General features: G+C 50.4%; 59 protein-coding genes and 1 other annotated feature (2 of these 60 running past the window's edge). Of the genes, 23 read left to right on the top strand and 36 right to left on the bottom strand.

Annotated elements, in window-relative coordinates; all coding sequences use genetic code 11:
• Positions 1-709, top strand: partial view of a medium-chain fatty-acid--CoA ligase gene (gene fadK / locus FEK46_RS21520; RefSeq protein ID WP_135559528.1) — the 3' end only. 932 nt of this gene lie to the left of the window's left edge; only the last 709 of its 1,641 coding nucleotides appear in the window; its start codon lies beyond the left edge, outside the window; its stop codon occupies positions 707-709.
• Positions 710-759: 50 nt separating this feature from the next.
• Here fadK and FEK46_RS21515 read toward each other — a convergent pair whose 3' ends face one another.
• The 5 genes from FEK46_RS21515 to ppsA form a co-directional block, all read right to left on the bottom strand.
• The gene (locus tag FEK46_RS21515; RefSeq protein WP_130218913.1) at positions 760-1,503 is read right to left on the bottom strand and encodes an SDR family oxidoreductase; all 744 of its coding nucleotides are present in this window, start codon (positions 1,501-1,503) and stop codon (positions 760-762) included.
• Positions 1,504-1,515: 12 nt separating this feature from the next.
• Complete coding sequence (locus tag FEK46_RS21510) at positions 1,516-1,995, bottom strand: YhcH/YjgK/YiaL family protein (protein ID WP_135559527.1); 480 nt, start codon at positions 1,993-1,995, stop codon at positions 1,516-1,518.
• Positions 1,996-2,005: 10 nt separating this feature from the next.
• Entirely contained in the window at positions 2,006-2,965 is a 960-nt protein-coding gene (locus FEK46_RS21505) for a 2-hydroxyacid dehydrogenase (protein ID WP_130208266.1), read from the bottom strand.
• 35 nt (positions 2,966-3,000) lie between these two features.
• A complete protein-coding gene (locus FEK46_RS21500; protein ID WP_001278076.1) occupies positions 3,001-4,401 on the bottom strand; it encodes an anion permease in 1,401 nt (466 codons plus the stop codon).
• A gap of 488 nt (positions 4,402-4,889) precedes the next feature.
• Positions 4,890-7,268: a phosphoenolpyruvate synthase gene (ppsA, locus tag FEK46_RS21495; RefSeq protein ID WP_130208268.1), complete on the bottom strand. Its 2,379-nt coding sequence runs from the start codon at positions 7,266-7,268 to the stop codon at positions 4,890-4,892.
• 331 nt (positions 7,269-7,599) lie between these two features.
• Between ppsA and ppsR the strand changes: the two genes are divergently transcribed.
• The 3 genes from ppsR (at position 7,600) to hemP (ending at position 9,958) form a co-directional block, all read left to right on the top strand.
• Entirely contained in the window at positions 7,600-8,433 is an 834-nt protein-coding gene (gene ppsR / locus FEK46_RS21490) for a posphoenolpyruvate synthetase regulatory kinase/phosphorylase PpsR (protein WP_000368046.1), read from the top strand.
• 155 nt (positions 8,434-8,588) lie between these two features.
• Entirely contained in the window at positions 8,589-9,635 is a 1,047-nt protein-coding gene (gene aroH / locus FEK46_RS21485; RefSeq protein ID WP_135559526.1) for a 3-deoxy-7-phosphoheptulonate synthase AroH, read from the top strand.
• Positions 9,636-9,766: 131 nt separating this feature from the next.
• Entirely contained in the window at positions 9,767-9,958 is a 192-nt protein-coding gene (gene hemP, locus FEK46_RS21480; protein WP_135559525.1) for a hemin uptake protein HemP, read from the top strand.
• Between the two features lie 3 nt (positions 9,959-9,961).
• Here hemP and selO read toward each other — a convergent pair whose 3' ends face one another.
• The 14 genes from selO to thrS form a co-directional block, all read right to left on the bottom strand.
• Entirely contained in the window at positions 9,962-11,398 is a 1,437-nt protein-coding gene (gene selO / locus FEK46_RS21475; protein ID WP_135406845.1) for a protein adenylyltransferase SelO, read from the bottom strand.
• Positions 11,399-11,460: 62 nt separating this feature from the next.
• Positions 11,461-12,174 carry an EAL domain-containing protein gene (locus FEK46_RS21470; protein ID WP_130224663.1) on the bottom strand — a complete coding sequence of 238 codons (714 nt, stop codon included), beginning with the start codon at positions 12,172-12,174 and terminating at the stop codon, positions 11,461-11,463.
• A gap of 246 nt (positions 12,175-12,420) precedes the next feature.
• Complete coding sequence (locus tag FEK46_RS21465; RefSeq protein WP_130208276.1) at positions 12,421-12,885, bottom strand: NlpC/P60 family protein; 465 nt, start codon at positions 12,883-12,885, stop codon at positions 12,421-12,423.
• 77 nt (positions 12,886-12,962) lie between these two features.
• On the bottom strand, positions 12,963-13,712 hold the full coding sequence (gene btuD, locus FEK46_RS21460; RefSeq protein ID WP_130208278.1) for a vitamin B12 ABC transporter ATP-binding protein BtuD: 750 nt from the start codon (positions 13,710-13,712) through the stop codon (positions 12,963-12,965).
• Positions 13,712-14,263 carry a bifunctional thioredoxin/glutathione peroxidase gene (btuE, locus tag FEK46_RS21455; protein WP_130208280.1) on the bottom strand — a complete coding sequence of 184 codons (552 nt, stop codon included), beginning with the start codon at positions 14,261-14,263 and terminating at the stop codon, positions 13,712-13,714. The genes btuD and btuE overlap by 1 nt, the downstream gene beginning before the upstream one ends.
• A 63-nt stretch (positions 14,264-14,326) precedes the next feature.
• The gene (btuC, locus tag FEK46_RS21450; RefSeq protein WP_135559524.1) at positions 14,327-15,307 is read right to left on the bottom strand and encodes a vitamin B12 ABC transporter permease BtuC; all 981 of its coding nucleotides are present in this window, start codon (positions 15,305-15,307) and stop codon (positions 14,327-14,329) included.
• 100 nt (positions 15,308-15,407) lie between these two features.
• The gene (gene ihfA / locus FEK46_RS21445; RefSeq protein ID WP_002440155.1) at positions 15,408-15,707 is read right to left on the bottom strand and encodes an integration host factor subunit alpha; all 300 of its coding nucleotides are present in this window, start codon (positions 15,705-15,707) and stop codon (positions 15,408-15,410) included.
• A gap of 4 nt (positions 15,708-15,711) precedes the next feature.
• Positions 15,712-18,099 (bottom strand): phenylalanine--tRNA ligase subunit beta, encoded by a 2,388-nt coding sequence (pheT, locus tag FEK46_RS21440; protein WP_130218893.1) that lies wholly within the window; start codon positions 18,097-18,099, stop codon positions 15,712-15,714.
• A gap of 14 nt (positions 18,100-18,113) precedes the next feature.
• A complete protein-coding gene (gene pheS / locus FEK46_RS21435; RefSeq protein ID WP_000018588.1) occupies positions 18,114-19,097 on the bottom strand; it encodes a phenylalanine--tRNA ligase subunit alpha in 984 nt (327 codons plus the stop codon).
• Between the two features lie 209 nt (positions 19,098-19,306).
• Positions 19,307-19,431, bottom strand: a sequence feature (Phe leader region).
• Entirely contained in the window at positions 19,381-19,425 is a 45-nt protein-coding gene (pheM, locus tag FEK46_RS23480; protein WP_001386830.1) for a pheST operon leader peptide PheM, read from the bottom strand. It overlaps the preceding feature by 45 nt.
• Positions 19,432-19,547: 116 nt before the next feature.
• Entirely contained in the window at positions 19,548-19,904 is a 357-nt protein-coding gene (rplT, locus tag FEK46_RS21425) for a 50S ribosomal protein L20 (RefSeq protein ID WP_000124850.1), read from the bottom strand.
• Between the two features lie 53 nt (positions 19,905-19,957).
• Positions 19,958-20,155, bottom strand: a complete 198-nt coding sequence (gene rpmI, locus FEK46_RS21420; RefSeq protein WP_001124225.1) for a 50S ribosomal protein L35 — start codon at positions 20,153-20,155, stop codon at positions 19,958-19,960.
• Between the two features lie 92 nt (positions 20,156-20,247).
• The gene (gene infC, locus FEK46_RS21415; protein WP_001700733.1) at positions 20,248-20,790 is read right to left on the bottom strand and encodes a translation initiation factor IF-3; all 543 of its coding nucleotides are present in this window, start codon (positions 20,788-20,790) and stop codon (positions 20,248-20,250) included.
• A 3-nt stretch (positions 20,791-20,793) separates the two neighbouring features.
• Entirely contained in the window at positions 20,794-22,722 is a 1,929-nt protein-coding gene (gene thrS, locus FEK46_RS21410; protein WP_130208286.1) for a threonine--tRNA ligase, read from the bottom strand.
• Positions 22,723-23,023: 301 nt separating this feature from the next.
• Between thrS and yniD the strand changes: the two genes are divergently transcribed.
• Positions 23,024-23,131, top strand: coding sequence for a small membrane protein YniD (gene yniD / locus FEK46_RS21405; RefSeq protein ID WP_064529152.1), 108 nt, complete (start codon positions 23,024-23,026; stop codon positions 23,129-23,131).
• A 60-nt stretch (positions 23,132-23,191) separates the two neighbouring features.
• Here yniD and FEK46_RS21400 read toward each other — a convergent pair whose 3' ends face one another.
• Positions 23,192-23,950 (bottom strand): YdiY family protein, encoded by a 759-nt coding sequence (locus tag FEK46_RS21400; protein WP_130208288.1) that lies wholly within the window; start codon positions 23,948-23,950, stop codon positions 23,192-23,194.
• Positions 23,951-24,236: 286 nt separating this feature from the next.
• Between FEK46_RS21400 and pfkB the strand changes: the two genes are divergently transcribed.
• The 3 genes from pfkB (at position 24,237) to FEK46_RS21385 (ending at position 26,520) form a co-directional block, all read left to right on the top strand.
• Complete coding sequence (pfkB, locus tag FEK46_RS21395; RefSeq protein ID WP_130208719.1) at positions 24,237-25,166, top strand: 6-phosphofructokinase II; 930 nt, start codon at positions 24,237-24,239, stop codon at positions 25,164-25,166.
• A gap of 101 nt (positions 25,167-25,267) precedes the next feature.
• The gene (ghoS, locus tag FEK46_RS21390; protein WP_130218889.1) at positions 25,268-25,555 is read left to right on the top strand and encodes a type V toxin-antitoxin system endoribonuclease antitoxin GhoS; all 288 of its coding nucleotides are present in this window, start codon (positions 25,268-25,270) and stop codon (positions 25,553-25,555) included.
• A gap of 104 nt (positions 25,556-25,659) precedes the next feature.
• A complete protein-coding gene (locus FEK46_RS21385) occupies positions 25,660-26,520 on the top strand; it encodes a fructosamine kinase family protein (protein ID WP_130257723.1) in 861 nt (286 codons plus the stop codon).
• A gap of 40 nt (positions 26,521-26,560) precedes the next feature.
• Here FEK46_RS21385 and FEK46_RS21380 read toward each other — a convergent pair whose 3' ends face one another.
• Positions 26,561-27,097, bottom strand: coding sequence for a YniB family protein (locus FEK46_RS21380; RefSeq protein WP_130208294.1), 537 nt, complete (start codon positions 27,095-27,097; stop codon positions 26,561-26,563).
• 146 nt (positions 27,098-27,243) lie between these two features.
• On the opposite strand from FEK46_RS21380, the gene hxpB reads away from it, so the two are divergent.
• The 3 genes from hxpB (at position 27,244) to tcyP (ending at position 30,188) form a co-directional block, all read left to right on the top strand.
• On the top strand, positions 27,244-27,912 hold the full coding sequence (hxpB, locus tag FEK46_RS21375) for a hexitol phosphatase HxpB (protein WP_130208296.1): 669 nt from the start codon (positions 27,244-27,246) through the stop codon (positions 27,910-27,912).
• A gap of 161 nt (positions 27,913-28,073) precedes the next feature.
• A complete protein-coding gene (locus tag FEK46_RS21370) occupies positions 28,074-28,664 on the top strand; it encodes a metal-dependent hydrolase (protein WP_064529159.1) in 591 nt (196 codons plus the stop codon).
• A 132-nt stretch (positions 28,665-28,796) separates the two neighbouring features.
• Complete coding sequence (tcyP, locus tag FEK46_RS21365; RefSeq protein WP_135559523.1) at positions 28,797-30,188, top strand: cystine/sulfocysteine:cation symporter; 1,392 nt, start codon at positions 28,797-28,799, stop codon at positions 30,186-30,188.
• 46 nt (positions 30,189-30,234) lie between these two features.
• Here tcyP and cedA read toward each other — a convergent pair whose 3' ends face one another.
• The gene (gene cedA, locus FEK46_RS21360) at positions 30,235-30,498 is read right to left on the bottom strand and encodes a cell division activator CedA (protein ID WP_130208300.1); all 264 of its coding nucleotides are present in this window, start codon (positions 30,496-30,498) and stop codon (positions 30,235-30,237) included.
• A gap of 182 nt (positions 30,499-30,680) precedes the next feature.
• On the opposite strand from cedA, the gene katE reads away from it, so the two are divergent.
• Positions 30,681-32,942, top strand: coding sequence for a catalase HPII (gene katE / locus FEK46_RS21355; RefSeq protein WP_135406932.1), 2,262 nt, complete (start codon positions 30,681-30,683; stop codon positions 32,940-32,942).
• 139 nt (positions 32,943-33,081) lie between these two features.
• Here katE and chbG read toward each other — a convergent pair whose 3' ends face one another.
• From chbG to osmE, 7 genes are all read right to left on the bottom strand, one after another.
• Positions 33,082-33,840 (bottom strand): chitin disaccharide deacetylase, encoded by a 759-nt coding sequence (gene chbG / locus FEK46_RS21350; protein ID WP_135559522.1) that lies wholly within the window; start codon positions 33,838-33,840, stop codon positions 33,082-33,084.
• Positions 33,841-33,852: 12 nt separating this feature from the next.
• Complete coding sequence (gene celF, locus FEK46_RS21345) at positions 33,853-35,205, bottom strand: 6-phospho-beta-glucosidase (RefSeq protein ID WP_135559521.1); 1,353 nt, start codon at positions 35,203-35,205, stop codon at positions 33,853-33,855.
• 119 nt (positions 35,206-35,324) lie between these two features.
• Complete coding sequence (gene chbR, locus FEK46_RS21340; protein ID WP_171021378.1) at positions 35,325-36,167, bottom strand: transcriptional regulator ChbR; 843 nt, start codon at positions 36,165-36,167, stop codon at positions 35,325-35,327.
• A 7-nt stretch (positions 36,168-36,174) separates the two neighbouring features.
• Positions 36,175-36,525 carry a PTS N,N'-diacetylchitobiose transporter subunit IIA gene (gene chbA, locus FEK46_RS21335; RefSeq protein ID WP_064529165.1) on the bottom strand — a complete coding sequence of 117 codons (351 nt, stop codon included), beginning with the start codon at positions 36,523-36,525 and terminating at the stop codon, positions 36,175-36,177.
• Positions 36,526-36,578: 53 nt separating this feature from the next.
• Positions 36,579-37,937: a PTS N,N'-diacetylchitobiose transporter subunit IIC gene (chbC, locus tag FEK46_RS21330; protein ID WP_138194811.1), complete on the bottom strand. Its 1,359-nt coding sequence runs from the start codon at positions 37,935-37,937 to the stop codon at positions 36,579-36,581.
• A gap of 81 nt (positions 37,938-38,018) precedes the next feature.
• Positions 38,019-38,339, bottom strand: coding sequence for a PTS N,N'-diacetylchitobiose transporter subunit IIB (gene chbB / locus FEK46_RS21325; RefSeq protein WP_000412160.1), 321 nt, complete (start codon positions 38,337-38,339; stop codon positions 38,019-38,021).
• Positions 38,340-38,638: 299 nt separating this feature from the next.
• Positions 38,639-38,977 (bottom strand): osmotically-inducible lipoprotein OsmE, encoded by a 339-nt coding sequence (gene osmE, locus FEK46_RS21320; protein ID WP_064529167.1) that lies wholly within the window; start codon positions 38,975-38,977, stop codon positions 38,639-38,641.
• 200 nt (positions 38,978-39,177) lie between these two features.
• On the opposite strand from osmE, the gene nadE reads away from it, so the two are divergent.
• Entirely contained in the window at positions 39,178-40,005 is an 828-nt protein-coding gene (gene nadE / locus FEK46_RS21315) for an ammonia-dependent NAD(+) synthetase (RefSeq protein WP_135559520.1), read from the top strand.
• 234 nt (positions 40,006-40,239) lie between these two features.
• On the top strand, positions 40,240-41,127 hold the full coding sequence (cho, locus tag FEK46_RS21310) for an excinuclease Cho (protein ID WP_135559519.1): 888 nt from the start codon (positions 40,240-40,242) through the stop codon (positions 41,125-41,127).
• Here the strand turns inward: cho and ves are convergent.
• From ves to astC, 7 genes are all read right to left on the bottom strand, one after another.
• Positions 41,087-41,662: an environmental stress-induced protein Ves gene (gene ves, locus FEK46_RS21305; RefSeq protein WP_131161167.1), complete on the bottom strand. Its 576-nt coding sequence runs from the start codon at positions 41,660-41,662 to the stop codon at positions 41,087-41,089. The genes cho and ves overlap by 41 nt on opposite strands.
• Before the next feature lie 197 nt (positions 41,663-41,859).
• A complete protein-coding gene (spy, locus tag FEK46_RS21300) occupies positions 41,860-42,345 on the bottom strand; it encodes an ATP-independent periplasmic protein-refolding chaperone Spy (protein WP_130208314.1) in 486 nt (161 codons plus the stop codon).
• 328 nt (positions 42,346-42,673) lie between these two features.
• Positions 42,674-43,642, bottom strand: coding sequence for a succinylglutamate desuccinylase (gene astE, locus FEK46_RS21295; RefSeq protein WP_135559518.1), 969 nt, complete (start codon positions 43,640-43,642; stop codon positions 42,674-42,676).
• Positions 43,635-44,978 (bottom strand): N-succinylarginine dihydrolase, encoded by a 1,344-nt coding sequence (gene astB, locus FEK46_RS21290; protein WP_130208318.1) that lies wholly within the window; start codon positions 44,976-44,978, stop codon positions 43,635-43,637. The genes astE and astB overlap by 8 nt, the downstream gene beginning before the upstream one ends.
• Complete coding sequence (gene astD / locus FEK46_RS21285) at positions 44,975-46,453, bottom strand: succinylglutamate-semialdehyde dehydrogenase (RefSeq protein WP_135559517.1); 1,479 nt, start codon at positions 46,451-46,453, stop codon at positions 44,975-44,977. Before astD ends, astB begins: the two co-directional genes overlap by 4 nt.
• Positions 46,450-47,484: an arginine N-succinyltransferase gene (gene astA / locus FEK46_RS21280; RefSeq protein WP_130208322.1), complete on the bottom strand. Its 1,035-nt coding sequence runs from the start codon at positions 47,482-47,484 to the stop codon at positions 46,450-46,452. The genes astD and astA overlap by 4 nt, the downstream gene beginning before the upstream one ends.
• A complete protein-coding gene (gene astC / locus FEK46_RS21275) occupies positions 47,481-48,701 on the bottom strand; it encodes a succinylornithine/acetylornithine transaminase (protein ID WP_135559516.1) in 1,221 nt (406 codons plus the stop codon). The genes astA and astC overlap by 4 nt, the downstream gene beginning before the upstream one ends.
• A 445-nt stretch (positions 48,702-49,146) precedes the next feature.
• Between astC and xthA the strand changes: the two genes are divergently transcribed.
• The 9 genes from xthA to ynjE all read left to right on the top strand — a co-directional run.
• Positions 49,147-49,953, top strand: a complete 807-nt coding sequence (xthA, locus tag FEK46_RS21270; protein WP_135559515.1) for an exodeoxyribonuclease III — start codon at positions 49,147-49,149, stop codon at positions 49,951-49,953.
• Positions 49,954-50,120: 167 nt separating this feature from the next.
• A complete protein-coding gene (locus FEK46_RS21265; RefSeq protein WP_135559514.1) occupies positions 50,121-50,831 on the top strand; it encodes a TVP38/TMEM64 family protein in 711 nt (236 codons plus the stop codon).
• Positions 50,832-50,835: 4 nt separating this feature from the next.
• Positions 50,836-51,513, top strand: coding sequence for a lipoprotein YdjY (gene ydjY, locus FEK46_RS21260; RefSeq protein WP_135559513.1), 678 nt, complete (start codon positions 50,836-50,838; stop codon positions 51,511-51,513).
• A 14-nt stretch (positions 51,514-51,527) separates the two neighbouring features.
• Positions 51,528-52,235, top strand: coding sequence for a TVP38/TMEM64 family protein (locus tag FEK46_RS21255; RefSeq protein WP_135559512.1), 708 nt, complete (start codon positions 51,528-51,530; stop codon positions 52,233-52,235).
• Entirely contained in the window at positions 52,235-52,783 is a 549-nt protein-coding gene (locus FEK46_RS21250) for a carboxymuconolactone decarboxylase family protein (RefSeq protein WP_130208335.1), read from the top strand. The genes FEK46_RS21255 and FEK46_RS21250 overlap by 1 nt, the downstream gene beginning before the upstream one ends.
• A gap of 9 nt (positions 52,784-52,792) precedes the next feature.
• Positions 52,793-53,959 (top strand): ABC transporter substrate-binding protein, encoded by a 1,167-nt coding sequence (locus FEK46_RS21245; RefSeq protein ID WP_135559531.1) that lies wholly within the window; start codon positions 52,793-52,795, stop codon positions 53,957-53,959.
• Positions 53,932-55,467, top strand: a complete 1,536-nt coding sequence (locus FEK46_RS21240) for a thiamine ABC transporter permease (RefSeq protein WP_135559511.1) — start codon at positions 53,932-53,934, stop codon at positions 55,465-55,467. The genes FEK46_RS21245 and FEK46_RS21240 overlap by 28 nt, the downstream gene beginning before the upstream one ends.
• Entirely contained in the window at positions 55,467-56,120 is a 654-nt protein-coding gene (locus FEK46_RS21235; protein ID WP_130259865.1) for an ATP-binding cassette domain-containing protein, read from the top strand. The genes FEK46_RS21240 and FEK46_RS21235 overlap by 1 nt, the downstream gene beginning before the upstream one ends.
• Positions 56,121-56,186: 66 nt before the next feature.
• Positions 56,187-56,672, top strand: partial view of a thiosulfate sulfurtransferase YnjE gene (ynjE, locus tag FEK46_RS21230; RefSeq protein ID WP_135559510.1) — the start only. The gene runs 822 nt beyond the window's last position; only the first 486 of its 1,308 coding nucleotides appear in the window; it begins with the start codon at positions 56,187-56,189; its stop codon lies beyond the right edge, outside the window.

Raw genomic sequence — 56,672 nt, 5'->3', positions numbered from 1 at the left:
CGGCACCACGATCCCCAAAAAAGTGGCGCGTGAATGCCAGCAACGCGGCATTAAATTATTAAGCGTTTATGGTTCCACGGAAAGCTCGCCACATGCAGTGGTGAATATCGACGATCCTTTGTCGCGCTTTATGCACACCGATGGTTACGCTGCCGCTGGGGTGGAAATTAAAGTGGTCGATGATGCACGCAAGACCTTACCGCCAGGTTGCGAAGGTGAAGAGGCTTCGCGTGGCCCTAATGTGTTTATGGGTTATTTTGATGAACCTGAATTAACCGCCCGTGCGCTGGATGAAGAGGGCTGGTATTACAGTGGCGATCTCTGCCGCATGGATGAGGCTGGCTATATAAAAATTACCGGACGCAAGAAAGATATTATTGTTCGCGGCGGCGAAAATATTAGCAGCCGTGAAGTGGAAGATATTTTATTGCAGCATCCTAAAATTCACGATGCCTGTGTGGTTGCGATGCCCGATGAACGTTTAGGTGAACGTTCATGCGCTTATGTCGTGCTGAAAGCGCCGCATCATTCATTATCGCTGGAAGATGTAGTGGCATTTTTTAGCCGTAAACGGGTCGCGAAATATAAATACCCTGAACATATCGTGGTGATCGAAAAACTGCCGCGCACGGCCTCCGGTAAAATACAAAAATTTTTGTTACGCAAAGATATTCTTCAACGGTTGGAACAAACATGCGTTGAGGCATAATTCATAAATAATAAAGCACCTTATACGCAAGGTGCTTTATTCAACCCCGATTAACCACGTCCGACATATGGCATATTATTTGCCATAATCGTTATTTCCAGCACATTCGTGGTTACTGGCAACTGGGCCATCATCTGAATGGCTGCTGCAACATCAGCAACATTCATCATATCTTCCGCTTTAATAGCGCCATCTGCCTGATAAACGCCCTTACGCATCCGATTCGATAATGTCGTTTCCGCATTGCCGATATTAATTTGCCCGCAAGCGATATTAAATTTGCGACAATCCAGGGAAATGGCCTTGGTCAACCCGGTAACAGCATGTTTCGACGCCGTGTATGCCGCAGTATAAAGGCGCGGTGTCAGTGCGGAAATCGACGCATTGTTAATAATGCGTCCTCCCATTGGCTGCTGCGCTTTCATGATTTTAATCGCTTCTTTCGAACACAAAAATGTCGAGTGAATATTGGCGTTAAACACGCGTGTCCACTCAGTAAACTCAACCTCTTCAATACTTTTTGCCGGACTATTATTGCCCGCATTATTGAACAAGAGATCCAGTCGACCAAAACGAACCTTAATCTCGGCAAATAGTGCAACGACAGCAGACTCATCCGTGACATCAGCAACCAGAGGAATAAAGCGTTCCTTGGCTAAACCTTGTGCACATTGCTGTAAGGTTTCTTCGTTACGCGCGGCAACAATAACAGTATATCCAATGTCATAGAGTGCCTTTGCTGCCGCGTAGCCGATACCTTTACTTCCCCCTGTCACCAGGGCAATTTTTGTCATAGCCAGCTCCGCCTATAATAAACTCATGTCGATTTTCACGACTGTTTTTTTGATTTTCTCCACGTTATCGACTTTATAACATGCCCGATGTACCTCTTCCGGGAAGACCACCAAAAACTGTCCTGGTGTCAACGTGATTATCCGATCATTAATATGTTCATCAGCATAAAAAATAACGTCACGGTCGCCCAGGTGGCTTTCTACAACCGAGTTTTCTCCATCATCAAAATCCACACAAATCCGCTCTTCTCCGGCAATTAAGAAATGGACATCAAGATATTTACGATGAACTTCTGGTCGGCATTCATGTAGTGGTTTAGTCATCGGTTCAACCACGGTATAAAATATTGAGTCATCCTGAATAAAAACCTTTTCCCCCACAGGAACACTATTCAGCTCATGCTGTGAAAGATACTCAATGACACGAGCAATGACAGGATGAAATGTCCGCTTTTGTTGTTCACTAAGATACGCGATATCACCATAAATCATATTTCCCGCCTTATTGAGTAACAGGGGTAATAACTGGCTGTCCGCTAAAGAAAGCCTGTAAGTTATCAAAAACCAAATCTGCCATTGCATTAAACGTTTCGCTCGTACCACTGGCGATATGTGGCGTCAGGACAACGTTATCCAGCGACATTAATTGTTCTGGCACATGTGGTTCGTTGGCATAAACGTCCAGTGCCGCACCAGCAATGATGTTATTTTGCAGAGCATCAATCAGATCGGTTTCGTTCACCACTGATCCCCGGGAAATACTGATCAAATGTCCGGTTTTCCCCAGAGCCTGCAGCACAGTTTTGTCGATAACGCCGCGTGTACTTACCCCGCCTGGCAGCGTCAGAACGAGGAAGTCCACCGCTTGCGCCAGAGAAACCAGCGAATCATGCGCCGTCCATTCAGGTTTGTTATGCGGTTTTGGGTCGAAATAGTGAATTTCCATTTCAAATGCTGCTGCACGGCGGGCTACAGCATTACCAATGTTCCCCAGACCAACAATTCCGCAACGTTTACCACTCACTTTCGTCGCCATCGGGAAACGCCCTTCGTTTGGCCAACGACCGTCACGAACATAACGATCGGCAATGTTAATACGTCGGGCAACATTGAGTAACAACGCCATGCCAATGTCTGCAACACAGTCATTAAGCACGCCAGGGGTGTTGGTGACGATAACGCCATGCTCCCTGGCTGCCACGATATCAATAGGGTCATAGCCCACACCATTGCTGGCAATAATCTTCAGATTCGGAAATTTTTCAATTAGCGCCCGAGAAGCTCCCATTACCGGATTACCACTGGTCACCAGCGCCTTAATATCCGGCGCGATCTGCGTGTAAAAAGCGTCTGCGTCGGTCAGTTCCCACAGGCGATATGCGGTGAAGGTAGATTCAACTTTAGCCATTAAGCGGTCGCTTAATTTGCCGACGATCGCCACCTGAATATCTTTTAAGTTCATACACTATTCCTTGATTGATGTTTGCCGCAGGCCACTTACCATAGGCCAAGAATTTTCCACCACACCGCCCCCAGTCCGAACCAGATGACAATGTTCAACAACATGACGATAAAGCCCAGCCGCCACCATTCTCGTTGCGAGACATAGCCAGCGCCGTAATAGATGACTGCGGGTCCGTTGCCATAATGCGAAATGCCGCTCATCAGGTTAGTGACGAACGCCAGTGACAGAGCAGCCATCATCGGCGGCGCGCCTGCAGCAACCGAGACGCTGCCAAAAGCGGCATACATCGCCACTACATGCGGCGTACTTCCGGCAAAGAAATAGTGGGAATAGCAGTAAACTATCAGCAAAACCGTCAGTGTTATTTCCCAGGGAATGCCGGTGAACAGAGCCGAGGTTGTGACGGCGAACCATTTGAACAGGCCAAGCTGATTGAGCTTATCTGCCATACAAATCATGACGCCCAGCCAGACCAGAATGTCCCAGGCCCCCTTCTCTGACTGCACATCCTGCCAGGTGATAATCCGGGTCATCAACATTAAACAGACGCCGGAAAGCGCGACAGCGGTCGCATCCAGACCAGTCCATTTCGATGTACTCCAGGCCAATAATGAAAGCAGGAAAATGCCAATCGTCACGCGCTCATCTCGGGTTACCGGCCCCATTTTGATAAGTTCTTCCTGTGCCAACGCTTTGGCTTCTGGCGTCTTTTTGATCTCTGGCGGGTAGAGTTTGTAAATGACCAACGGCATAGTGATAAAAGCGATAATGCCCGGCACCAGTGCGCTTAGCGTCCACATCCCCCATGAGATATCGACAAATAAGGTGCTGGCCGCCAGAGATACAATGAGTGCATTTGGCGCGCTGGCCGTCATAAACATCGAGGATGAGAGACAGTTGGAATGGAACACCGTTTGCATCAGATAAGCGCCAATTTTACGCGGCCCTTGATCCGGTTCAGATCCAAAGCTGTTAGAGACACTGCGAACAATCGGGAACAAAATTCCCCCTGCTCGCGCTGTGTTTGATGGCGTTGCGGGCGCGATAATCATATCGCTTAGCGCCAATGTATAACCCAGACGTAACGAGCTGCCGCCAAATCCGCGAATCAGCAAATAGGCGATACGCCGCCCCAACCCCGTTTTGATGAATCCTTTCGCGTACAGGAATGCGGCGACAATAAGCCATACCGTGGTGCTGCTGAAACCTTTTAAGGCTTCGCTGGTTTTCATCATGCCGGTCAGCATAATAAAACTGATGGCTATTAACGCGATAGCACCTACCGGCAACGGTTGCAGAATAAACGCCACCACAGTGGTGATGAATATGGCCAGAATGTGCCAGGTTAAGGGTGTTAATCCGTCAGGGACGGGGGAAAACCATATAGCGAGTGCGACAATCGCACAAATCAGGACTTTCAAATAGCAACTCATATGCAATCCCTGTAGCTGTTTCCCTCCGCTCGCGGAGGGAATTTATCCTGTTTTCTGTACAGCCAGACAAATCAGAAAATCGGTTTTAGTTCGAATAAATTCTCTGAATTACATAATCTGCGCTTATGTCTGAATAACGGTGCGGTAATTTTTCATATCCATATCCCTTTTTATGCTGTGGTTGAAGACAGTATAAAAACGGGACTCGCCAGTGACTTCGTGCAATCCAACGAACTCTGGACGAAAAAATTACGCATATGCTTAAGGAAATTGACGAGTGGTCACATTCGGCTTTGAGAAAAAACAGTATCGAGAATTATTCTGTGGAGAGGATCGCAAACGAATTAAAATCAGAAAGAACACCAGCCAATTATTCAGATGATGCCCGGAAGCTTTTTATATTGCACGAGCGCGTTTGCCCGAAGTAGGTTGATAAAAGGTGGGGATATAGAAATGGACCCGGCGACTGAACGCCGCCGGGTTTTTATTTACTTCTTCAGTTCAGCCAGGCTTAACCAGGTTTGCACCACGGTGTCCGGGTTCAGAGACAGGCTATCGATCCCCTCTTCCATCAGCCATGCAGCAAAGTCTTCGTGGTCAGACGGTCCCTGACCGCAAATGCCGACATATTTGCCCTGTTTCTTCGCAGCACGGATCGCCATCGACAGCAGTGCTTTCACGGCGTCGTTGCGCTCATCGAACAGTTCAGACACCACGCCGGAGTCGCGGTCCAGACCGAGCGCCAGCTGTGTCATGTCGTTTGAGCCGATAGAGAAGCCGTCGAAATATTCGAGGAACTGTTCAGCCAGCAAGGCGTTGGACGGAATTTCGCACATCATGATGATTTTCAGCCCGTTCTCGCCACGTTTCAGCCCCTGACGCGCCAGTTCTTCAACCACTGCTTTCGCCTGGTCTACGGTACGCACGAACGGGATCATGATCTCTACGTTGGTCAGTCCCATGTCGTTGCGCACACGTTTCACCGCTTCACACTCCAGTGCGAAGCAGTCGCGGAAGCTGTCAGAAACGTAGCGGCCCGCGCCACGGAAGCCCAGCATCGGGTTCTCCTCATGCGGCTCGTAACGCTCACCACCCACCAGATTGGCGTATTCATTGGATTTAAAATCAGAAAGACGGACAATCACGCGTTTCGGATAAAACGCGGCGCCCAGCGTCGCGATCCCTTCGGTCAGACGGCCAACGTAAAATTCGCGCGGAGAATCAAAGCCTTTCATCATCTCGCGAATTTCATTTTGTAACTGTGGTTCCTGGTCATCAAACTCAAGCAGTGCGCGGGGGTGGACGCCAATCATACGGTTGATGATAAATTCCAAACGCGCAAGGCCCACGCCTTCGTTCGGCAGGCAGGCAAAGTCAAACGCACGGTCCGGGTTACCGACGTTCATCATCACTTTCAGTGGCAGGTCCGGCATGGTTTCCACGCTGGAGCTTTTCACGCTAAATTCCAGCAACTCAGCATAGACGTAACCAGTATCGCCTTCGGCACAAGAAACGGTGACGTTCTCACCGTCTTTCATACGTTCGGTCGCATCACCACAGCCCACTACCGCCGGAATACCCAGTTCACGGGCGATAATTGCCGCGTGGCAGGTACGACCGCCACGGTTGGTGACGATAGCAGACGCTTTCTTCATGATCGGTTCCCAGTCCGGGTCGGTCATGTCAGTAACCAGCACGTCGCCAGGTTCGATGCGGTTCATTTCGCTGATGTCATGAATGACTTTCACCGGACCCGCACCGATGCGATGACCGATAGCGCGGCCTTCGGCGATAATCTTACCCTGTGAATGCAGCGTATAACGCTCCATCACCTGGCCGCGTGAGCGCACAGTTTCTGGACGCGCCTGCACGATAAACAATTTACCGGTGTGGCCATCTTTCGCCCACTCAATATCCATCGGGCGACCGTAGTGTTTCTCAATTTGTACGGCCTGTTTTGCCAGTTCCTGCACTTCTTCGTTGGTCAGCGAGAAGATGTCACGCTGTTCCTGCGGTACGTCTTCGATTTTAACCTGCTTACCGTGCTCCTGGGTCGGCGCGTAGACCATGCGGATTTTTTTCGACCCCATGGTGCGGCGCACGATAGCCGGGCGATTCGCCGCCAGTGTCGGTTTATGCACGTAAAACTCATCCGGGTTGACCGCTCCTTGTACCACCATTTCACCCAGGCCCCATGCGGAAGTGATAAACACCACCTGGTCAAAGCCGGATTCGGTATCAATGGAGAACATCACCCCAGAAGATGCGAGGTCGGAGCGCACCATCCGCTGAACACCGGCGGAGAGTGCCACGCCACGGTGATCGTAACCCTGATGCACACGATAAGAGATGGCGCGATCGTTAAACAGAGAAGCAAAGACATGTTTCACTGCCACGAGAACGGCGTCAAAACCCTGAACGTTGAGGAAGGTTTCCTGCTGACCAGCAAAAGAGGCGTCCGGCATATCTTCTGCGGTGGCGGAGGAACGCACCGCAAAAGAGGCATTTTCGTCATCGGCGGAAAGCTGTGCATAGGCTTCGCGGATGGCGTTTTCCAGCTCAGGCTGAAAGGGAGTGTCGATAATCCACTGGCGGATTTGCGCGCCCGCTTTCGCAAGCTGGGTAACATCGTCAATATCCGTTTTATCCAGCAGTTCATAGATGCGCTGGTTTACGCCGCTTTGGTCCAGAAACTGGTTAAACGCGTCGGCGGTTGTGGCGAAACCATTCGGAACGGAAACGCCCATTCCGGAAAGGTTAGTAATCATTTCACCCAGGGAGGCATTTTTGCCCCCAACCCTGTCTACATCATTCATGCCGAGTTGGTTATACCAAAGCACCAGCGGTGACGAGCCATTGTTGGACATCGAACAATCCTTTTGTGATAAATGAACGGTTTGAGAAACACATTTCTGCGTATTTATCTTTGCATATTTAACCGGATGAAAAAAACGGTGAATCGTTCAAGCAAATATATTTTTTACTTTTTAAGACTGATCCCAGCGTTGCGCAAATCCGCTATCTTCAGTAATTTCCACATAAACCATCGGTATAAACGAAAGCGTAAAAATGAAATACTGTTTTCATAAAATATAAAATTGAAGGTTCATTTTATAAACCAGGCATAACCTTCTACGCTTCTGTACGTTTTTAATTTATGCTTTCATAGAATTATGTCTGCATCACGGGAAGAACAAAATGGATAATGCTGTTGATCGCCACGTTTTTTATATTTCTGATGGTACGGCTATAACTGCGGAGGTATTAGGACACGCAGTGATGTCACAATTTCCCGTTACTATCAGCAGCATTACGCTGCCGTTTGTCGAAAATGAAAGCCGTGCACGGGCGGTGAAGGATCAGATTGACGCAATTTATCACCAGACAGGTGTGCGCCCGCTGGTTTTTTACTCCATTGTGCTACCGGAAATTCGCGCCATCATTTTGCAAAGCGAAGGTTTTTGCCAGGATATTGTGCAGGCGCTGGTTGCCCCGCTACAACAAGAGATGAAACTGGACCCGACGCCGATTGCTCATCGTACCCATGGCCTGAACCCTAATAATCTCAATAAATATGATGCGCGCATTGCGGCGATTGATTACACCCTCGCCCATGACGACGGCATTTCGTTGCGCAATCTGGACCAGGCTCAGGTGATCCTGCTCGGCGTCTCTCGCTGTGGTAAAACCCCCACCAGCCTGTATCTGGCGATGCAGTTTGGTATCCGCGCGGCAAACTACCCCTTTATTGCCGACGATATGGATAATCTGGTGCTACCCGCGTCGCTCAAACCGCTTCAGCATAAATTGTTCGGACTGACTATCGACCCTGAGCGTCTGGCGGCGATTCGCGAAGAGCGTCGGGAGAACAGTCGCTATGCCTCGCTTCGCCAGTGCCGGATGGAGGTTGCGGAAGTGGAAGCGTTGTACCGTAAAAATCAGATCCCGTGGATTAACAGTACCAATTATTCGGTAGAAGAGATTGCCACCAAGATCCTCGATATCATGGGCCTAAGCCGTCGAATGTACTAGAGAACTAGTGCATTAGCCTATTTTTTGTTATCATGCTAACCACCCGGCGAGGTGTGACACACCTCGCACTTGAAATCAGCTGCGATTGGTTTATCGTGATGCGCATCACTTCCCGGTAGTCCTGCCGTTGAAGCAACAAATTTCTGAGACTTGTAATGAACAGAACTGACGAACTCCGTACTGCGCGTATCGAGAGCCTGGTAACGCCCGCCGAACTCGCGCTACGGTATCCCGTAACGCCTGGCGTCGCCAACCATGTCATTGATTCCCGCCGCAGAATTGAAAAAATACTGAACGGTGAAGACAAGCGGCTATTGGTCATTATTGGACCCTGCTCGATCCACGATCTGACCGCTGCCATGGAGTATGCCACCCGTCTGCAGGCGTTGCGCAACCAGTACCAGTCACGACTGGAAATTGTAATGCGCACCTATTTTGAAAAACCGCGTACCGTTGTTGGCTGGAAAGGACTCATCTCCGATCCGGATTTAAACGGCAGCTATCGCGTTAATCACGGCCTTGAAATGGCACGTAAGTTGCTGTTGCAGGTAAATGAACTGGGCGTTCCCACCGCGACCGAGTTCCTCGATATGGTGACCGGTCAGTTTATTGCTGACTTAATTAGCTGGGGCGCAATTGGCGCACGTACCACCGAGAGCCAAATCCACCGTGAAATGGCGTCAGCGCTCTCCTGTCCGGTAGGTTTTAAAAATGGTACCGATGGCAACACACGGATTGCCGTGGATGCTATCCGCGCAGCCCGTGCCAGCCATATGTTCCTCTCGCCAGACAAAAACGGTCAGATGACCATCTATCAGACCAGCGGCAACCCATACGGCCATATTATTATGCGTGGCGGCAAAAAACCGAACTACCATGCCGATGATATCGCCGCAGCCTGCGATACGCTTCACGAGTTTGATTTACCTGAACATCTGGTGGTTGATTTCAGCCACGGTAACTGCCAGAAGCAGCACCGCCGTCAGTTAGAAGTCTGTGAAGATGTTTGCCAGCAAATCCGCAATGGCTCCACGGCAATTGCCGGAATTATGGCAGAAAGTTTCCTGCGCGAAGGTACACAAAAAATCGTCAGCGGTCAGCCGCTCACCTACGGTCAGTCGATTACCGATCCTTGTTTAGATTGGGAAGATACTGAACGCCTGGTCGAAAAACTCGCCTCTGCGGTAGATTCCCGCTTCTGAATGCGTGCCCATTCCTGACGGAATGGGCATTTCTGCGCAACTTGTTGTCTTCTCAACAAATTACTGCTTGCTCTGGCTTGCCATAATATTGATAATAAGAATCATTGTTATATCAATTATTATTAATTTTTATGCGTTATACGGATAGCAGAAAACTCACGCCTGAAACGGATGCCAATCACAAGACCGCTTCCCCGCAGCCCATTCGGCGAATTACCAGCCAGACACTGTTAAGTCCTAATGGCAAACTGATTATCGATCATGACGGGCAAGAATATCTGCTCCGTAAAACTCAGGCTGGCAAGCTGCTGTTGACCAAGTAGCCTTTAACTCGAGCAGCTGACTTCAAGCCGTTTACCCCAGTCAGGTGGACGACTGACATAGTCATCATCCCTGTCGCTGAAAGGATTTCGCAACGCTTCATGCAGACGTTGTAATTCTGTCATATCGCCCTTTTCTGCCGCCTCAATAGCGCGTTGTGCCAGCCAGTTTCGCAATACCAGCGCAGGATTGACGCTCTGCATCAGTTGCTGACGTTCACTATCGGCAACTCCGTCTTGTTGCAAGCGCGCCCGATAACGCGTAAACCAGTCATCAAACGCCGCGCGGTCAATAAACTCATCGCGCAGCGGTGAAGCCGCACTGTGCTGCTCGGTCAGGCTTAACATGCGGAATGTGCGAGTATAATCACTGCGCTCTTGCGCCATCAGACTGAACAATTCATTCAGTAGCGCATTATCCTCTTTTTGCTCCGTCATAAAGCCCAGCTTCTGCCGCATACGTTTTCCATAATGCGTCAACAAAACCTGTTGATAGCTTTCCAGTGCCTCGTTTAACGCGTCGACAGTGATAAACGGCGACAATGTCTGCGCCAGACGCTGTAAATTCCACAACGCAACGGCAGGTTGATTATCAAAGCTGTAACGTCCCTGATGATCAGAGTGATTACAAATAAAGCCCGGTTCATAATCATCGAGGAAAGCAAATGGACCATAATCCAGCGTCAGCCCGAGAATCGACATGTTATCCGTGTTCATCACCCCGTGAGCAAAACCGACTGTCTGCCAGCTGGCGATTAACGAAGCCGTACGTGCGACAATATCGGTAAACCAGAGGCGGTATTTATCCTCTTCATCCTGAAGATGCGGCCAGTAATAGCGAATGGCGAAGTCAGCCAGCTGGCGAACTTTTTCCGGTTCCCGACGATAGTAAAAGTGTTCAAAGTGGCCAAATCGCAAATGACTCTGCGCTACGCGCATCAGCATCGCTCCTGATTCGACCGTCTCCCGGTAAACCGGCGTATCGCTGGTAACAATGCTTAAGGCGCGTGTCGTCGGAATGCCAAGGTGATGCATTGCCTCACTGGCAAGACTTTCGCGAATTGTTGAACGTAAAACCGCACGTCCGTCGCCCATCCGCGAATAAGGCGTCAGCCCCGCACCTTTCAGATGCCAGTCCATGGTGGTGCCGTCGGCAAACTGTTGCTCGCCGAGTAAAATACCGCGCCCGTCGCCAAGCTGCCCCGCCCAGACACCAAACTGGTGGCCACTGTAGACCTGGGCCAGTGGCGACATGCCTGGCAGTAAAGTTTCGCCGCCCCAGACACCCGCGCCACTTTCAAACAGCGACGATGGAACACCCAGCGTATTAGCCAGTTCGGCGTTATACCAAATCAACCGGGCATTATTTAAAGGCGTAGGGGAAAGCGATGTATATGTTGCCGGCAATTCATCACGCCAGCGGGTAATAAAAGACAGGGTCATAGATCCTCCTGTTTGATAGTGTAGACGGTTACTCTCGTCTTAAACACCAGCAAACAAGAGGGTTATCGCTGGACCAGCGTTGTTATCTGGCTTACGGGAACTGCGGGCCACAAGCATCCCTGAAAAGCATGGAAACCAAACGGCACCATCTGCGCCAACATCTCCGGTGTATTAATACCAGCAGCAATAATACAATTGCAACAAGGTGAAATTTGCGCATGGAGCGCACGAATAAAAGGCGCGAAAGATTTATGGACTATTTGTTGCTGAATAAAACCTTTATCCAGCATGACGCGAGTGAAAAGCCCATCAAAAACAGCCTTCATTGTACTGTTGCCCGCACCCAAATTTCCCAAAACCAATGGAAAAATTTGCGATAAGTGCAAAAGTTCATAATTATCTTTTCCCTCATTAAGATGAGGATAATTTTCATTAATCATCAATTCAGCAAAGGGAATTTTTAATAGTTTGCTTGCGTAATTATCCCTATCTAATAATAACTTTGCTACTTGTGGCGTTAAATTAATCCAGGCAAAGAGTTTATGTTGAATAAAAAAATGTTGGCATGATTTTAGTAATTCCAACTTTTCGGCAAATAATTGCCAATGCTGCTCCTCTGAAAGTTGTGCAATAACCCGTGTCGTCGGGATGCGCACCGTACCGTCGTCACTGGAGAAATGGGTTATTAACTCAACCCCAACAAGATTTTGTTGGCTGTCTCTTATCGGTAGAAAATAGTAATCAGAATGATAAAGATTCTCCAGTAAGACCTTCATGGTAACAGCCCCTCTCTTCGGATTTTTTTCAACATCCAGATAAAAAGTTTGAGGCCATAAGGCATAACAAATACAGAGGGAATAACTTTCATTTGTTCCATGTTAACCACTTTTTCAGGGGTCCTTTTTTTAGATTATCCTGAGTATAAACGAATATTCCATTTGCGGTATTCTTGTCTGCAAAATACTACTGTATTCAGGAGTTAACAGACGGTGCGGTATCAGCACCGTCCATTTATTGAGATACTAGATTCGTCTCGCCTGCCAGAAATTTTTCTGCCAGTAGACATTATCGAGGGAAGAACGCATCACCCCCTTGCTGGTAGAGGCGTGAATGAATTGATTGTTGGTATCGTAAATACCCACGTGTAAACCATTTTGCCCGGAACCTGTTTTGAAAAAGACCAGATCGCCTGGCAGCAATTCTTCTTTATCAATTTGGGTACCGATAGCGGCCTGTTGTTTTGTTTCGCGTGGCAACTGTAAGTCGAAACGGTCACGCATCGTCACAACCACGAAACCCGAACAGTCCACTCCACGTCGAGTCATGCCGCCATAACGATACGGCGTACCATGCCAGCTCTGTAGTTGATCGTTCAAACCGGCAATGACAGTAATGGAGTCAGAAAGCCTGGCGTTTGGCGGCGGCGCTTTATGATGGCTACACCCGGCCAGAAACAGTGCTGTAATTAAAATTAGGCAGAAACGCATTCCGTACGAATCCTCTGTTTTTTATTCTTGCATTAATTTAGCGTCGAAATTACCCGTTTTTCAAGATGCTAATGAAATCAGGTGGTCGAAATCAGCATTCGGTGACCTTCAATGTCCAGACGACGGAAGCTCATGCCATAAGCCTGGGCCAGATTCGGCGGCGTTAGTACTTCATCTCTCCGCCCACTGGCAAGCAGTTTTCCTTGTTTAAGTAACCACGCCCGATGCGCGTGACGCAATGTGTGGTTAAGATCGTGACTGCTCATCACAATCGCCACGCCTTGCTGACAGAGCGCGCTCAAAATTTTATCTAACGCGCTTTGCTGGGCAACATCAAGGCTGTTCATGGGTTCATCAAGGAGAAGTAATTGACCTGCCGGATTCGCTTGCGGCGTGATTTGTAGCACCACAGCAGCAAGACGGACACGTTGCCATTCACCACCGGATAGTTGATTGGTGCTTCGACCGAGTTTGTCATCAAGGGCCAACGCCCCTGCGACATCATTTAGCAGATCGGTTCGCGTTTTATCGTGCTGGTGCATGGTCAGGTAATGCCAGACTGGCATAGCAAACGGCGGCGTCTGTTGTTGTGCAAGATAGGCGCGATGCAGGGCGAGTTTTGTTGCGGGCCAGGTATCCAGTGGTTTACCTGCAAACTGAATGCTTCCCTGACCACTGGTCATCCCCGCCATTCGCGCCAGCAAGGTGCTCTTGCCCGCGCCGTTCGGACCCACCAGATGCAGGATCTCCCCTGCCCGGACCTCGCCAGAAAGCGGCCCCAGGCGGGTTGATTCCGCTACATCCTGTAACTGCATCACAATAGACATTATTTTGCCAACGCCAGTTTAATGCTTTCCATTACAATAGGATCTTCCGGCGTCATATCCGGGGAAAAACGCTGGATGACCTTTCCGTCTCTACCCACCAGAAACTTTTCAAAATTCCACAAAATATCATCAGGGTACAGTGGCGCACGGCCTTTGCTGGCCATTCGCGCGTAGAAACCGCTCTCTTCCGGTGCCACCGCCGTCGGCGCTGCGGCAATCAATTTTTGATATAGCGGATGACGACCTTCGCCATTGACCTCAATTTTACTGAACATTGGGAACGTCACGCCCCAAGTGGTGGTGCAATAAGTTTTAATTTCTTCATCACTACCTGGTTCTTGTTCAAGGAACTGGTTGCACGGAAATCCCAGCACGACGAAACCACGATCGGCCCAGGCTTTCTGGATATTCTCCAACTGTTCATATTGCGGCGTTAAGCCACACTTTGAAGCGACATTGACAATCAGCAGCACATTACCGGCATATTTCTCCAGCGTGGTCACTTCCCCGTCAATCGTCTTCACTACGGTGGTCAGAATGGGATCTTGCATCGTGTCTCCTGGATAAGGTCAGTAAAAAATCTTAGCTTTTAATCATAGACCGTCTTTATGCGGCTAACGCCCTGCTTTTAACAATAACCAGATAAACACCGGCGCCCCCAGGGTGGCGGTGACCACACCAATCGGTAACTCTGCGGAAGCCAGCGCCAGTCGAGCAACAATATCGGCAAGCAGCAACGCAGTAGCACCTGCCAGCGCGCAGCCGGGAAGTAATACCCGGTGATCGGTTAATCCGCACAGCCGCAGAATATGCGGGATAACCAGGCCAATAAACCCAATAGCGCCAGCCAACGCCACACTGACACCGACCATCCAACCGGTAGCCGCGACCAGCACATTGCGCCAGAGCCACAGTGGTAACCCCAGTTGTCGCGCCGAGATTTCACCCAGCGCTAACATATTCATTGGGCGGGACTGACAGCAAATCCACAACAACACCGGAATCAAGGCCACCATCAGCCAACTTTGCCGCCAGTCTACACCCCCAAAGCCGCCCATCATCCAGTACATCAGTTGGCGTAAATCAACGGACGTGGAAAAGTAGATGGCCCACGTCATTAACGCGCTACAGATGATACCCAGCGCAACACCAGCCAGCAGTAATCGGCTGGTTGAAAGATGACGGCGGGCAAAACGCAAGAGAATTAAGGTGATAATAAGCGCGCCAGCAATCGCACACAGCCCCAGCGCCCAGTTCGGTAACTGCCCTTGTCCGAGCAATACAGCGGCGATAAGCCCCACTCCAGCGCCGTTAGAGACGCCAAGCAGCCCCGGCTCCGCAAGAGGGTTTTCAAACAGCGCCTGCATGACCGCGCCTGATAACGCCAGCGCCGCGCCAACCAGCAATACAGCCAGGGTACGTGGCAGGCGAATTTGCCAGACGAACAGTTCGCCACGAGGAGTGAACCAGTCGGCAGGTGAAATCCATTGTTCACCAGCGCAAAGGCTTAAGAGAAGCACCAGCAGCATCAAAACTGACAGGCATAATAACCAGCGAATATTTTGTCGCTGTTGTTGGCGGGCAAGTGTCAGCATGGTATCCGTTCTGCTGAAGTGTCATTCCGTTGATTTTACGGTGACTCTTCGACAGTGAAAAGAAAAAAGGCCGCAGAGCGGCCTTTTTAGTTAGATCAGATTACTCGTCTTTGGGTGTGGCGTTTTCGACCCGGCTTTTTAACTTCTGTCCGGGTCTGAAGGTCACCACGCGCCGTGCTGTAATGGGAATATCCTCGCCCGTTTTCGGGTTACGTCCCGGGCGTTGATTCTTATCACGCAGATCGAAGTTACCAAAACCAGAGAGTTTCACCTGCTCGCCGTTTTCCAGAGCGCGACGGATCTCTTCGAAAAACAGTTCAACCAGTTCTTTGGCATCCCGCTTGCTAAGCCCAAGCTTATCAAACAGATATTCTGACATTTCAGCTTTTGTAAGCGCCATAGGTTCAATCCCTCAATGATGCCTGGAATCGCTCTTTTAATGCCTCTACACATTTGGCGACGGTAGCGGCAATCTCCTCTTCTTCGAGTGTACGGCTGGTATCTTGCAGGATCAGGCTTATGGCGAGGCTCTTATACCCCTCCGCAACACCCTTACCGCGGTACACGTCAAATAAGTTTACGCCAACTACCTGATTTACGCCAACTTTCTTACATTCGGATAAAATATCCGCTGCGGGAACGTTTTCTGCAACCACAACCGCGATGTCACGACGGTTTGCCGGGAAGCGCGAAATCTCGCGCGCTTGAGGCACCACGCGGTCTGCGAGCTTGTTCCACTCCAGTTCAAACACCAGAGTGCGACCGTTAAGATCCAGTTTACGTTCCAGTTCAGGATGAACAACCCCAACAAAACCAATACGTTCACCTTTCAGATAAATCGCTGCGGATTGTCCCGGATGCAGTGCCGGATTCGCTTCTGCACGGAACTCAACCTCATTCAGTTTACCGGTCAGGTCGAGAACGGATTCAAGATCGCCTTTCAAATCATAGAAATCAACGGTCTCTTTTGCCAGGTTCCAGTGCTCTTCGTAACGGTTACCGCAAATCACACCGGCTAACATCAGATCCTGACGAATGCCCAATGGCGCCTGCGTATCTGGCACGAAGCGCAGACCGCTTTCAAAAATGCGCACACGGTTTTGCTGACGGTTCTGGTTGTACACTACAGTTGCCAGCAGACCGGTCCACAGAGAAAGACGCATTGCCGACATTTCAACGGAAATCGGGCTTGGCAGCAGTAAGGCTTCAACGCCCGGGTGGATCATCTGCTGCACTTTCGGATCAACGAAGCTATAGGTGATCACTTCCTGATAGCCTTTGTCGTTGAGCAGCGTTTTCACGCGCTTGAGTGACAAATCGGCTTCACGGTGAGTCCCCATAATCAGGCTCGCCTGCACCGGTTCATCCGGGATGTTGTTGTAGCCGTAAACACGCGCCACTTCTTCGACCAGATCTTCTTCAATCTCCATGTCGAAACGCCAGCTCGGTGCAACAGCCTGCCACTCGTCCTTGCCTTCGGTAACTTCACAGCCGAGACGACGCAGAATGTCAGTCACCTGTGCATCGGCAATATGATGGCCGATCAGACGATCCAATTTGCTACGACGCAGAGTGATGGTCGCACGCTTCGGCAACGTTGCTTCGTTAGTGATATCGATAACCGGGCCAGCTTCACCGCCGCAGATATCGATCAGCAGACGGGTCGCACGTTCCATTGCTTTGTGCTGCAGTGCCGGATCAACACCACGCTCATAACGGTGAGAAGCATCAGTATGCAGGCCATGACGACGAGCACGACCGGTGATAGACAGCGGGCTGAAGAACGCGCATTCCAGCAGGACGTTTTGCGTTTCGTCATTCACTCCAGAGTGTTCGCCACCGAAGATACCGCCCATCGCCAGCGCCTTGTTGTGGTCGGCGATGACCAGGGTGTCAGCGTTCAGCTTCGCTTCGGTACCGTCGAGCAGTACCAGCGTTTCGCCCTCTTTCGCCATCCGCACCACAATGCCGCCTTCAATGCGATCTTTATCGAAAGCGTGCATCGGCTGACCCAGTTCGAGCAGCACGTAGTTGGTGACGTCAACCACTGCATCGATAGAACGAATCCCGCAACGACGCAGTTTTTCTTTCATCCACAGCGGAGTTGGCGCTTTAACGTTAATGCCTTTTACTACGCGGCCAAGATAACGCGGGCAGGCTTCCGGCGCTTCTACCGCAATCGGCAGCGTGTCATCGATGGTTGCACCAACCGGGACAATTTCCGGTTCAACCAGCGGAAGCTGGTTCAGCACGGCAACATCACGCGCTACGCCGATAATGCCTAAGCAGTCTGCACGGTTTGGCGTCACACTGATTTCGATGGTGTTGTCATCAAGTTTCAGGTATTCACGGATGTCGGTGCCAATTGGCGCATCCGCAGGCAGTTCGATAATACCGTTATGATCGTCAGAAATACCCAGCTCAGAGAAGGAGCACAGCATCCCTTCAGACGGTTCACCGCGCAGTTTCGCGGCTTTAATTTTGAAATCGCCCGGCAGTACAGCACCAATAGTTGCTACCGCCACACGCAGGCCCTGACGACAGTTTGGCGCGCCGCAGACGATGTCCAGCAGGCGATCGCCACCGACATTGACTTTGGTCACTCGCAGTTTGTCAGCATTCGGATGCTGCGCACATTCAACCACTTCACCAACGACCACGCCGTGGAAGCTACCGGCAACCGGTTCTACACCGTCAACTTCCAGGCCCGCCATCGTGATTTGATTCGCCAGCGCATCACTATCGATCGCCGGGTTCACCCATTCGCGTAACCACAGTTCACTGAATTTCATAATCTATTCCTGCCTTATTTAAACTGTTTGAGGAAACGCAGATCGTTTTCGAAGAATGAACGCAGGTCGGTGACGCCGTAACGCAACATGGTCAGACGCTCCATCCCCATACCGAAGGCGAAACCGGAGTAAACTTCCGGATCGATGCCAACATTACGCAGCACGTTCGGATGCACCATCCCGCAGCCCAGTACTTCCAGCCATTTACCGTTTTTACCCATGACGTCCACTTCTGCAGAAGGTTCGGTGAACGGGAAGTAGGAAGGACGGAAGCGAATCTGCAAATCTTCTTCAAAGAAGTTACGCAGGAAGTCGTGCAGCGTGCCTTTCAGGTTGGTAAAGCTGATGTTGGTATCAACAATCAGACCTTCCATCTGATGGAACATCGGTGTGTGAGTCTGGTCGTAGTCGTTACGGTAAACGCGGCCAGGCGCGATAATACGAATCGGCGGCTGCTGGGCTTTCATGGTGCGGATCTGTACGCCAGAGGTCTGGGTACGCAGCAGGCGGGTAGCGTCAAACCAGAAAGTGTCGTGGTCAGCGCGCGCCGGGTGGTGACCAGGAATGTTCAGAGCATCGAAGTTATGATAATCGTCTTCGATTTCCGGCCCGGTTGCCACGGTAAAGCCAAGCTCACCGAAGAAACTTTCGATACGGTCGATAGTGCGGGTAACCGGGTGCAGGCCACCGTTTTCGATACGACGACCAGGGAGGGAAACATCGATAGTTTCCGCAGCCAGACGCGCATTCAGCGCTGCGCTTTCCAGTTCAGCTTTACGCGCATTCAGCGCCTGCTGAACTTGCTCTTTCGCTTCGTTGATAACCGCACCAGCTGCCGGACGCTCTTCTGGCGGCAGCTCACGCAGGGTCGTCATCTGAAGGGTTAAGTGCCCTTTTTTACCCAAATATTCGACGCGCACATTGTCTAACGCGGCAACATCTGACGCCTGGCTAATGGCCGCCTTCGCACTGGCAACCAGTTCTGCGAGATGTGACATGGTTTTCCTCATTGTGTCAGTGGTGACACTGGTTCGTTGGACTTAGAGCCTATCCCATCAGGCTATTTTACTTGCCATTTTGGTCCCGGGCAGTGCTCGAAATCCTCACGTACTTAAGTACGCTCCGGTTTCTCCGCGCTGGCCGTGTCCAGACTGGCTGCGACAATTACGCCTGATGAGACAGGCTTTTTATTTTTCAAAACGCGCATACAAAAAAAGCCTCCACTGGGAGGCTTTCAGGCGCTGTTTTCCGTTTCTCTTCTCACGCGCTAGCCTCCTGGAGTCAGGTGCTAAAGTAAAAAAAGAAGCGGAAAATAGCAGCATTCATTGCTTGCGTTACCTTTTGGTACTTTTCAAAAGACCTTTATTGAAAAGGCTACGGCGATAAAAGTCAATGTTTTGATGGTGTTGAAACGAAAAGAGGGAGACTAGCTCCCTCTTTCAACTGGCTTATGCCAGAGCTGCTTTCGCTTTTTCAACCAGAGCGGTGAACGCTACTTTGTCGAATACTGCGATATCAGCCAGGATCTTACGGTCGATTTCAACAGAGGCTTTTTTCAGGCCATTGATGAATTTGCTGTAAGAAATACCGTTCTGACGTGCTGCTGCGTTGATACGCGCAATCCACAGTTGACGGAACTGACGCTTACGTTGACGACGGTCACGGTAAGCATACTGACCAGCTTTGATAACAGCCTGGAAGGCAACGCGGTATACGCGAGAACGCGCACCGTAGTAGCCTTTAGCTTGTTTCAAAATTTTCTTGTGACGTGCGCGTGCAATAACACCACGTTTTACGCGAGCCATATGTGCTCTCCTGTATCTATATTCTAATTAAAAAGTTAAAAAACGTTAACGGCTTATGCGTACGGCAGGCACGCGATTACCAGGCCCAGATCGCCTTTGGAAACCATGGCTTTCGGACGCAGGTGACGTTTACGTTTGGTCGCTTTTTTGGTCAGAATGTGACGCAGGTTAGCGTGCTTGTGCTTAAAACCACCTTTACCGGTTTTTTTGAAGCGCTTAGCAGCACCGCGTACGGTCTTAATTTTTGGCATTTTAATAACTTCCACTTCGCATTGTTGATAAACAGAAACAAAGGCGAATCACCCTGTGAGCCGAGGCCCACAGGAATGATTACTTGATGGCCTTACTGTTTCTTCTTAGGAGCGAGCACCATGATCATCTGGCGGCCTTCGATCTTCGTTGGGAAGGATTCGACCACTGCCAGTTCTTGCAAATCGTCTTTCACGCGATTAAGCACTTCCATACCGATTTGCTGATGCGCCATCTCACGACCGCGGAAACGCAGCGTGATTTTGGCTTTATCACCCTCTTCGAGAAAGCGAATCAGGCTGCGGAGTTTTACCTGATAGTCGCCTTCATCTGTACCAGGACGGAATTTAATTTCCTTAACCTGGATAACTTTTTGCTTTTTCTTCTGTTCCTTAGAAGACTTGCTCTTTTCATAGAGGAATTTGCCGTAATCCATTATACGACAAACCGGCGGCTCGGCGTTAGGGCTGATCTCGACTAAGTCTACTCCGGCTTCTTCAGCTTTCTCCAGAGCTTCTCTCAGACTCACAATACCAAGCTGCTCGCCTTCCAAACCTGTTAAGCGAACTTCCTGGGCGCGAATTTCGCCATTGATACGGTTAGGACGCGCCGTTTGAACTCGTTTTCCGCCTTTAATACCTTATTCCTCCAATTGTTTAAGACTGCGGCTGCGAATCTCTTGTTGCAGCTTCTCGATCACTTCATTTACGTCCATGCTTCCCAGGTCTTTACCACGGCGGGTGCGAACGGCAACTTTGCCAGATTCCACCTCTTTATCACCACAGACCAGCATATATGGGACGCGACGCAAAGTGTGCTCGCGGATTTTAAAGCCAATCTTCTCATTTCTCAAGTCTGCTTTAACACGAATGCCCGCATTTGATAGTTTTTGCGTCAATTCGTTAACGTATTCAGACTGTGAATCCGTAATGTTCATGATAACAACCTGAACCGGCGCAAGCCAGGTCGGGAAGAAACCAGCGAACTCTTCGGTCAGGATACCGATGAAACGTTCCATCGACCCAAGAATTGCACGGTGAATCATTACCGGAACCTTACGCTCGTTGTCTTCGCCTACATAGGAAGCGCTCAGACGAGACGGTAAGGAGAAGTCCAGCTGTACTGTACCGCACTGCCATGCACGATCGAGGCAGTCATACAGGGTAAATTCAATTTTCGGACCGTAGAACGCGCCTTCACCCAGTTGATACTCAAACGGGATGTTGTTTTCTTCCAGCGCAACTGCCAGGTCCGCCTCAGCACGATCCCACATTTCGTCACTGCCAATACGTTTTTCAGGACGAGTGGAAAGCTTGACCACGATCTTCTCGAAGCCAAAAGTGCTGTACATATCATAGACTAAACGGATACATCCGTTAACTTCATCGCGAATTTGTTCTTCAGTACAGAAGATATGCGCGTCATCCTGGGTAAAACCACGCACGCGCATCAGGCCGTGCAGGGATCCTGACGGCTCGTTACGGTGGCAGCTACCGAACTCGGCCATACGCAGCGGCAGATCGCGATACGACTTCAGCCCCTGGTTAAAGATTTGTACGTGACCCGGACAGTTCATCGGCTTAATGCAGTATTCACGGTTCTCAGAAGAGGTGGTGAACATTGCATCTTTATAGTTTTCCCAGTGACCGGTTTTTTCCCACAGGACGCGGTCCATCATAAACGGGCCTTTAACTTCCTGATACTGGTACTCTTTCAGTTTAGAGCGAACGAACACTTCCAGTTCACGGAAGATGGTCCAGCCGTCATTGTGCCAGAACACCATACCCGGCGCTTCTTCCTGCATATGGTACAGGTCGAGCTGTTTACCGATTTTACGGTGGTCGCGTTTAGCGGCTTCTTCCAGACGCTGCAGATACGCGTTGAGGGCTTTTTTATCTGCCCACGCAGTACCATAAATACGTTGCAACATTTTGTTGTTGCTGTCACCGCGCCAGTAGGCCCCTGCCGTTTTCATCAGTTTGAAATGGTGGCAGAAACGCATATTCGGTACGTGCGGACCGCGGCACATATCGACATATTCTTCGTGGAAATAGAGGCCAGGCTGGTCATCATGGGCGATGTTTTCGTCCAGGATGGAGACTTTATAGCTCTCGCCGCGTTTAACGAACGTTTCACGCGCTTCGTGCCAGCTGACTTTCTTCTTAATGACGTCGTAGTTTTTCTCAGCAAGCTCATGCATCCGCTTCTCGAGTGCTTCGACATCTTCCTGGGTTAACGTGCGGTCAAGATCAACGTCGTAATAGAAACCGTTGTCAATAACCGGGCCGATTGCCATTTTGGTATGCGGCCAAAGTTGTTTAATTGCGTGCCCTAACAGGTGCGCACAGGAGTGACGAATGATCTCCAGACCTTCTTCGTCTTTAGCGGTAATGATCGCCAGTTTAGCGTCGTTTTCAATCAAATCGCACGCATCTACCAGTTCGCCATTAACGCGCCCTGCGATACAGGCTTTCGCCAGACCTGGACCAATGTCCAGCGCAACATCCATGGGGCTTACAGCGTGGTCGTAATGGCGTTGGCTGCCATCAGGAAGAGTAATAACAGGCATGTTATATCCTTATTTGCAGTGGTGACCCACACGAAAGATCACATACAAAGATTCATATGAAATTTATCAAAAAGGTTTGGGCTGATTCCCGCTTCACTCTGCGAAATATGTCACAGCATGCTGATTGGCGATGCCAGACCTACACCCACTTTCTGATAATACCGCTTGGCAGTTTACACGGTAATTGTTATCGGGCAAAGCGACAATCATCATGTTTGATATGATATAAATCAATACAGGCAACACCTGACCCTTTTGTTACACTCGATTATTGAAGACTGGAAATCCCCTGGAAAAACGCATGCCGACAAAACGTTTCAACAAAAAACACTGGAAGATGGTGGTCGTCCTGCTGTCTATTTGCGGCGCGATGCTGTTGCTGCGCTGGGCAGCGATGATTTGGGGCTGAATGGTGGGGCGCTATCAACAAACAATGCAGCCAGACCGCATAACACGGCCCGGCACATTATTACATCCTGTAGCCCAGCGATAACGTGGTGCGGCGATCGGTATGTTCCGGCGCAGACTCAGGCGGTTCAGAGTTCCATGTAACGTTGTAGGCCACCTTCAGACCGAAATGTTCATTGATGGCAACATTTAATGCACTTTCCGAGTTCAGCGTAGTGTCTTCAGCACCAAAAACCGATACACCCTGGGTAAATTTAGCGTTGTCGGTCAACTGCCACGCATAAGCTCCGGAGGCATACCCCAGCGGCTGCGTTTCACTGGCATTATCAGTATATTTGTCGTAACGCACGCCAGGACCGAATTCAAAGCGGAAGCTGTGTACCGGGCCATTTAAAAACTGGCGACCATAACCCGCAGTCAATACATCTCGTTCCCGATAGCCGTTATAACGGTCTGTCAGCCAACTTGCCTGACCAAACAGATAGTCATAATCAGTTAAATTAAAACGGCTACGCCCACCAACTGCATATTTTTCCGAAGAACGCTCATCATTAGAAGAAGTATTGCTGGCATTTCCCCACAGCGACCAGGCAGTCGTCTGCCCATACCAGGTCATAGTGGTATCAGCCGTCAGTGAGGAACTTTTCGTGTTGCCTGATTGTGCAAGGTAACCTGCATTCAGATTACCTTCGAAAGGTTTTTTTGCGCTGGCAGGATCGTCCATGACAGTAAAAACGGAATCATCGGCAGTTGCAGTCAGAGACGCAAACATACCCCCCGCCAACATAACGATGGCAGGAACTGTCTTCAAAAGCTTCATTTATTAAAAGTCCGTACAACAAAAAAAGAGACCATCGCGGTCCCGGAAACTTTCTTAAGGATCAAAGAGTAGCGTCCCTGGAAAGGTGACAAATTATAAAAAGGAGTGAAAAACTTAGCAATGACTTCTTATTTCATTTTTTGAATAAGCGCGTTGCGAAAACAGATATTTATTTATATATCTTTACCTTATTAATTTTATATAAATATCTAATAAATCATATTGTTAATTCCTTCACTTTCCACTGATTCAGTGCCAGACTGAAATCAGCCTATAGGAGGAAATGATGGTACGTATCTATACGTTGACACTTGCGCCCTCTCTCGATAGCGCAACAATTACCCCGCAAATTTACCCCGAAGGAAAACTGCGCTGTACTGCCCCCGTGTTTGAACCAGGTGGTGGCGGTATTAATGTCGCTCGCGCTATTGCTCATCTGGGCGGGAGCGCGACGGCTATATTCCCGGCCGGCGGCGCGACCGGCGAACATCTCGTCGCTCTGCTGGCCGATGAAAATGTCCCTGTTGCCACTGTCGAAGCGAAGGACTGGACCCGCCAGAATCTGCATGTACATGTGGAATCCAGCGGTGAGCAGTATCGCTTTGTCATGCCCGGCGCAGCTTTAAGCGAAGATGAATTTCGTCAACTTGAAGAACAAGTTCTGGAAATCGAGTCAGGGGCTATTCTGGTTATTAGTGGAAGCCTGCCACCAGGCGTGAAACTGGAAAAGTTAACGCAGCTTATTTCTGCTGCGCAAAAACAAGGAATACGCTGCATCGTCGACAGTTCCGGCGAAGCCTTAAGCGCAGCACTGGCGATTGGCAATATCGAGTTAGTTAAACCTAACCAAAAAGAACTCAGCGCACTGGTAGGTCGCGAACTCACTCAACCCGATGATGTGCGTAAAGCCGCGCAGGAAATTGTTAATAGTGGTAAGGCCAAACGGGTCGTCGTTTCCCTTGGTCCACAAGGAGCGTTGGGGGTAGATAGCGAAAACTGCATTCAGGTTGTGCCACCGCCGCTAAAAAGCCAAAGTACCGTCGGTGCTGGCGACAGTATGGTTGGGGCTATGACGCTGAAGCTGGCAGAAAATGCCTCGCTTGATGAAATGGTTCGTTTTGGCGTGGCTGCCGGTAGTGCCGCAACACTCAATCAAGGAACACGCCTGTGCTCCCATGACGATACACAAAAAATTTACGCTTACCTTTCCCGCTAATCGAGACATTCCCCCCTCGGTTGGGGGAATCACCACAAACCTGTCAGCAATGCGTTTCTGCGACTATGCTAAAAAATCACGTGATAACAAAGAGGTGAATTATGGCTGGTGGCGATCTTGTCCGTTATGTCATTACCGTCATGTTGCATGAAGATACATTAACTGAAATTAATGAGTTAAATAACTTTCTGACACGCGATGGCTTTTCACTGACCATGACAGACGATGATGGGAATATCCATGAACTCGGGACGAATACCTTTGGACTTATCAGTACGCAAAACGAAGATGAGATAAGAGAACTCGTTGCCGGACTCGCCCAGAGTGCTACAGGCAAAGACCCCGAGATAAGGATCACCACCTGGGAGGAATGGAATAGCAACAAATAAAGATTTTTGGGCAATAATCAGTCTGTGGTGTGCGTTAGCTCGTGTTTTTACACCTTATTCTTGCGCTAACCTTATGATCTGGCAGACAGCATGGGAGAGACATCATGTGGCAGGTAATCAGTCGTCTTTTGAGCGAGCAGTTAGGTGAAGGCGAAATCGAACTGCGTAATGAACTGCCTGGCGGGGAAGTCCATGCCGCATGGCATTTGCGCTATGCAGGACGTGACTTTTTCGTCAAATGTGATGAAAGAGAATTGCTTCCCGGTTTTACCGCCGAAGCCGACCAACTGGAGTTATTGTCTCGCAGTAAAACCGTCACCGTACCCCGGGTGTGGGCAGTTGGCGCTGACCGTGACTACAGTTTTCTAGTGATGGATTATCTCCCTCCTCGGCCGTTGGATGCACATAACGCCTTTATTTTAGGGCAGCAAATTGCGCATCTACATCAATGGAGCGACCAGCCACAATTTGGCCTCGATTTCGATAACGCCCTTTCTACTACCCCTCAACCCAATACCTGGCAACGCCGTTGGTCAACGTTTTTTGCTGAACAACGGATTGGCTGGCAACTGGAGCTGGCAGCAGAAAAAGGGATCGCCTTCGGCAATATCGACGCCATCGTCGAGCATATCCAGCAGCGCCTGGCCTCACATCAGCCGCAACCATCACTGTTACACGGCGATCTATGGTCAGGGAATTGTGCGCTAGGTCCGAATGGTCCGTATATTTTCGACCCTGCTTGTTACTGGGGCGACAGAGAGTGCGATCTGGCGATGTTGCCGCTACATACCGAACAGCCTCCGCAAATCTATGATGGTTATCAATCAGTGTCACCGCTACCGATCGATTTCCTCGAACGCCAACCGATTTACCAGCTTTACACTTTGCTAAACCGTGCAAGGTTGTTTGGTGGTCAACATCTGGTTATTGCTCAACAATCATTGGATAGATTGTTAGCCGCGTGACGGGAGTCGATGATAATGGCCGCACCGCGCGGCCTTTGTATTAAATGAAACCGAGCAGAGAAAAGAACACGTATCCCGCAGCAATACAAATTACCGGCAGGATATAGAGTGAAAAAAACTGTGTGAAGATAGTATGGCGTGGAACGACAATGCGCGACTCGATCTGTTCACGCGTTAACCCCTCTTCCCCTTTAGCCTTCTCCAGAATGAGTTGATCTTCAACGCCTTCGCGCAAGAAGCGCACCTGACGACTCATGCGTGCTCCAGAGTCTTGCAACGCCAGACCGACAAAAATCAGGATAAAGATCACCCAGAACATAACGTTCACACCACCATTAAAATTGGGCGTCGGCGAGTTATACCAGAACAGATTCAAAAAAGGCGTATTCGCTTGCATCATATCGATCATGACATGGGCAAAGTCGAGCATTACCGCATTAATGCCTTCCTGGGTTTCTTGCCGGATATTCATAAACTTCAGCAAGGAAATCAACGTGGAAACAAGTGTTGGTATAAAAATCACCCAACCGAAAATCCTTTTCAAAATAGCAATGCGTCCAGCTTGTTGATACGTCATGAGTTCTCCTTGATTAAGACGCGTCGATTCACTTAGTTTACCTGTAGATATCTGTTTTCGCCCATTCTTTAAAGGCGATATGATAGGCGCTTAATCATAAGCACTGCTTAATACCTTACACATAATGCTCTAAAGGAGAGGTTGTAATGTCAACCCCACGACAGATTCTTGCTGCAATTTTTGATATGGATGGATTACTTATCGATTCCGAACCATTATGGGATCGGGCCGAACTGGATGTGATGGCAAGCCTGGGGGTGGACATCTCCCGTCGTAATGAGCTACCGGACACCTTAGGTTTACGCATCGATATGGTGGTTGATCTGTGGTATGCCCGGCAACCGTGGAATGGGCCGAGTCGTCAGGAAGTGGTCGATCGGGTAATTGCCCGTGCCATTTCGCTGGTTGAAGAGACGCGTCCATTACTGCCTGGCGTGCGTGAAGCCGTTGCTTTATGTAAAGCGCAGGGCTTATTGGTTGGCCTGGCTTCAGCGTCACCGCTGCATATGCTTGAAAAAGTGCTGGCCATGTTTGACCTACGTGACAGTTTCGATGCCCTCGCCTCCGCCGAAAAATTGCCTTATAGCAAGCCACATCCGCAGGTTTATCTCGACTGCGCAGCAAAACTGGGCGTTGACCCAATCGCCTGCGTGGCGCTGGAAGACTCTGTTAATGGCATGATCGCCTCGAAGGCAGCACGAATGCGCTCCATCGTCGTTCCTGCACCAGAAGCGCAAAATGATCCACGTTTTGTGTTGGCGAATGTAAAACTTTCATCCTTGACAGAACTCACCACGAAAGACCTCCTCGGCTAATAAAAAGGGGCGTGGTGACACGGCCCCTGGTTGCTTATCTGAAATCACGTTTAACTGATGATTTTATCATCATATTATGATGAAGAGTTACACCGTCACCACTTCCGCGCACTGTATAAAAACCCTATACTGTACGTATCGACAGTTTAGTGAGTTTTATCATGACGGCGGAAGGTCACCTCCTCTTTTCTATTGCTTGTGCGGTGTTTGCTAAAAATGCCGAGCTTACACCCGTGCTGGCACAGGGTGACTGGTGGCATATTGTCCCTTCTGCAATATTAACTTGTCTGTTACCGGATATTGACCATCCAAAGTCGTTTCTTGGGCAGCGATTAAAGTGGATATCAAAACCCATTGCCCGCGCTTTTGGTCACCGTGGCTTTACCCACAGTCTGCTGGCGGTGTTTGCTCTACTGGCGACCTTTTATCTGAAAGTTCCGGAAAGCTGGTTTATTCCAGCTGATGCTCTGCAAGGTATGGTTCTCGGTTATTTGAGTCATATTCTTGCTGATATGCTGACCCCTGCTGGCGTTCCCCTACTCTGGCCGTGCCGATGGCGTTTCCGTCTGCCAATTCTGGTTCCACAAAAAGGCAACCAGTTAGAACGTTTTCTCTGCATGGCGTTGTTTGTCTGGTCAGTGTGGATGCCCCATTCACTGCCCGAAAACAGTGCCGTGCGTTGGTCATCGCAAATGATTAATACCTTGCAGATCGAGTTTCATCGCCTTATTAAGCATCAGGTTGAATACTAAAAAAACAAAAATCGCTTTTCTGGAATAAGCCATTCCATTTGAATATAAGAGCCAGCTCACAGTTCTGTTAATCTTGCTTCAACACTATGGCTACTGCGTAGCGATAGAAATAATAAGATCAGGAGAACGGGGATGAACTTTCCATTAATTGCGAACATCATAGTGTTCGTTGTGCTGCTGTTTGCGCTGGCCCAAACCCGCCACAAACAGTGGAGTCTGGCCAAAAAAGTGCTGGTAGGTCTGGTGATGGGGGTGGTTTTTGGCCTTGCCCTGCATACCATTTATGGTTCTGACAGCCAGGTACTTAAAGATTCTGTTCAGTGGTTTAACATTGTCGGTAACGGCTATGTTCAGCTACTGCAAATGATCGTCATGCCGCTGGTATTTGCCTCCATTTTAAGTGCGGTTGCCCGTCTGCATAACGCGTCCCAACTAGGCAAAATCAGTTTTCTGACTATTGGTACGCTACTGTTTACCACGCTGATTGCGGCGCTGGTCGGTGTACTGGTCACTAATCTGTTTGGTCTGACAGCTGAGGGGCTGGTTCAGGGTGGCGCTGAAACTGCGCGTCTGAACGCTATCGAAAGCAACTATGTCGGTAAAGTCTCTGACCTGAGCGTTCCGCAGCTTGTCTTGTCCTTTATCCCGAAAAACCCGTTTGCCGATCTGACCGGTGCCAATCCGACGTCAATTATCAGCGTGGTAATTTTTGCGGCTTTCCTGGGCGTTGCAGCACTGAAACTGCTGAACGATGATGCGCCGAAAGGTGAACGAGTCTTAACCGCTATCGATACGCTGCAAAGCTGGGTGATGAAACTGGTTCGCCTGGTCATGCAACTGACGCCATACGGCGTTCTGGCACTGATGACTAAAGTCGTTGCTGGCTCCAACCTGCAAGACATCATTAAACTGGGTAGCTTCGTTGTCGCGTCCTACCTCGGTCTTATCATTATGTTTGCAGTGCATGGCATTCTGCTGGGCATTAATGGTGTAAGCCCGCTGAAATACTTCCGTAAAGTATGGCCAGTGCTGACATTTGCCTTCACCAGCCGCTCCAGTGCTGCGTCTATTCCACTGAATGTAGAAGCACAAACGCGTCGTCTGGGTGTTCCTGAATCCATCGCCAGTTTCGCCGCCTCTTTCGGCGCGACCATTGGTCAAAACGGCTGTGCCGGGCTGTATCCGGCAATGCTGGCAGTGATGGTTGCGCCTACTGTTGGCATTAATCCGCTAGACCCAATGTGGATTGCGACACTCGTTGGTATCGTCACTGTGAGTTCAGCAGGTGTTGCAGGCGTTGGTGGCGGTGCAACATTCGCCGCACTGATTGTACTCCCTGCAATGGGCTTGCCGGTAACGCTGGTGGCATTGTTAATTTCCGTTGAACCACTTATCGATATGGGCCGTACGGCACTGAACGTCAGCGGTTCTATGACCGCAGGTACACTGACCAGCCAGTGGCTGAAGCAGACCGATAAATCCATTCTGGATAGCGAAGATGACGCCGAACTGGCTCACCGTTAACCCTGGCTTATAACGCAAAACGCCTGTCATCCCGACAGGCGTTTTTTTACTCTTCGACCTCATTCTCTTGTCGAATCTGATTCGCCCAGCGCTGGGCCGCCTCCGGCACACTAAACGCCGGTGAGCGCAAGAATGACTCCCCCACCAGAACAAACGCTACATATTTGCCACGTAATATCCAGACATCACGAAACGAATCCATTTTAATTGCATGCTCCGGCGGCGCAGGTTCCGTGCGCGGGACATAGCTAATAATCGGGCGGTTTTGCTGACGTAGCGGTTTCTTCATTACTGGCTTCACTAAACGCATATTAAAAATCAGAAAAAATGTAGTTTAGCCGATTTAGCCCACGTCCGTCCTGCTTTGCGTACATCTTCAAATACTTTCGCCGACACCACCTCCAGAGCGAGACATCCCCGATGGTCTATAGTTAGAGGGTTTTTTGACCAAAAAAGCGGCCCTTTCAGCAATGAAATAAGGAGACGAGTTCAATGTCGCAACATAACGAAAAGACCCCACATCAGCACCAGTCCCCCCTGCACGACTCGAACGAAGCGAAACCAGGAATGGACTCACTGGCACCTGAGGACGGCTCTCATCGCCCAGCGGCTGAACCGACCCCGCCAGGCGCGCAGCCGACCGCGCCAGGCAGTCTGAAAGCCCCTGATACGCGTAATGAAAAACTCAATTCCCTGCAAGATGTACGTAAAGGTAGTGAAAATTATGCGCTGACCACCAATCAGGGCGTGCGCATCGCTGACGATCAAAACTCACTGCGTGCCGGTAGCCGTGGTCCAACGCTGCTGGAAGATTTTATTCTGCGCGAGAAGATCACTCACTTTGACCATGAGCGTATCCCGGAGCGTATTGTTCATGCGCGAGGATCTGCGGCTCATGGTTATTTCCAGCCGTATAAAAACTTAAGCGATATTACCAAAGCCGACTTCCTGTCTGACCCGAACAAAATCACCCCAGTATTTGTCCGTTTCTCTACCGTTCAGGGTGGTGCTGGCTCGGCAGATACCGTGCGTGATATCCGCGGTTTTGCCACCAAATTCTATACTGAAGAGGGTATTTTTGACCTTGTCGGCAACAACACGCCGATCTTCTTTATTCAGGATGCGCATAAATTCCCCGATTTTGTTCATGCGGTAAAACCGGAACCGCACTGGGCGATCCCACAGGGAGGTAGCGCCCACGACACATTCTGGGATTATGTTTCCCTGCAACCGGAAACGCTGCATAACGTGATATGGGCGATGTCGGATCGCGGGATCCCGCGCAGCTACCGTACGATGGAAGGTTTCGGCATCCACACTTTCCGCCTGATTAACGCCGAAGGGAAAGCGACGTTTGTGCGTTTCCACTGGAAACCACTGGCAGGTAAAGCCTCGCTGGTATGGGATGAAGCGCAGAAACTCACCGGACGTGACCCGGACTTCCACCGCCGTGAGCTGTGGGAAGCCATTGAAGCAGGCGATTTCCCGGAATACGAACTGGGCTTCCAGTTAATCCCGGAAGAAGACGAATTCAAGTTTGATTTCGACCTTCTCGATCCAACCAAACTTATTCCGGAAGAACTGGTGCCAGTACAGCGCGTCGGCAAAATGGTGCTTAACCGCAACCCGGATAACTTCTTTGCCGAAAACGAACAGGTAGCTTTCCATCCAGGGCATATTGTCCCCGGTCTGGATTTCACCAACGACCCGTTATTGCAGGGGCGTTTGTTCTCTTATACCGATACACAAATTAGTCGTCTTGGTGGGCCAAATTTCCATGAAATTCCGATTAACCGCCCGATCTGCCCTTACCATAATTTCCAGCGTGACGGCATGCACCGCATGGGAATCGACACCAATCCGGCAAACTACGAACCAAACTCGATCAACGACAACTGGCCGCGCGAAACACCGCCGGGGCCGAAACGCGGCGGATTTGAATCATACCAGGAACGTGTTGAAGGCAACAAAGTCCGCGAGCGTAGCCCATCGTTTGGTGAATATTATTCCCATCCGCGTCTGTTCTGGCTAAGCCAGACGCCGTTTGAACAGCGCCACATTATCGACGCTTTCAGCTTTGAATTGAGCAAAGTTGCTCGTCCGTATATTCGTGAACGCGTCGTTGATCAACTGGCACATATCGATCTCACTCTGGCGCAGGCTGTGGCTGAAAATCTCGGTATCGAACTGACTGATGAACAACTGAATATTACCCCACCACCAGACATCAACGGTCTGAAAAATGCCCCAACATTAAGCCTGTATGCCATTCCTGACGGTGATGTCAAAGGCCGTGTGGTAGCGATTTTGCTTAATGATGAAGTGAGATCGGCAGACCTGCTGGCCATTCTCAAGGCGCTGAAAGCCAAAGGCGTTCATGCCAAACTGCTTTATTCACGGATGGGCGAAGTGACCACCGATGACGGCACAGTATTGCCAATTGCTGCTACCTTTGCCGGAGCGCCTTCGCTGACGGTGGATGCGGTCATTGTCCCTTGCGGTAATATTGCGGATATCGCAGACAACGGCGATGCGAACTATTACCTGATGGAAGCCTACAAACACCTTAAACCGATTGCGCTGGCGGGAGACGCCCGCAAGTTCAAAGCGACAATTAAGGTGGATGACAAAGGTGAAGAAGGGGTTGTGGAAGCCGACAGCGCCGACGGTAGTTTTATGGATGAACTGTTAACGCTAATGGCGGCGCACCGCGTCTGGTCACGTATGCCTAAGATTGACAAAATTCCGGCGTAAATATGGGTGGCGCAACTGCGCCACCTTTGCCTGATGCGCTGCGCTTATCAGGCCTACCGGATGTTCATAATGCTATGAAATTTCAATATATTGTATGCCGAATAAGGCATTTACGCCGCATCCGGCAAAACAGCCTTACCTACACATCCAGATAACTACCCAACCGATAACCACGCTCGGCAATGGCATACTTCAACGACGCCGACGTTAACACATCCAGTTCCGCTAACCGTGGGAAACAGTAAGCACTCTGGCGAATTGTATTATCGACAAACGCAGGATGGCACATCACTTCCAGTGAGCGTTCACCGCGATGACTGGAATCATCCAACACTTGCAGGAACAGTGATTCACTGATCTCTTCACCATAGAATGCACTACTGAAGCCCTGTGAACTGCGCAGATTTGCGAGTAAATCACCGTCGTTAAATACTGGCTGGCGATCAATACGCAACGCAATCTCCTCTTCAGCCGCAAACTTCGCCACAATCGGGAAAATCTGCGGGAACATATGCACATGATGATGACTATCAAGATGTGTTGGTTTGCGGCCAAACAATTCAATGAATCGCAGATACTGGCTGGCGAGTTCCTGGGAAATTTCTTCCAGTGGTAAGGCATCATCTTCTGCCAGCTGCCAGATCCATTTCCCCAACACACCTTGCCGGGTAAGCCCAGGCATCTCAGTCAGCGGCTTACCCAGTGTAAGGACAAAGTGCATCCCAACTGCCAGACTCGGCTCATCACGACTTAACCGCACCGCATGGTCGATAGCTTCCCCATTCACCAGCGCCGTCGTTGAGGTGACAATACCATTACGACAGGCCTCGATAATGCCGTAGTTCTGGCCTTTACTTAAGCCAAAGTCATCGGCATTAACAATCAGTAAGCGTTCCATAATCAGCCTCAGTTAATGTGCTTTTTTGAGTTCTGCAATGCAGTCAGCAAAGTTTGGCAACCACTTCTCATGCGCCAGAATCATCTCTGTTGCCAGCAGTTCCGCGTCACGATCGGAATGCACCAGCGGGCTAAGGTTGAGCGCCAGTAACACATCGTTAAATTCACCGCTAAGGGCTGCGTGGCTGGCGGCAATCTCAAAACCTTTGATGGTATGAATCAAGCCCATCACTTTGTCATCGAAGTGTGTAATGCGTGGATGTGGCGTCGCGCCATCGCGCCCCAGTGTACAGGTCATTTCTACCGCCCAGTCTGCCGGAATATTATCAATATGCCCATGATGCGGGATATTAACGTAATGTTCCGCTTGCTTGTCGTTGTAGATAGCATTAATCACTTCACACGCCGCATCTGAGTAATATGCCCCGCCGCGCTGTTCCAGTTCTTTCGGCTTAACTTTCAGGTCCGGATTTTTATACAGGTCAAAGAGTTGTTTCTCGACTTTCTGTACCACCTGTGCACGTGCGCCGCCTTTATAATACTCACCCATTTCAATCGCCAGCATCTCTTTTTGCTTGAAGTAATAAAGCAGATACGAGCACGGCAACAGATTCAGTGAGCGAATTAAGCCTTCGCTAAACGGCAGATCGAAAATATTTTTTACGCCAGACGCTTTTAACTGCCCGGATGCCACACCATCAAGCAATTCGGCAAAGCGAGACTTGCCATTTACCAGAACATCTTTAATAAACACCATGTGGTTCAGCCCGAACAGATCGATAGATAAATCATCGTTCTCATTCAACGCTAAAACATCGCTGATAAACATCTTCATGCCAATCGGAATATTACACACGCCGATAAAGCGTTTAAATCCGGTATGACGATAAACGGCTTCGGTGACCATTCCCGCTGGGTTCGTAAAGTTAATCACCCAGGCATTGGGGCAGAGTTCTTCAACATCTTTGACTATGTCAAAAATCACCGGAATAGTACGCAGACCTTTAAACAGGCCACCTGCACCGTTGGTTTCCTGGCCGAGATAACCATGACTTAACGGAATACGTTCATCGAGTTCGCGTGCTGGTAATTGACCTACGCGCAGCTGGGTGGTGACGAAATCGGCATCTTTCAATGCTTCGCGGCGATCAAGCGTTTTATAAAGCTTCATTGGTACACCAGCGTTATCAATCATCCGCTGGCAGAGATCGAAAATAATATCCAGCTTCGCTTTACCCTCTTCGATGTCCACCAGCCATAATTCACTCACTGGCAATTCGTGATAACGTTTAATAAACCCTTCCAGTAATTCCGGGGTATAGCTGCTCCCGCCACCAATAGTGACGACTTTTAATTTCTGGCTCATAATTTCTCCCTTCATTAGGAAATACTGATATTCGTCGTGCCTGCCGCTAAGTCAGGAATAACCCGGAAACACCAGGTTATACAGAGCAAGCATGTAAATTTAGTGTTCTGATACAATGGCTACTGATTAAATTCAGTCAATTTTTTACGATAGCTATTGGGTGTAAACGAGGTCAATTTCTTAAACGTTTTAATAAACAGACTGGGGCTACTATAACCGGCTTCAAATGCAATATCTGTTACCGAATAGTTGGTCATTTCCAGTTGTTTTTTGGCAAAATTAATGCGAATTTCATTAATAATTTGCATTGGCGTTTTGCCATAATATCGCTGGGTCGCACGCGTCAAATATTCCTGCGATTTCGCCGACAGTATCACCATATTTTCCAACGCATTTTCACTAAACTGCTCTTTATCATGCATCTTTTCAACCGTGCTTTTCAGCCACTGAGGCACATCATCAATTACCTGTTCTTCACGGTAATGACGTAAGCGGTTGATAACATAAAAAGTCACTGTCTCAACAAACTCTTCCAGCCCGGTTTCACGGAAATTCAGTGAAGAGATGACCGTTTCCACATAGGTGAGAAAAGCGCTATTGGTCCGGTATACCTGTGATGCGACAAAGCAATAAGGCAACAACGGCAGATAATGCTGCTCAAAAAAACGTTTGCTGATCCCAACATTTAATATACGCGTGGCGCCAAACTCATAAAAACTTTGATGGTGCGAGCCCAACGGAATAAAGACAAAATCGCCCCGCTCCAGCAACACGCGTTTACCGTTTATCTCCTGGTAATAACGACCCGTTAACACCAGGGTGAATTCATAATAGTCGTGTTGATGCAGCCCACTGATACTCTCAGTTTTGTTGTAGATAAACACATGGAAGTTTTTGCCATTAAACAGTTGTTGTTCACGGGCTGTGGCAATTTCCGGCGCGTTAATCACTGACTGCATCATCAACTCCTTATGCCTTCAATTTTTCATGAAGCTCAATTAATTCGCTAATCAGTTCACGTGCAAGCATTGAGGTCATTAAATGATCCTGAGCGTGGACCAGCACCAGACTCACTTTCATCTTACCTTCGCCCGCATCGCCTTCAATCAGTTTCGTCTGTACCAGATGCGCTTCATTCAACGCCATTCGTGACTGATCCATCATCGCTTTTGCTGCCGCAAAATCGCCCTGCTTTGCCTGTTTCAGCGCCGCATACGCCAGACTGCGCGCCTGCCCGGAGTTGATGATAAGCCCCATCACCACTTCTTCCAGTTCTTCGGCTTCGGTTTGCGTATCCGGGATATTGTCGAGATCCATCATACTCAGTTCCTCACTTTCCTTACCCGGCACAGCGTTACCTGTGCCGATATCGATTAAAATTTCAGCGCGTTAGCAATATCTTCTTCACTCTCTTCTTTATCAATCACGTTTTGTGCTTTGTTAGCCACCACAACAAATGGCAGATAAATCAGCGTGGCGATACCGAGGTTGAAGAGTGCGACCAGTAAGGCGGCGACGCTACCGTTGGTGTTAAAGAAGGCTCCCAGACCGGTTGGCATGGTCCACGGCGCAATGTTGGTCACTGGTGGAATAATGCCCATGTAATATGCCGCCAGGGTAATTGCCGCCAGAATCGGTTGTACCAGCACAAACGGGATAAACATCACCGGGTTCATAATAATCGGCAGACCAAACAGAATCGGTTCGTTAATCTGGAAGATGCCGGACGGCAGAGCCAGTTTTGCCACCTGACGATAATCAGCACGGCGAGAAGCAATAAAGATAGCCAAAATCAGGCCCAGGGTCGCGCCACTACCACCGAGGAAAATAAAGGAGTCCAGCATCGGCTTGGCCCAGATATGGAAGGTCTTACCGGCAGCTAATGCCGCTTCGACGGAACCATATTGCTGGTAGGTCGCAATGTTTTCCAACGCCCACGGCGTCATGATGCCGTTGTCCAGTGCAGTCAGCGCCAGCGCGCCGTGAATACCGAAGAACCACAGCAGTGGAACAAAAATCACATACGCCCAGCCGACCACGCTACCCAACGATGCCAGCGGCGTCGAGATGGTATCCATGATGATCTGATGGAAGTTTGTGCCCCAGGTCGTCAGCGCCCAGGCAATAATCCCCATCACGGAAAGAATAATAAAGCCGGGAATCAATGCAGAGAAAGAACGCGATACCGACGCAGGTACGCTATCGGGCAGTCTAATTACCCAGTTGCGGCGGACAATAAAGGTAAACATTTCTGCCACCACCAGGCCGATAATAATCCCGGAGATGATATTCGCGCCGCCTAACCAATTAGCGCCGACGGCATAAGCCTCGCCGACGCTATAAGGCGTGACGGTCATAAACGCCGCAACGGATAACAATCCCGCTGCCAGCGCATCGACTTTACGCTCTTCTGCCAGCGCCATGCCGATAAAGAACGGTGCCATTAAAGACATAATCCCCAATGTTCCGTTATAAACATTTCCGCCAATACCTTTCAGACCATTGAGTGTTTCAATGGTCGAGGCGTCGAGGCGAATACCTAAGGAATAAAAAAACGCCCCCTCCCCAAAGCTAAGGAAAACGTTATTAATTAATACAAACATCGCCCCTGCGAGGGTTAACGGCATTAAGCGAATAAAACCGTTTTTGATTGCATTAACGTGCGGCTGCTTTCCTATTTTAACTGCAAAAGGGAGGAGTACCTTTTCAAGCGATGCAATAACATTACTCATAGAAAAATACCCTTAAAAACCGCAATTTAAATATTGCGGTATAGATTTATGAAATAACTCTTTGACGGGAAAATTTAAAAATTAATTTGCTGCGGCTTTTTTAATTGCTGCAACTGCAGCCTTAAGCACGCCTAAACCATCGACTTTGCCATATAACAGCGAGTCAATTACTTCCACCGGTTTATTGGGTAACAAACGCTGAATTTCGGGCAACATATAAGCAATCTGCGGCCCTAATAAAACGACATCGGCATTCAGCCCTTTTTCACCAGCCAGCGTTTCTGGAAATGCTTCAATAATGACCGGAACTTCATATTTTTCTGCCTGAGCGCGCATTTTTGATACCAGTAAAGAGGTAGACATGCCCGCAGAACAAAACAGATAAATGTGTTTCTTTTCCATAAAACTGCCCTCATCAACGATTATCTGTCAGCCAGACACTCCGCAAGCCTTCACCTGCTTCCATGCTCTGGGTAACTTGCGAAACCAACATGACTTTTTTTGGTGGCTGAAAAGAGTATACGGTATTGACCTGAGCAATAGTATTTCTTTGACTATACAAATTGTCTCTCCTTGACCTGCTGTTATGACCACCTTCACATTTCGGTTAAATAATTCGCGTCAACAAATAAGAACACGCGCATAAAAAAACCGGCACAATGGCCGGTTTTCGTTGTGACTCAAGCTTTCAGATGAAGGAATTACTTCGCAGCCTGCGGATCAGTGTCGTATTCGGCACAGGTCTGATAGCCGGTATTGATCACATGTCCGGTATCATCTAACGCGACAAAATAGGTTTCTGCTTTACCATCACGTTGACCCAGAATGTAGGTCTGGCAAGTACCACGAGCATGGATCATGCTCACTTCAGACGAAGGTTTACCCGCAATTTGTGCAACCTGCGCCCGGCTCATGCCTTTTTTGACGTCTTTCACCACAGGCTGTACAAACTGGTCTTTGGTACGATCATACGCCGTACAACCTGCCAGCATGGTTAATACCGCCGCTGCACCCAGAATTCCTGCCATATTCTTGTTCATATTCCGTCCTCTTGTTTATCAGCGTGTTAGATAAGCCTGGAATACATCGGGGGCTTTTTCAAGCCTGAGAGCGAAACGGTTTCGCTTTCAGAGGATTCCTGTATGACGTTTTAACCACCATTCAACCTGCTGTCGCTTGTCGTTTCTGTAGCAACGGGTTAGCTTTAAGGAAGTTTTATTTTTCTGTCTGGAGGGGTTCAATGACATTGCAGCAACAAATAATAAAGGCGCTGGGCGCAAAACCGCAGATTAATGCTGAAGAGGAAATTCGTCGTAGCGTCGATTTTCTGAAAAGCTATCTACAAACCTACCCGTTCATTAAATCACTGGTACTCGGCATTAGCGGTGGTCAGGACTCTACCCTTGCCGGTAAGTTGTGTCAGATGGCAATTAATGAACTGCGCCAGGAAACCGGTAATGAATCACTGCAATTTATCGCCTTGCGCCTGCCCTACGGTGTTCAGGCCGACGAACAAGATTGCCAGGACGCCATTGCCTTTATTCAGCCGGATCGCGTATTAACCGTCAATATCAAGGGCGCGGTACTCGCCAGTGAACAGGCATTGCGGGAAGCGGGTATCGAACTGAGCGATTTTGTGCGTGGCAATGAAAAAGCACGTGAGCGGATGAAAGCGCAATACAGCATTGCGGGTATGACTAATGGCGTCGTAGTTGGCACCGATCATGCGGCAGAAGCCATTACTGGATTCTTCACTAAATATGGTGATGGTGGCACAGACATTAACCCTCTGTATCGTCTGAACAAACGTCAGGGTAAACAGTTACTGGCGGCGTTAGGTTGCCCTGAGCATCTCTATAAGAAGGCCCCAACAGCCGACCTGGAAGATGACCGCCCGTCACTGCCAGATGAAGTCGCGCTCGGCGTAACGTATGAAAATATCGATGACTATCTGGAAGGGAAAAATGTCCCGGAACAGGTCGCCAGAACGATTGAGAACTGGTATCTGAAAACCGAGCATAAACGCCGCCCACCCATTACGGTTTTCGATGATTTCTGGAAAAAATAAACAGTGCGGCCTCCCCGCCTGAGATTGTCGACACCAAATACTTTATTCATGCCGGATGTGGCGTAACCGCCTTATCCGGCCTGCAAAACTTTGCAAATTCAATACATTGCAGGAATCGAGTAGGCCTGATAAGCGTAGCGCATCTGGCAGTTTAAATTTGTCATCGGCCTTGCCTCTTTTTTAATCGCCACCCACCCGCTATACTGGATAAATGACCAGCGCTCGGAGTAAACAGTGGTACGGCGTTTAACTTCCCCGCGGCTCGAATTTGAAGCGGCGGCAATTTATGAATATCCCGAACATTTACGTTCATTTCTTACTGACTTACCCACCCGACCCGGTGTGTATCTGTTTCATGGCGAAAGTAACACTATGCCGCTCTATATCGGCAAAAGCGTTAACATCCGCAGCCGCGTCCTTTCCCATTTACGTACCCCGGATGAAGCGGCCATGCTGCGACAATCCCGCCGCATTAGCTGGATATGTACCGCGGGCGAAATCGGCGCTCTGCTCCTTGAAGCACGTCTAATCAAAGAGCAACAGCCTTTGTTTAATAAACGGTTGCGCCGCAATCGTCAGCTCTGCGCCCTGCAACTGAATGAAAAACGCGTGGATGTGGTGTACGCCAAAGACGTGGATTTTTCTACTGCGCCAAACCTGTTTGGCCTGTTTGCCAATCGCCGCTCGGCATTACAGGCATTACAGACGATCGCCGATGAACAAAAGCTCTGTTATGGCCTGCTCGGGCTGGAACCGTTAAACCGCGGTCGTGCTTGCTTTCGGTCGGCGCTAAAACGTTGCGCCGGAGCATGCTGCGGAAAAGAGAGCCATGAAGATCATGCTCAACGTCTGCTCCAGTCGCTGGAACGTTTGCGGGTGATCTGCTGGCCGTGGCAAGGGGCGGTTGCGTTGAAAGAACAGCACCCGGAAATGACCCAATACCATATTATTCATAACTGGCTGTGGCTGGGGGCAGTTAATTCGCTGGAAGAGGCGGCAACGTTGATCCGTACGCCTGCCGGATTCGATCACGATGGTTATAAAATTCTTTGTAAACCACTACTTTCCAGTCGCTATGAAATTACTGAACTTGATCCGGTGAATGGCCTGCAAGCCAGTTAATTTCACTGAACAGCAGTTTGCCTTGCGGTTGCAAAAGCCGCAGGGTGTGTTTGCCATCGTACCAGCACGCGCCCTGGTCGGTGGTTAACAATTTTTCGCCCAGTTGCCATGCCCCGCTAATCACAAACACCACCCCGCCGCGTGAGCCAAAAGTGGTGAACGTGCGATCGGCAATTCTGACTTTCGCCTTACAGGCATCCAGGCGCGTCATAATGTTGAAATCCATCGACATCAGCCCTTCCGTCAGTTTCGCTTTTACCACCTGGTCCGCCGCAAAAGCAAAAGGCTGTAACGGCTTTAAGGTATGGCTAAAACGGTCTGCGCTTTCAAGAAGCATCTCACCGCCTTCCAGCAGCGTCACACTTCTTTCCATCCCAGGAAATAAAGAAAATTCACCATTGGCCGCAATGGACGCAATGCTGGCACGCCAGTAAAAATCACGTTTCGCAGGGGGAAAACTACAGATCTCACGAGTTTCACCGGCAGCGTTTCGCCACAGGTTCACCGACATTTTACGCATATCAAAGTATTCCATACTCGCTCCGGGCATGCTCTTTTCATTGTTATCGCTCAGGCAACCGTGGATTGTTATCGGCAACTCGTATGATTTACCTTAACGTTTTCGCAAAAATGACAGGCACAGGCGCATAAAAGAAAACCGCCGATCCTGTCCACCGCCTTACAGCAAGGTAGTGGACAAGACCGGCGGTCTTAAGTTTTTTGGCTGAAAGATTATTCAGCAGTTGCAGGCATTTTACCTTTTCCCGCTGGGCGTTCTGTCAGACGCTTCTCAAAATTAGCATTAAATTGCTTTTTCTGCTCCGGCGTCAGGATGTTGTAAATCTTGTTCTGGGTTTCCATATGCGCCAGCATGTTAGCTTTGCGCTGTTCTTCCATTTTAGCAATCTGCGCTTCAGCTTTTGCTTTGTCGAAAGTATCGCTGGCGATGATGTCATGCATTGCGCGGCGTTCTTCCAGCGGCGGACGTTTCATCTGGTCACGCTGGCCTTTCATGATTTCACGAATCTGCTGTTTCTGCGCGTCGGTCAGGTTCAGGTCTTTGAACATCATGTCCTGATGCGGACCGAACTTGCCTTTATGGTGCATCATCGGCTTCGCGTCAGCCGGTGCTGCGGTAGTGGTGTCAGCGGCGTGGGCCAGGTTAGCCGCGCCAAGAGCCAGGGTAGAGGCAACAAACAGTGCAGTTAATTTACGCATATTCTATATCCTTCCTTTCAGTTATTTGTTACGGCTTTCTTAAGTAACGTGCCGTGTTGACGAGATTAACTTTACTGAGTTTAGCGTCAATTAATCAGAGCAACGGTAAATCAATGAAAGTATAAAAAACATTTTTTCGCCAATTATGGAGAAAAAAAGAAAAATTGAAGGAAAGTGATGAATAAATATTACAAGACAATGATTTTGCAGAAATTATGAAGGACTATACCTGATAAATGGCGATAAATAAAGCAAACATCCAGGATTAATCCGTATTATTCCGAAAGTCGTTATTAAATACCCGCAGAAACCTTTCTGCGGGCAAGTGCTAGGTTATTTTTTCCAGCATTAATCCCGCGCGTAATCCCAACGCCACCAATGGATTGGGGAATAGCACATATTCAATATCATGAGTCACGGTAAAACGTTCCTCATCATCCTGCGCCAATAACGTTCCTTTCTTAAACGGCGTGAAATTCAGCGTCTCGCTCGCCATATGCAACTCGAAGGCAGCAGTGTGACGGGTAATCTGCGAAACCACCCGGTAACGCTGGGGCAGTTTTCTCTCTATACCGACACTTGCCCCTGCTAACAGCGCAGCAATTGCATTGGTGGTTGGCGCAAACTGACGAAGATCGTTTTGCCCAAACGGCAGTGCTTTGCCTAGCTCCAGCGTACACGCCAGTGCGCCAAAATGTTGGCAGCTGAAATGGGTAAACGTGCCGCCGGGCGCCTGATGAAATACCAACGCCTCTAGCCCTGCCGCGCCCAGCCATGTCAGAAAACTTTCGTCCCAGGGAATTTCTCGTTGCGGTAAAACACCAAACCGCTGGTGGTACGAGCCGCGGATGGCTGTATGCAGATCAAGATGCCAGCGAAATGACTCCTTCCCCTGCTGATAAAAATCTTCCAGGCACTGTTCCAGCTCGCGGGCGCGGCAGGTTTCGCTGCTTTCGGCAAATTGCTGCCAGCGTCCGCCAAACATCCGGTTCATATCGCTATGGCAATAGCGCTTTCCTTGCTTGAGCGCAGGGGGATTTCCGAGGATTGCCAACAAGCGCCAGCGTAACTTAATTTCACCGTGATAAATTGCGCCAAGTAAGGCGTCCAGCATTTCTACAGGCGCCGTTTCATTACCGTGGATCCCCGCCGAAATTACCAACGCGCCTTGCGGTGGGATTAATGGCGTCAGTTCCAGCACGCCATCCCCCAGCCAGCGCCAGCGAATACCGTTGATTTCTCTCTCGGTGATGACAGGTTTTTTACCCTCTAATGTCAGAGTGAGAAAATTATCCATTCTCCCCTCCCTCACGCTGGAACGGATAAACCGAACCGAGATTCAATAATTGAGTCAACGCATCCAGTGCTTCCCGCCCTTCGCGCAGCAATTGCGGGTCGGCCAGATCGGCAGCACTCAGACGATCGCGGTAGTAACGATCCACCCAGTCATTGAGCGCATTAAACAGCGTATCGTTCATCATCACCGCCGGATTCACCGCCTGACGTTCTTCATCCGTCAACACAACGCGCAAACGCAGGCACGCAGGGCCTCCGCCGTTCGCCATGCTTTCGCGCAAATCAAAAACTTTTAGTGAGCTTATCGGGTTATCCGCAGCAAGGAGTTCATTGAGATAACGCCATACTCCGGCGTGTTCCCGACACTCCTGTGGCAGCACCAGCATCATCGAACCATCATCGCGACTCAACAACTGGCTGTTAAACAGATAGGTCGAGACAGCATCCGGAACGGAAACCTGCGACGTCGGTACTTCTATCGCCATAAAGCCGTTGACCCGCGAACGCAGGTTTGCCAGTAATTGCGCCTGGCGAGCGAACGCCTGTTGATGGCAAAACAGCACCTGACGGTTACTCACGGCAATCACGTCATTATGAAAAACGCCCTGGTCGATAACGTCCGGGTTTTGCTGGGCGAAAATCACCTGCTGCGGATTAACCTGATTCAGCCTGGCTACCGCCTCGCTGGCTTCGCGGGTCTGCCGCGCCGGATATCGGGAAGGCCGCGTACCGTTACCCTCTTCTCGCCCGTAAACAAAAATCTGCATGCCCGGTTCGCCGTAATGACCGCCGAGGCGATTGTGGTTTGCCGCCCCTTCGTCACCGAGCATCGCCACCTGTGGCAACGCCGAATGAATGGTGAATTTCTCTTTATCGTTAAAAATGGCGTTTAACAGCGATTCGGTGACGGGGGCTTCCAGCGAACGGTGAAATTTATTGTTCAGGTTGGCGACCGTGAAATGTACTTTGCCATCCAGCGTATCGGCGGATGGCGCTACCGTGGCCGCATTAGCTACCCACATTGGCGATGCTGAACTGACGCTGGAAAGCCAGTGTGGTGCCTGGCGGGCAACCTTTTCCAGTACCTGCTCATCGCTGCCGCTGAATCCCAACTGACGCAGCACCGGAATAAACGGACGCTCGTGCGGCGGGATCACCGCCTGGGGAAATCCCGCATCGGCAAGGGCTTTCATTTTCAGTAAGCCTTGCTTCGCCGCCAGTCGTGGATTCGATACCTGAAAACGGTGACTGGTGGAGGCTTCATTACCAAACGACAGGCCAGCGTAATGGTGCGTCAGCCCCACCAATCCATCGAAATTGACTTCCCAGGCATTCATCGCGCCACCTCATCAGAAAAATCAAGCCCGGGGTTAAGCATTGTGGGCAACGTTAACGAGTCCGACTCCAGGCTCGCCATCGGCCAGGCACAATAATCCGCCGCATACCAGGCGCTGGGGCGATGGTTGCCGGAAGCGCCAATGCCGCCGAATGGTGCTGTACTGGCGGCTCCGGTAAGCGGTTTGTTCCAGTTAACAATTCCTGCCCGCGCTTCCAGTAATAGTTGCTCGAACTTTTCCCGTTTTGGGGAAACCAGCCCACAAGAGAGGCCAAAGCGGGTGTTATTCGCCATCTTTATCGCCCCATCAAAAGTGTCATAACGCCAAACGCGAAGTAGCGGCCCAAACACTTCTTCATCCTGCACGCCTGAAACACCCGTCATTTCAACGATCCCCGGCGTCAGCAGCGATGTTCCCGCTTGTAGCAAACGTGGCGCAAGCAGCGTTTGCCCGCCCAATGCTTCCAGTTCCTGCCAGGCAGTAACAACCTGCTGTGCGGCCTGTTCAGAAATCAGCCCACCAATAAACGGCTGCGGTTCGTCATCCCATTTCCCCGGCGTTAACCGCTGGCTAACGGCAACAAGGCGAGCAAGAAACGCATCGCCCTGCGCCCCGCTTTTCACCAATAAACGGCGGGCGCAGGTGCAGCGTTGCCCGGCAGTGACAAATGCCGACTGGATAGTCAGATGGACAGCGGCGTCGATATCCACCACGTCATCAATAATCAGCGGGTTATTGCCGCCCATTTCGAGGGCAAGAATTTTTTCCGGCTGACCGGAAAGCTGGCGATGTAACTGGTAGCCGGTATTGGCGCTGCCGGTAAACAGCAAGCCGTCGAGATCCTCCAGCGCACTGAGTGCCTGACCGGTTTCGCGCCCACCTTGCACCAGGTTCAGCACGCCCGACGGCAAGCCTGCCTGCTGCCATAAACGCATGACTGCCTCGCCGCTCCAGGGGGTTAGTTCGCTGGGTTTAAAGATTATCGTGTTACCTGCCAGCAGTGCCGGAACGATATGCCCGTTAGGCAGATGCCCGGGGAAATTGTACGGTCCAAACACCGCCAGCACGCCATGTGGACGATGCCGCAAGCTCGCCGCTCCATCCGGCATTTCACTACGCTGCTCTCCCGTGCGAGCGTGATACGCCTTGATTGATATCGCGATCTTATTGATCATCGCCGTCACTTCGGTTGCCGCTTCCCAACGCGGTTTGCCGGTTTCTCTGGCAATAATCGCCGTTAATTCGGCTTTGTTGCTTTCCAGCAGTGCAGCAAATCGTTCAACTCTTACCTGACGATCGCCAAAAGAGAGCCGCGCCCAACGCGGAAACGCTGCACGAGCGGCCCGACAAGCCTGCTCAACCTGAGCAGCATCAGCATCGTTGCCCTGCCATAACACCTCGCCCGATACCGGATTACGCTTCACGCGCAGTGCGCCCTGGCCCGTCACCCAGTCACCGTTGATCCATAAAGTCATGCTGTTTTCTCCTCTGCACACAGGCGCACCAGACGAACGCGATCCCCGGCGTGGCATTTGAGGGCATCCAGTTGTGCGGCGGTTAAAATCAAACGTTCGGTCGCCGGATCGGCTCGCACCAGCAACACGCGGAAATGGTGATAATTTTCATTGGCGACCAGGCAAGCCGGAAAATCTCCCTGTGCAGGTTGTCCTTCCGCTACTTCCACCAGCCGACTTTTGCGGATAGCGCGAACGCGGTCAATGTCACACTCCAGCGTCGGCCCGCCGTCGAAAATGTCGATATAGTTGCGGTAGCGAAAGCCCTCTTTTTCCAGCACCGCCCGCGCGGGCGCAGTTTGCGGATGAACCTGACCGATGACGTCCTGGGCTTCCTGGGATAAAAAGTCCGTATAGATCGGATGTTTCGGCATCAGTTCCGCAATAAACGCCTTTTGCCCGGTGCCGCAGAGAAAATCTGCGCGGCTAAAATCCATCGAAAAGAAGCGCTTACCGAGGCTTTGCCAGAACGGCGAATAGCCGTGTTCGTCAATCACCCCGCGCATTTCGGCGACCACTTTGTCGTTAAACTTGTCGCGAAAGGCCGCCATAAACATAAAGCGCGATTTCGACAGCAAATAGCCGTTGCCCTCTTTGCGCCAGTCCGGGTCGAGAAACAGCGTACACAGCTCGCTGCTACCGGTGTGATCGTTACTAAGAAACAGCGTCGGCAACGCGTTATAGACATTCAGCTCTTTTGAGGCGTGAACCAGCGTGCCGACGCGATAGTTGTACCAGGGATCGTTCAGCCCAACTGCCACCTCTATGGCGCAAATTCCCGCCACAGTACCTGTTTCACTCTCTTCCAGCACAAACACATAGCCCTGCTCGCTTTTGGGCAGTTCGCCCTGCCAGGTTTTGATTGCCCTTTCGATACGTGCCGAAAGCGTGGCTTCATTGGCAGGAAGCGACGTCAGGCCGCCGCCCGTTTTGCTGGCAAGCTGCATCAGCGCCGAGACATCTGAGCGCTCAACGGGACGGATGACCATCATGATGAACCTCGGCTAACAAAGTGTTCGCAGGCCGCAGCAAAACGATCCAGGCCGGTCGTCACCTCTTCTTCGCTGACATTCAGTGCAGGCGCAAAACGCACCACGTTGCCACCCGCAATCAGTACCATCACGCCCGCTTTCGCCGCTTCCTGAGAGATCTGTTTCGCTTGCCCGGCGTAATCGGCATTCAGCACACAGCCAATCAGCAGACCTAAGCCGCGAATTTCACTGAACAAACCGCAGCGGTGATTAATGGTATGAAGACGCTCAACAAACCAGTCGTGACGCTGTTTAACCCCGTTAAGCATTTCTGGCGTGTTGATGAGATCCAGCACTTTGCCTGCCACCGCCGAGGCCAGCGGATTGCCGCCATAGGTGGTGCCGTGGGTGCCAACGGTCATCACGCTGGCGCATTCTTCGGTTGCCAACAGAGCGCCAACGGGGAAACCGCCGCCCAGCGCTTTGGCGGTGGTTAACAGATCGGGCGTCACGCCGTAGTGCATATAGGCATACAGTTCCCCGGTGCGCCCGACGCCCGTTTGTACTTCATCAAAAATCAGTAACGCATTGTGGCGGTCACACAATTCACGCAGACCTTGTAAAAACGCGTTGCTGGCGGGTACCACACCGCCTTCCCCCTGGATGGGCTCGACAATCACCGCACAGGTAGAGTCGTCAATCCGCGCGCTGGCAGAGTTAATATCGTTATATGCAGCATGACGAATATCCGGTGGCAGTGGCGCAAAATCCTGTGAATAGGCTGGCTGCCCACCTGCGCTGACGGTAAACAGCGTGCGCCCGTGAAACGCATTTTTAAACGCCACGATGCCGCTCTTATGGCTGCCGTAGCGGTCGTGGGCGAATTTACGCGCCAGTTTTAGCGCCGCTTCGTTGGCTTCCGCGCCGGAGTTACAAAAGAAGACGCGATCGGCAAACGTGGCGTCGATCAATTTTTTCGCCAGTCGCAGTACCGGTTCGTTGGTGTAACCGTTGCCGGTATGCCAGAACTTACTCGCCTGTTCGTTCAGCGCCTCGCGCAGTTCCGGATGCGCATGACCCAATGCGTTTACCGCAATGCCACCCGCGAAGTCGATATACTCTTTCCCCAGCTGATCCCACAAGCGCGAACCTTCGCCACGTACCGGTATAAACGGTGCCGGAGCGTAAACAGGTATCATCCATTCATCAAAGTTTTCACGCGTAATTGGCTGAGACATAGCGACCTCCACAGTAAATAATTCGTTATTTATATGTTAATAATAAGTAATGTTTGCGCTGTAAATGTAGATTGCAGGGTTCATGCCAGCCAGGGGGGAAAGTGCATAAATGACGGTCACCAACTGGAAATCAATGAGTTACAACCGAACAATATGCACCTTAAGTGCATATAAAGTGAATATGTTTGCCATGTGGATGAATAATTAGAATAAAAAACGCAATGTTATGCAGAAGTAAAATATAATTCTGGAATTGTGATCATTGGCGAAATTTACTGGAAATTACTGCGCCATTCTGACGCAACCCGCACCAAAAGCGGGCATTTTCTGCGCCATCGTTGACATCATTAACAACCATCGATCAAATCACTTAACAACAGGCAGTAAGTCAGACGAATTTCTGCTAACATCCACGCACTCATTATCAGAATAAATGGCAGCGACTATGAAATTTGTCTCTTTTAATATCAACGGCCTGCGCGCCAGACCACACCAGCTTGAAGCTATCGTCGACAAGCACCAGCCTGATGTGATTGGCCTGCAGGAGACAAAAGTTCATGATGATATGTTTCCGCTCGAAGATGTGGCAAAGCTCGGCTACAACGTGTTTTATCACGGGCAGAAAGGCCATTACGGCGTGGCGCTGTTGACCAAAGAGACGCCGATTGCCGTGCGTCGTGGCTTCCCAGGCGACGGCGAAGAGGCACAACGGCGGATTATTATGGCGGAAATCCCCTCACCGCTAGGCAATGTCACCGTGATCAACGGCTACTTCCCGCAGGGCGAAAGCCGCGACCATCCCATAAAATTCCCGGCTAAAGCACAGTTTTACCAGAACCTGCAAAACTACCTGGAAACCGAACTCAAACGTGATAATCCGGTGCTGATTATGGGCGATATGAATATCAGCCCCACCGACCTGGATATCGGCATTGGCGAAGAGAACCGTAAACGCTGGCTGCGTACTGGTAAATGTTCTTTCCTGCCGGAAGAACGCGAATGGATGAACAGGCTGATAAGTTGGGGGCTGGTCGATACCTTCCGCCATGCGAACCCAGAAACGGCAGATCGCTTCTCGTGGTTTGATTACCGCTCAAAAGGTTTTGACGATAACCGTGGTCTGCGTATCGACCTGCTGCTTGCCAGCCAGCCACTGGCCGAATGCTGCGTAGAAACCGGTATCGACTATGAAATCCGCAGTATGGAAAAACCGTCAGATCACGCACCTGTCTGGGCCACCTTCCGCCGCTAATTTCTCCGTTCTCCTGGCTCGCACTGGGTCAGGAGAATTAACCTTGAGAAAAATCAACAAACTGTCAGTAATGATTTGTTGCCCGCCGTCCTTTGTTATACCGTCACTGCGTTTTTTAGTTGTCTGACCACTTCTCTATTATCAAGTTTGATATAGGAAACTCCACGATGAACGCTGAGCGTAAATTTCTTTTTGCCTGTCTGTTTTTTGCGCTGATAATTTACGCTATCCATGCTTTCGGTTTATTCGATCTACTCACCGATTTACCCCACTTACAGACACTTATTCGCCAGAGCGGATTGTTCGGTTATAGCCTCTATATTCTGTTATTCATCATCGCCACCCTCTTTCTGCTACCGGGCAGCGTACTGGTGATCGCTGGAGGAATAGTTTTTGGCCCGCTAACAGGAACGCTACTTTCGTTAATTGCCGCCACGCTGGCCTCGTCGTGCTCATTCCTGTTGGCGCGCTTTCTGGGGCGTGATTTACTGTTGAAATACGTCGGTCATTGCCACACTTTTCAGGCTATTGAAAAAGGCATTACGCGTAACGGTATCGATTTTCTTATTCTGACCCGCTTAATCCCGCTATTTCCATACAATATTCAAAATTACGCTTACGGATTAACCGCCATCGCCTTCTGGCCTTATACCCTTATTTCGGCATTAACCACTCTGCCTGGAATAGTGATTTATACCGTGATGGCCAGCGATCTTGCCAGTGAAGGCATTACGCTGCGCTTTATTTTACAACTCTGTCTGGCGGGCCTGGCGCTGTTTATTCTCGTCCAGCTCGCCAAACTCTACGCCCGACACAAACATGTGGATCTGTCTGCTTTGCGCCGCAGCCCACTTACTCACACAAAAAATGAAGGATAGAACGATGTTGCAACATTATTCAGTGTCATGGAAAAAAGGACTGGCTGCGCTGTGTTTACTGGCCGTTGCGGGGCTTAGTGGCTGTGATCAAAAAGAGAATACGGCGGCAAAAGTGGAATACGACGGGCTTTCGGACAGCCAGTCGCTGCGTGTCGATGCAAATAACCATACGGTAACCATGCTGGTACAAATTAATGGGCGTTTCCTCACCGACGATACCCGCCACGGTATTGTGTTTAAAGATGGCTCCAACGGACATAAATCGCTGTTTATGGGTTATGCCACGCCGAAAGCATTTTATGAAGCCCTGAAAGAGGCAGGTGGTATGCCGGGCGAAAACATGACGATGGATAATAAAGAAACGACTCATGTCACAGGCAGCAAACTGGATATTTCAGTTAACTGGCAAGGGGCGGCAAAAGCGTATTCCTTCGATGACGTGATTGTTGACAGTAATGGCAAGAAACTGGACATGCGCTTTGGCGGTAATTTAACGGCAGCAGAAGAGAAAAAAACGGGCTGCCTGGTATGTCTGGATAGTTGCCCGGTCGGTATTGTCAGCAATGCGACATACACTTATGGTGCGGTGGAAAAACGCAGCGAAGTGAAATTCAAAGGCAATGCCTCGGTTCTCCCGGCAGATAACACGCTGGCAACGGTTACCTTTAAAATTGCCGAATAAAACCAGGATAAAGGATGATGAAAATGCAATCGCGTAAAATCTGGTACTACCGCATAACCTTCATCATCCTGTTGTTCGCGATGCTGCTGGCATGGGCGCTGCTTCCCGGCGTCCATGAGTTTATCAATCGCAGCGTTGCGGCGTTTGCCGCCGTGGACCAACAGGGTATAGAACGCTTTATTCAGTCTTACGGCGCACTAGCGGCAGTTGTCTCGTTCTTGTTGATGATTTTACAGGCCATTGCTGCACCGCTACCTGCGTTTTTGATCACCTTTGCCAATGCGTCGCTGTTTGGCGCGTTCTGGGGCGGCTTGCTGTCGTGGACCAGTTCGATGGTAGGCGCGGCGCTGTGCTTTTTTATCGCCAGAGTGATGGGCCGCGAAGTGGTGGAAAAGTTAACCGGTACAACGGTACTCGACAGCATGGACGGCTTTTTCACTCGCTACGGCAAACACACCATCCTGGTATGTCGGTTATTGCCTTTTGTCCCTTTCGATCCAATCAGCTATGCTGCCGGTTTGACTTCAATACGTTTTCGCTCGTTTTTTATCGCCACCGGGCTCGGTCAGTTACCAGCGACTATTGTTTATTCCTGGGCGGGCAGCATGTTAACAGGCGGTACTTTCTGGTTTGTCACCGGACTGTTTATTCTGTTTGCCCTGACCGTGGTGATTTTTATGGCGAAGAAAATATGGCTTGAGCGCCAGAAGAGGAATGCCTGATGGGGTTACCACCGCTTAGCAAAATCCCTTTAATTTTACGTCCACAGGCGTGGCTGCATCGTCGCCATTACGGCGAGGTGCTAAGCCCCATCCGCTGGTGGGGTCGGATCCCGTTTATCTTTTATCTGGTGTCGATGTTTGTTGGCTGGCTGGAGCGCAAACGCTCACCGCTCGATCCAGTAGTGCGATCGCTTGTCAGCGCGCGTATCGCGCAAATGTGTCTGTGTGAGTTTTGCGTGGATATCACCAGTATGAAAGTCGCCGAGCGTACCGGCAGCACCGATAAATTGCTGGCGGTAGCTGACTGGCGACAAAGCCCGCTCTTCAGCGACGAAGAACGGCTGGCGCTGGAATACGCCGAAGCGGCAAGCGTTACGCCGCCAACGGTCGATGATGCCCTGCGCACCCGACTGACTACGCATTTTGACGCCCAGGCGCTCACCGAGCTGACGGCATTGATCGGCTTGCAAAATCTGTCAGCCCGTTTTAATTCTGCCATGGACATTCCCGCTCAGGGGCTGTGCCGTATTCCTGACAAACGTTCTTAAGGAGAGATGATGCGCCATTGTGTATGGTTGCTGGGATTGTTATCGCTGTTTTCTTTGGCAACACATGCCAGTGACTGGCAGGAAATTAAAAATGAGGCCAAAGGGCAAACCGTCTGGTTTAACGCCTGGGGCGGCGACACCGCGATTAATCGCTATCTCGACTGGGTTAGCGGCGAGATGAAAACGCATTACGCTATAAACCTGAAGATTGTTCGTCTGGCGGATGCCGCAGACGCGGTGAAGCGCATTCAGACAGAAGCCACTGCTGGACGTAAAACGGGCGGCTCGGTGGATCTGCTCTGGGTGAACGGCGAAAACTTCCGTACCTTAAAAGAGGCTAATTTACTGCAAACTGACTGGGCGGAAACGCTACCCAACTGGCGCTATATCGACACACAGCTGCCAGTGCGGGAAGATTTTTCTGTGCCGACACAAGGTGCGGAATCGCCCTGGGGCGGCGCACAGCTGACATTTATCGCCCGACGCGATCAGACACCACAGCCACCGAAAACGCCACAATCCTTGCTGGAATTTGCCAAAGCCACCCCTGGTACGGTTACCTATCCGCGCCCACCGGACTTTACCGGCACCGCGTTTCTTGAACAGCTGCTGATTATGCTGACGCCCGATCCCGCTGCATTAAAAAAAGCGCCGGACGATGCCACTTTCGCCCGCGTCACTGCGCCATTGTGGCAATATCTTGATGCGCTGCATCCGTATTTGTGGCGCGAAGGAAAGGATTTCCCGCCTTCGCCCGCGCGGATGGATGCTCTGCTGAAAGCCGGCACATTGCGCCTGTCGCTGACCTTTAACCCCGCACATGCGCAGCAAAAAATATCCAGCGGCGATTTACCCACCAGCAGTTACAGCTTTGGCTTTAGCGAGGGAATGATTGGCAACGTGCATTTCGTCACCATTCCAGCCAACGCAACTGCCAGTGCTGCGGCAAAAGTCGTCGCCAACTTCCTGTTGTCACCTGAAGCACAACTGCGTAAAGCGGATCCCGCTGTCTGGGGCGATCCTTCGGTTCTCGATCCGCAAAAACTACCTGCCGGGCAGCGTGAAACATTGCAATCAAGAATGCCGCAGAATCTGCCGCCGGTACTGGCGGAACCGCATGCTGGTTGGGTAAATGCGCTGGAACAAGAATGGCTACGCCGTTACGGTACGCATTAATTTTTTTGCTGTGGGTGGTGATGGCGGTGATTTACGCACCGCTGGTTCCGTCGGCTTTCACGCTGATAACACCTGCCATGTCGCTGACGCACTGGCAGATGTTATTTGCCGATCCGCAGCTACCACAGGCATTACTGGCAACGCTGGTGTCGACAACCATCGCGGTGGTCGGCGCTTTGTTTATTGCCCTGCTGGTGATAGTAGCGCTATGGCCTGGGCCGAAATGGCAGCGTATGTGCGCCCGTCTGCCGTGGCTACTCGCCATCCCCCACGTGGCTTTTGCCACCAGCGCCCTGCTGCTGTTTGCTGACGGCGGCCTGGTTTATCAGTTTTTCCCTTTTCTCATTCCGCCGATGGACAAATTGGGTATCGGTCTGGGCCTCACCCTTGCGGTGAAAGAAAGCGCATTTCTGCTGTGGATCTTATCGGCAGCACTGAGTGAAAAACGCCTGGTGCAGCAAGTTATTGTACTGGATTCGCTGGGCTACAGCCGCTGGCAATGTCTGAACTGGTTGTTGTTGCCTTCCGTCGCGCCTGCGCTGGCAATGGCGATGCTGGCGATTGTCGCCTGGTCGCTTTCGGTCGTGGATGTAGCGATTATTCTTGGGCCTGGTAATCCACCGACGCTGGCGGTAATTAGCTGGCAGTGGTTAACCCAGGGCGACGCCGATCAACAAACGAAAGGCGCACTTGCCAGCCTGCTGCTGATGCTGTTACTCGCCGCCTACGTTTTGCTTGGTTATCTGCTATGGCGCGCCTGGCGATGCACGCTCCCCCGGGAAGATGGCATTCGCATGCCATCCACGCCTTTATTGCCAGGGAAGATGCTGGCGAAGTTGTTACCCTTAACTGGCGTGCTGTGTGTGATTCTGCTGGCGATCCTCGCGGATCAATCAACGATCAATCACGAGGCGCTGCTCAATAGCCTGACAATGGGACTGGTGGCGACACTCATCGCTTTGGTTCTGTTGCTGCTGTGGCTGGAATGGGGGCCACAACGTCGCCAGTTGTGGCTATGGTTGCCCATATTATTACCCGCCTTGCCACTGGTGGCAGGCCAGTACACGCTGGTGCTATGGCTCAACCTGGATGGTAGCTGGACGGCGGTGGTGTGGGGGCATCTGCTGTGGGTAATTCCGTGGATGTTGTTTATCCTGCAACCCGCCTGGCAGCGCATTGATTCACGGTTAATTTTGATTGCGCAAACACTGGGCTGGTCGCGTGTCAAAATCTTCTTTTACGTGAAATGTCCGCTGATGTTACGCCCTGCGCTGATTGCCTTCGCTGTCGGATTTTCAGTCAGTATTGCGCAGTATATGCCAACGCTGTGGCTGGGAGCCGGACGTTTCTCGACGCTCACCACCGAAGCGGTGGCACTAAGCAGCGGCGGCAGCAACGGTATTCTCGCCGCCCAGGCTTTATGGCAACTGCTATTGCCGCTTATTATTTTTGCCCTGACCGCGTTAGTCGCAAAATGGGTAGGTTATGTCAGACAAGGACTCCGCTAATGCTCTGCGTGAAAAATGTTTCGCTACGTTTACCAGAAAGCCGCTTGCTGACAAACGTTAACTTTACAGTCAATAAAGGTGACATTGTCACGTTAATGGGTCCCTCAGGCTGCGGTAAATCTACGCTGTTTTCATGGATGATTGGTGCGCTGGCCGGGCAATTTTCTTGTACAGGTGAGCTATGGCTCAATGATCAACGTATCGATACCCTGCCCACCGCCCGGCGTCAGATTGGCATTCTTTTCCAGGATGCACTGTTATTTGACCAGTTCAGCGTCGGACAAAATTTACTGCTGGCGCTACCGTCGACGCTCAAGGGGACTGACAGGCGCAATGCCGTGAAAGACGCGCTTGAGCGAGCGGGACTGGCTGAAACTTATCACCAGGATCCTGCGACATTATCAGGCGGTCAGCGAGCGCGGGTGGCCCTGCTGCGCGCCCTTCTCGCACAGCCAAAGGCATTATTGCTTGATGAACCGTTCAGCCGTCTTGACGTAGCTCTGCGCGATAATTTTCGTCAGTGGGTATTCAATGAAGTTCGCGAGCTGGCAATCCCCGTCGTTCAGGTAACCCACGATCTTCAGGATGTTCCTGCCGATAGTCCCGTTCTGGATATGACGCAGTGGTCAGAAAATTACAACAAACTGCGGTAACGCAAAGTTTTCCCCGATGTGTCAGTTCAGAATGGCGCACTCAAAACTACAATGTCGGGATTTTCGATGAAACGTGTTTCTCAAATGACCGCGCTGGCAATGGCTTTAGGGCTGGCTTGCGCTTCTTCGTGGGCCGCTGAACTGGCGAAGCCTCTTACACTTGACCAGCTTCAACAACAAAATGGCAAAGCGATTGATACTCGCCCCAGCGCGTTTTATAACGGCTGGCCACAAACCCTAAATGGCCCTTCCGGTCATGAACCTGCCGCCTTAAACCTTTCTGCAAGCTGGCTCGACAAAATGAGCACTGAGCAGCTCAACGAGTGGATCAAGCTACATAACCTGAAAACGGATGCCCCGGTGGCGCTGTACGGTAATGACAAAGATGTCGATGCCGTCAAAACGCGACTACAAAAAGCAGGCTTTACGCATATCTCTATCTTGAGTGATGCACTAAGCGAACCTTCCCGACTGCAAAAACTGCCTCACTTTGAACAGCTGGTATATCCGCAGTGGCTGCATGACCTGCAACAAGGTAAAGAAGTTACGGCG

The sequence above is a fragment of the Escherichia sp. E4736 genome (assembly GCF_005781225.1).
In the GTDB taxonomy this organism is placed as follows: domain Bacteria; phylum Pseudomonadota; class Gammaproteobacteria; order Enterobacterales; family Enterobacteriaceae; genus Escherichia.
The sequence above is the reverse complement of the archived record's forward strand: the minus strand, read 5'-3'. Positions and strand labels throughout refer to the sequence as shown.

Excerpts from the sequence above, each read along its gene's own strand:
- katE (WP_135406932.1), top strand. The coding sequence starts at position 30,681 with ATGTCGCAACATAACGAAAAGACCCCACATCAGCACCAGTCCCCCCTG.
- ihfA (WP_002440155.1), bottom strand. The coding sequence starts at position 15,707 with ATGGCGCTTACAAAAGCTGAAATGTCAGAATATCTGTTTGATAAGCTT.
- astC (WP_135559516.1), bottom strand. The coding sequence starts at position 48,701 with ATGTCTCAGCCAATTACGCGTGAAAACTTTGATGAATGGATGATACCT.
- celF (WP_135559521.1), bottom strand. The coding sequence starts at position 35,205 with ATGAGCCAGAAATTAAAAGTCGTCACTATTGGTGGCGGGAGCAGCTAT.
- ghoS (WP_130218889.1), top strand. The coding sequence starts at position 25,268 with ATGGCTGGTGGCGATCTTGTCCGTTATGTCATTACCGTCATGTTGCAT.
- FEK46_RS21505 (WP_130208266.1), bottom strand. The coding sequence starts at position 2,965 with ATGAACTTAAAAGATATTCAGGTGGCGATCGTCGGCAAATTAAGCGAC.
- FEK46_RS21380 (WP_130208294.1), bottom strand. The coding sequence starts at position 27,097 with ATGACGTATCAACAAGCTGGACGCATTGCTATTTTGAAAAGGATTTTC.
- nadE (WP_135559520.1), top strand. The coding sequence starts at position 39,178 with ATGACATTGCAGCAACAAATAATAAAGGCGCTGGGCGCAAAACCGCAG.
- cedA (WP_130208300.1), bottom strand. The coding sequence starts at position 30,498 with ATGCGTTTAGTGAAGCCAGTAATGAAGAAACCGCTACGTCAGCAAAAC.
- rplT (WP_000124850.1), bottom strand. The coding sequence starts at position 19,904 with ATGGCTCGCGTAAAACGTGGTGTTATTGCACGCGCACGTCACAAGAAA.
- FEK46_RS21250 (WP_130208335.1), top strand. The coding sequence starts at position 52,235 with ATGGGGTTACCACCGCTTAGCAAAATCCCTTTAATTTTACGTCCACAG.
- btuE (WP_130208280.1), bottom strand. The coding sequence starts at position 14,263 with ATGCAAGATCCCATTCTGACCACCGTAGTGAAGACGATTGACGGGGAA.
- FEK46_RS21245 (WP_135559531.1), top strand. The coding sequence starts at position 52,793 with ATGCGCCATTGTGTATGGTTGCTGGGATTGTTATCGCTGTTTTCTTTG.
- ppsR (WP_000368046.1), top strand. The coding sequence starts at position 7,600 with ATGGATAATGCTGTTGATCGCCACGTTTTTTATATTTCTGATGGTACG.
- FEK46_RS21255 (WP_135559512.1), top strand. The coding sequence starts at position 51,528 with ATGATGAAAATGCAATCGCGTAAAATCTGGTACTACCGCATAACCTTC.
- FEK46_RS21465 (WP_130208276.1), bottom strand. The coding sequence starts at position 12,885 with ATGCGTTTCTGCCTAATTTTAATTACAGCACTGTTTCTGGCCGGGTGT.
- chbB (WP_000412160.1), bottom strand. The coding sequence starts at position 38,339 with ATGGAAAAGAAACACATTTATCTGTTTTGTTCTGCGGGCATGTCTACC.
- ydjY (WP_135559513.1), top strand. The coding sequence starts at position 50,836 with ATGTTGCAACATTATTCAGTGTCATGGAAAAAAGGACTGGCTGCGCTG.
- FEK46_RS21470 (WP_130224663.1), bottom strand. The coding sequence starts at position 12,174 with ATGAAGGTCTTACTGGAGAATCTTTATCATTCTGATTACTATTTTCTA.
- yniD (WP_064529152.1), top strand. The coding sequence starts at position 23,024 with ATGCCGACAAAACGTTTCAACAAAAAACACTGGAAGATGGTGGTCGTC.
- chbR (WP_171021378.1), bottom strand. The coding sequence starts at position 36,167 with ATGATGCAGTCAGTGATTAACGCGCCGGAAATTGCCACAGCCCGTGAA.
- FEK46_RS21370 (WP_064529159.1), top strand. The coding sequence starts at position 28,074 with ATGACGGCGGAAGGTCACCTCCTCTTTTCTATTGCTTGTGCGGTGTTT.
- chbA (WP_064529165.1), bottom strand. The coding sequence starts at position 36,525 with ATGATGGATCTCGACAATATCCCGGATACGCAAACCGAAGCCGAAGAA.
- chbG (WP_135559522.1), bottom strand. The coding sequence starts at position 33,840 with ATGGAACGCTTACTGATTGTTAATGCCGATGACTTTGGCTTAAGTAAA.
- FEK46_RS21400 (WP_130208288.1), bottom strand. The coding sequence starts at position 23,950 with ATGAAGCTTTTGAAGACAGTTCCTGCCATCGTTATGTTGGCGGGGGGT.
- astA (WP_130208322.1), bottom strand. The coding sequence starts at position 47,484 with ATGATGGTCATCCGTCCCGTTGAGCGCTCAGATGTCTCGGCGCTGATG.
- btuC (WP_135559524.1), bottom strand. The coding sequence starts at position 15,307 with ATGCTGACACTTGCCCGCCAACAACAGCGACAAAATATTCGCTGGTTA.
- astD (WP_135559517.1), bottom strand. The coding sequence starts at position 46,453 with ATGACTTTATGGATCAACGGTGACTGGGTGACGGGCCAGGGCGCACTG.
- aroH (WP_135559526.1), top strand. The coding sequence starts at position 8,589 with ATGAACAGAACTGACGAACTCCGTACTGCGCGTATCGAGAGCCTGGTA.
- thrS (WP_130208286.1), bottom strand. The coding sequence starts at position 22,722 with ATGCCTGTTATTACTCTTCCTGATGGCAGCCAACGCCATTACGACCAC.
- astE (WP_135559518.1), bottom strand. The coding sequence starts at position 43,642 with ATGGATAATTTTCTCACTCTGACATTAGAGGGTAAAAAACCTGTCATC.
- FEK46_RS21515 (WP_130218913.1), bottom strand. The coding sequence starts at position 1,503 with ATGACAAAAATTGCCCTGGTGACAGGGGGAAGTAAAGGTATCGGCTAC.
- FEK46_RS21240 (WP_135559511.1), top strand. The coding sequence starts at position 53,932 with ATGGCTACGCCGTTACGGTACGCATTAATTTTTTTGCTGTGGGTGGTG.
- hemP (WP_135559525.1), top strand. The coding sequence starts at position 9,767 with ATGCGTTATACGGATAGCAGAAAACTCACGCCTGAAACGGATGCCAAT.
- FEK46_RS21500 (WP_001278076.1), bottom strand. The coding sequence starts at position 4,401 with ATGAGTTGCTATTTGAAAGTCCTGATTTGTGCGATTGTCGCACTCGCT.
- btuD (WP_130208278.1), bottom strand. The coding sequence starts at position 13,712 with ATGTCTATTGTGATGCAGTTACAGGATGTAGCGGAATCAACCCGCCTG.
- rpmI (WP_001124225.1), bottom strand. The coding sequence starts at position 20,155 with ATGCCAAAAATTAAGACCGTACGCGGTGCTGCTAAGCGCTTCAAAAAA.
- selO (WP_135406845.1), bottom strand. The coding sequence starts at position 11,398 with ATGACCCTGTCTTTTATTACCCGCTGGCGTGATGAATTGCCGGCAACA.
- hxpB (WP_130208296.1), top strand. The coding sequence starts at position 27,244 with ATGTCAACCCCACGACAGATTCTTGCTGCAATTTTTGATATGGATGGA.
- ves (WP_131161167.1), bottom strand. The coding sequence starts at position 41,662 with ATGGAATACTTTGATATGCGTAAAATGTCGGTGAACCTGTGGCGAAAC.
- xthA (WP_135559515.1), top strand. The coding sequence starts at position 49,147 with ATGAAATTTGTCTCTTTTAATATCAACGGCCTGCGCGCCAGACCACAC.
- pfkB (WP_130208719.1), top strand. The coding sequence starts at position 24,237 with ATGGTACGTATCTATACGTTGACACTTGCGCCCTCTCTCGATAGCGCA.
- pheS (WP_000018588.1), bottom strand. The coding sequence starts at position 19,097 with ATGTCACATCTCGCAGAACTGGTTGCCAGTGCGAAGGCGGCCATTAGC.
- FEK46_RS21385 (WP_130257723.1), top strand. The coding sequence starts at position 25,660 with ATGTGGCAGGTAATCAGTCGTCTTTTGAGCGAGCAGTTAGGTGAAGGC.
- FEK46_RS21510 (WP_135559527.1), bottom strand. The coding sequence starts at position 1,995 with ATGATTTATGGTGATATCGCGTATCTTAGTGAACAACAAAAGCGGACA.
- osmE (WP_064529167.1), bottom strand. The coding sequence starts at position 38,977 with ATGAACAAGAATATGGCAGGAATTCTGGGTGCAGCGGCGGTATTAACC.
- spy (WP_130208314.1), bottom strand. The coding sequence starts at position 42,345 with ATGCGTAAATTAACTGCACTGTTTGTTGCCTCTACCCTGGCTCTTGGC.
- FEK46_RS21235 (WP_130259865.1), top strand. The coding sequence starts at position 55,467 with ATGCTCTGCGTGAAAAATGTTTCGCTACGTTTACCAGAAAGCCGCTTG.
- FEK46_RS21265 (WP_135559514.1), top strand. The coding sequence starts at position 50,121 with ATGAACGCTGAGCGTAAATTTCTTTTTGCCTGTCTGTTTTTTGCGCTG.
- pheT (WP_130218893.1), bottom strand. The coding sequence starts at position 18,099 with ATGAAATTCAGTGAACTGTGGTTACGCGAATGGGTGAACCCGGCGATC.
- ppsA (WP_130208268.1), bottom strand. The coding sequence starts at position 7,268 with ATGTCCAACAATGGCTCGTCACCGCTGGTGCTTTGGTATAACCAACTC.
- tcyP (WP_135559523.1), top strand. The coding sequence starts at position 28,797 with ATGAACTTTCCATTAATTGCGAACATCATAGTGTTCGTTGTGCTGCTG.
- chbC (WP_138194811.1), bottom strand. The coding sequence starts at position 37,937 with ATGAGTAATGTTATTGCATCGCTTGAAAAGGTACTCCTCCCTTTTGCA.
- astB (WP_130208318.1), bottom strand. The coding sequence starts at position 44,978 with ATGAATGCCTGGGAAGTCAATTTCGATGGATTGGTGGGGCTGACGCAC.